Annotated in this window: 52 protein-coding genes and 1 tRNA gene (2 of these 53 only partly in view); 27 read left to right on the top strand and 26 right to left on the bottom strand. The window is 62.6% G+C overall.

All coding sequences use genetic code 11. The annotated features are described in order from the left end of the window. The 3 genes in view from RYH74_RS14985 to ttgA are tightly spaced (at most 3 nt apart) and all read right to left on the bottom strand, a layout consistent with a single transcriptional unit that may run on beyond the window. Positions 1-1,345 carry the 5' portion of an AdeC/AdeK/OprM family multidrug efflux complex outer membrane factor gene (locus tag RYH74_RS14985; RefSeq protein WP_317409658.1) on the bottom strand. It extends 113 nt beyond the left edge of the window, so 1,345 of the gene's 1,458 nt are visible here — the first part of the coding sequence; it begins with the start codon at positions 1,343-1,345; the stop codon falls past the left edge of the window. Beyond that, the gene (ttgB, locus tag RYH74_RS14980; protein WP_075046219.1) at positions 1,342-4,494 is read right to left on the bottom strand and encodes a multidrug efflux RND transporter permease subunit TtgB; all 3,153 of its coding nucleotides are present in this window, start codon (positions 4,492-4,494) and stop codon (positions 1,342-1,344) included. The genes RYH74_RS14985 and ttgB overlap by 4 nt, the downstream gene beginning before the upstream one ends. Before the next feature lie 3 nt (positions 4,495-4,497). Further along, positions 4,498-5,652: a toluene efflux RND transporter periplasmic adaptor subunit TtgA gene (gene ttgA, locus RYH74_RS14975; RefSeq protein ID WP_075046218.1), complete on the bottom strand. Its 1,155-nt coding sequence runs from the start codon at positions 5,650-5,652 to the stop codon at positions 4,498-4,500. Positions 5,653-5,910: 258 nt separating this feature from the next. Here ttgA and ttgR point away from each other — a divergent pair, with 258 nt between their 5' ends. Continuing rightward, positions 5,911-6,543: an efflux transport transcriptional regulator TtgR gene (ttgR, locus tag RYH74_RS14970; protein WP_075046217.1), complete on the top strand. Its 633-nt coding sequence runs from the start codon at positions 5,911-5,913 to the stop codon at positions 6,541-6,543. 221 nt (positions 6,544-6,764) lie between these two features. On the opposite strand, the gene RYH74_RS14965 is transcribed toward ttgR, so the two are convergent. Further along, the gene (locus RYH74_RS14965; protein WP_317409657.1) at positions 6,765-8,216 is read right to left on the bottom strand and encodes an MDR family MFS transporter; all 1,452 of its coding nucleotides are present in this window, start codon (positions 8,214-8,216) and stop codon (positions 6,765-6,767) included. 440 nt (positions 8,217-8,656) lie between these two features. Between RYH74_RS14965 and RYH74_RS14960 the strand changes: the two genes are divergently transcribed. Beyond that, entirely contained in the window at positions 8,657-9,526 is an 870-nt protein-coding gene (locus RYH74_RS14960; RefSeq protein ID WP_025340480.1) for an oxaloacetate decarboxylase, read from the top strand. A 133-nt stretch (positions 9,527-9,659) separates the two neighbouring features. On the opposite strand, the gene RYH74_RS14955 is transcribed toward RYH74_RS14960, so the two are convergent. Continuing rightward, positions 9,660-10,565 (bottom strand): LysR family transcriptional regulator, encoded by a 906-nt coding sequence (locus RYH74_RS14955; RefSeq protein ID WP_025340479.1) that lies wholly within the window; start codon positions 10,563-10,565, stop codon positions 9,660-9,662. Between the two features lie 103 nt (positions 10,566-10,668). On the opposite strand from RYH74_RS14955, the gene RYH74_RS14950 reads away from it, so the two are divergent. Together RYH74_RS14950 and RYH74_RS14945 are read left to right on the top strand one after the other, a co-directional pair. Next, positions 10,669-11,544 (top strand): MBL fold metallo-hydrolase, encoded by an 876-nt coding sequence (locus RYH74_RS14950; RefSeq protein WP_317409656.1) that lies wholly within the window; start codon positions 10,669-10,671, stop codon positions 11,542-11,544. 27 nt (positions 11,545-11,571) lie between these two features. Beyond that, a complete protein-coding gene (locus RYH74_RS14945) occupies positions 11,572-12,186 on the top strand; it encodes an NAD(P)-dependent oxidoreductase (protein ID WP_317409655.1) in 615 nt (204 codons plus the stop codon). A 98-nt stretch (positions 12,187-12,284) separates the two neighbouring features. Here RYH74_RS14945 and RYH74_RS14940 read toward each other — a convergent pair whose 3' ends face one another. Further along, positions 12,285-13,160, bottom strand: coding sequence for a LysR substrate-binding domain-containing protein (locus tag RYH74_RS14940; RefSeq protein ID WP_286100507.1), 876 nt, complete (start codon positions 13,158-13,160; stop codon positions 12,285-12,287). A gap of 114 nt (positions 13,161-13,274) precedes the next feature. Here RYH74_RS14940 and RYH74_RS14935 point away from each other — a divergent pair, with 114 nt between their 5' ends. Then, on the top strand, positions 13,275-14,912 hold the full coding sequence (locus tag RYH74_RS14935; protein WP_286100506.1) for a 5-guanidino-2-oxopentanoate decarboxylase: 1,638 nt from the start codon (positions 13,275-13,277) through the stop codon (positions 14,910-14,912). Positions 14,913-15,046: 134 nt separating this feature from the next. Here the strand turns inward: RYH74_RS14935 and RYH74_RS14930 are convergent, their stop codons facing one another. Further along, positions 15,047-15,967 (bottom strand): AraC family transcriptional regulator, encoded by a 921-nt coding sequence (locus tag RYH74_RS14930; protein WP_025340474.1) that lies wholly within the window; start codon positions 15,965-15,967, stop codon positions 15,047-15,049. A gap of 202 nt (positions 15,968-16,169) precedes the next feature. Here RYH74_RS14930 and RYH74_RS14925 point away from each other — a divergent pair, with 202 nt between their 5' ends. Next, positions 16,170-16,463: a putative quinol monooxygenase gene (locus tag RYH74_RS14925; protein WP_075046210.1), complete on the top strand. Its 294-nt coding sequence runs from the start codon at positions 16,170-16,172 to the stop codon at positions 16,461-16,463. 130 nt (positions 16,464-16,593) lie between these two features. Further along, positions 16,594-16,860, top strand: coding sequence for a hypothetical protein (locus RYH74_RS14920; protein WP_015271637.1), 267 nt, complete (start codon positions 16,594-16,596; stop codon positions 16,858-16,860). Here RYH74_RS14920 and RYH74_RS14915 read toward each other — a convergent pair whose 3' ends face one another. Together RYH74_RS14915 and RYH74_RS14910 are read right to left on the bottom strand one after the other, a co-directional pair. After that, positions 16,861-17,466 (bottom strand): flavin reductase family protein, encoded by a 606-nt coding sequence (locus tag RYH74_RS14915; RefSeq protein WP_085614260.1) that lies wholly within the window; start codon positions 17,464-17,466, stop codon positions 16,861-16,863. 118 nt (positions 17,467-17,584) lie between these two features. Further along, positions 17,585-17,911, bottom strand: a complete 327-nt coding sequence (locus tag RYH74_RS14910; protein ID WP_075046208.1) for a hypothetical protein — start codon at positions 17,909-17,911, stop codon at positions 17,585-17,587. Between the two features lie 344 nt (positions 17,912-18,255). On the opposite strand from RYH74_RS14910, the gene RYH74_RS14905 reads away from it, so the two are divergent. Next, the gene (locus RYH74_RS14905) at positions 18,256-19,008 is read left to right on the top strand and encodes a membrane protein (protein ID WP_025340470.1); all 753 of its coding nucleotides are present in this window, start codon (positions 18,256-18,258) and stop codon (positions 19,006-19,008) included. On the opposite strand, the gene RYH74_RS14900 is transcribed toward RYH74_RS14905, so the two are convergent. From RYH74_RS14900 to bglX, 5 genes are all read right to left on the bottom strand, one after another. Then, positions 18,987-20,126 carry a Fic family protein gene (locus tag RYH74_RS14900; RefSeq protein ID WP_075046207.1) on the bottom strand — a complete coding sequence of 380 codons (1,140 nt, stop codon included), beginning with the start codon at positions 20,124-20,126 and terminating at the stop codon, positions 18,987-18,989. The genes RYH74_RS14905 and RYH74_RS14900 overlap by 22 nt on opposite strands. Before the next feature lie 182 nt (positions 20,127-20,308). Beyond that, positions 20,309-21,628 carry an MFS transporter gene (locus RYH74_RS14895; protein ID WP_075046206.1) on the bottom strand — a complete coding sequence of 440 codons (1,320 nt, stop codon included), beginning with the start codon at positions 21,626-21,628 and terminating at the stop codon, positions 20,309-20,311. Positions 21,629-21,905: 277 nt separating this feature from the next. Continuing rightward, positions 21,906-23,240, bottom strand: a complete 1,335-nt coding sequence (locus RYH74_RS14890) for a sigma-54-dependent transcriptional regulator (RefSeq protein WP_286100503.1) — start codon at positions 23,238-23,240, stop codon at positions 21,906-21,908. Then, complete coding sequence (locus tag RYH74_RS14885; protein WP_317409654.1) at positions 23,234-24,991, bottom strand: ATP-binding protein; 1,758 nt, start codon at positions 24,989-24,991, stop codon at positions 23,234-23,236. Before RYH74_RS14885 ends, RYH74_RS14890 begins: the two co-directional genes overlap by 7 nt. 148 nt (positions 24,992-25,139) lie before the next feature. Next, positions 25,140-27,431, bottom strand: coding sequence for a beta-glucosidase BglX (gene bglX, locus RYH74_RS14880; protein ID WP_317409653.1), 2,292 nt, complete (start codon positions 27,429-27,431; stop codon positions 25,140-25,142). Positions 27,432-27,617: 186 nt separating this feature from the next. Here bglX and RYH74_RS14875 point away from each other — a divergent pair, with 186 nt between their 5' ends. Then, positions 27,618-28,235 carry a TPM domain-containing protein gene (locus RYH74_RS14875; RefSeq protein WP_075046203.1) on the top strand — a complete coding sequence of 206 codons (618 nt, stop codon included), beginning with the start codon at positions 27,618-27,620 and terminating at the stop codon, positions 28,233-28,235. A gap of 294 nt (positions 28,236-28,529) precedes the next feature. Continuing rightward, positions 28,530-29,753, top strand: a complete 1,224-nt coding sequence (locus RYH74_RS14870) for a class I SAM-dependent methyltransferase (protein ID WP_286100500.1) — start codon at positions 28,530-28,532, stop codon at positions 29,751-29,753. 4 nt (positions 29,754-29,757) lie between these two features. On the opposite strand, the gene RYH74_RS14865 is transcribed toward RYH74_RS14870, so the two are convergent. Next, on the bottom strand, positions 29,758-30,636 hold the full coding sequence (locus RYH74_RS14865; protein ID WP_286100499.1) for a DNA-binding response regulator: 879 nt from the start codon (positions 30,634-30,636) through the stop codon (positions 29,758-29,760). Between the two features lie 450 nt (positions 30,637-31,086). Between RYH74_RS14865 and RYH74_RS14860 the strand changes: the two genes are divergently transcribed. The 14 genes from RYH74_RS14860 (at position 31,087) to RYH74_RS14795 (ending at position 43,904) form a co-directional block, all read left to right on the top strand. Next, positions 31,087-31,281: a Flp family type IVb pilin gene (locus RYH74_RS14860; protein ID WP_317409652.1), complete on the top strand. Its 195-nt coding sequence runs from the start codon at positions 31,087-31,089 to the stop codon at positions 31,279-31,281. A 36-nt stretch (positions 31,282-31,317) separates the two neighbouring features. Next, positions 31,318-31,836: a prepilin peptidase gene (locus tag RYH74_RS14855; RefSeq protein ID WP_317409651.1), complete on the top strand. Its 519-nt coding sequence runs from the start codon at positions 31,318-31,320 to the stop codon at positions 31,834-31,836. Positions 31,837-31,851: 15 nt separating this feature from the next. Beyond that, a complete protein-coding gene (locus RYH74_RS14850) occupies positions 31,852-33,186 on the top strand; it encodes an AAA family ATPase (protein WP_317409650.1) in 1,335 nt (444 codons plus the stop codon). Between the two features lie 12 nt (positions 33,187-33,198). Further along, on the top strand, positions 33,199-34,011 hold the full coding sequence (gene cpaB, locus RYH74_RS14845) for a Flp pilus assembly protein CpaB (protein ID WP_317409649.1): 813 nt from the start codon (positions 33,199-33,201) through the stop codon (positions 34,009-34,011). Between the two features lie 87 nt (positions 34,012-34,098). Beyond that, complete coding sequence (locus tag RYH74_RS14840) at positions 34,099-35,586, top strand: type II and III secretion system protein family protein (RefSeq protein WP_317409660.1); 1,488 nt, start codon at positions 34,099-34,101, stop codon at positions 35,584-35,586. 15 nt (positions 35,587-35,601) lie between these two features. Next, the gene (locus RYH74_RS14835; RefSeq protein WP_317409648.1) at positions 35,602-35,883 is read left to right on the top strand and encodes a hypothetical protein; all 282 of its coding nucleotides are present in this window, start codon (positions 35,602-35,604) and stop codon (positions 35,881-35,883) included. 35 nt (positions 35,884-35,918) lie between these two features. Continuing rightward, the gene (locus RYH74_RS14830; RefSeq protein ID WP_317409647.1) at positions 35,919-37,241 is read left to right on the top strand and encodes a TadE/TadG family type IV pilus assembly protein; all 1,323 of its coding nucleotides are present in this window, start codon (positions 35,919-35,921) and stop codon (positions 37,239-37,241) included. Positions 37,242-37,250: 9 nt separating this feature from the next. Continuing rightward, the gene (locus tag RYH74_RS14825) at positions 37,251-37,721 is read left to right on the top strand and encodes a TadE/TadG family type IV pilus assembly protein (protein ID WP_075046194.1); all 471 of its coding nucleotides are present in this window, start codon (positions 37,251-37,253) and stop codon (positions 37,719-37,721) included. Further along, positions 37,721-38,224, top strand: coding sequence for a TadE/TadG family type IV pilus assembly protein (locus RYH74_RS14820; RefSeq protein ID WP_317409646.1), 504 nt, complete (start codon positions 37,721-37,723; stop codon positions 38,222-38,224). The genes RYH74_RS14825 and RYH74_RS14820 overlap by 1 nt, the downstream gene beginning before the upstream one ends. Then, positions 38,218-39,435 (top strand): AAA family ATPase, encoded by a 1,218-nt coding sequence (locus tag RYH74_RS14815; RefSeq protein WP_317409645.1) that lies wholly within the window; start codon positions 38,218-38,220, stop codon positions 39,433-39,435. The genes RYH74_RS14820 and RYH74_RS14815 overlap by 7 nt, the downstream gene beginning before the upstream one ends. 3 nt (positions 39,436-39,438) lie before the next feature. Further along, entirely contained in the window at positions 39,439-40,881 is a 1,443-nt protein-coding gene (locus tag RYH74_RS14810) for a CpaF family protein (RefSeq protein ID WP_317409644.1), read from the top strand. Then, positions 40,878-41,864 (top strand): type II secretion system F family protein, encoded by a 987-nt coding sequence (locus RYH74_RS14805; protein ID WP_317409643.1) that lies wholly within the window; start codon positions 40,878-40,880, stop codon positions 41,862-41,864. Before RYH74_RS14810 ends, RYH74_RS14805 begins: the two co-directional genes overlap by 4 nt. Before the next feature lie 26 nt (positions 41,865-41,890). Next, positions 41,891-42,859 carry a type II secretion system F family protein gene (locus RYH74_RS14800; protein ID WP_317409642.1) on the top strand — a complete coding sequence of 323 codons (969 nt, stop codon included), beginning with the start codon at positions 41,891-41,893 and terminating at the stop codon, positions 42,857-42,859. Position 42,860: 1 nt separating this feature from the next. Further along, positions 42,861-43,904: a tetratricopeptide repeat protein gene (locus RYH74_RS14795; protein WP_286918932.1), complete on the top strand. Its 1,044-nt coding sequence runs from the start codon at positions 42,861-42,863 to the stop codon at positions 43,902-43,904. 152 nt (positions 43,905-44,056) lie between these two features. On the opposite strand, the gene RYH74_RS14790 is transcribed toward RYH74_RS14795, so the two are convergent. Continuing rightward, positions 44,057-45,067 carry a DUF4917 family protein gene (locus tag RYH74_RS14790; protein WP_317409641.1) on the bottom strand — a complete coding sequence of 337 codons (1,011 nt, stop codon included), beginning with the start codon at positions 45,065-45,067 and terminating at the stop codon, positions 44,057-44,059. Between the two features lie 239 nt (positions 45,068-45,306). Here RYH74_RS14790 and RYH74_RS14785 point away from each other — a divergent pair, with 239 nt between their 5' ends. Next, entirely contained in the window at positions 45,307-46,374 is a 1,068-nt protein-coding gene (locus tag RYH74_RS14785) for a glycerophosphodiester phosphodiesterase family protein (RefSeq protein WP_317409640.1), read from the top strand. Positions 46,375-46,456: 82 nt separating this feature from the next. Here RYH74_RS14785 and nadS read toward each other — a convergent pair whose 3' ends face one another. From nadS to RYH74_RS14750, 7 genes are all read right to left on the bottom strand, one after another. Further along, on the bottom strand, positions 46,457-46,744 hold the full coding sequence (gene nadS / locus RYH74_RS14780) for a NadS family protein (protein ID WP_075046187.1): 288 nt from the start codon (positions 46,742-46,744) through the stop codon (positions 46,457-46,459). Beyond that, positions 46,741-47,061: a type II toxin-antitoxin system RelE/ParE family toxin gene (locus tag RYH74_RS14775; protein WP_075046186.1), complete on the bottom strand. Its 321-nt coding sequence runs from the start codon at positions 47,059-47,061 to the stop codon at positions 46,741-46,743. The genes nadS and RYH74_RS14775 overlap by 4 nt, the downstream gene beginning before the upstream one ends. A 187-nt stretch (positions 47,062-47,248) precedes the next feature. After that, the gene (locus RYH74_RS14770; RefSeq protein WP_075046185.1) at positions 47,249-48,955 is read right to left on the bottom strand and encodes a SulP family inorganic anion transporter; all 1,707 of its coding nucleotides are present in this window, start codon (positions 48,953-48,955) and stop codon (positions 47,249-47,251) included. A 164-nt stretch (positions 48,956-49,119) separates the two neighbouring features. Then, a tRNA-Gly gene (locus RYH74_RS14765) sits at positions 49,120-49,193 on the bottom strand. A 111-nt stretch (positions 49,194-49,304) separates the two neighbouring features. Then, positions 49,305-50,192, bottom strand: coding sequence for a (R)-3-hydroxydecanoyl-ACP:CoA transacylase (gene phaG / locus RYH74_RS14760; protein ID WP_075046184.1), 888 nt, complete (start codon positions 50,190-50,192; stop codon positions 49,305-49,307). A 448-nt stretch (positions 50,193-50,640) separates the two neighbouring features. Then, complete coding sequence (locus RYH74_RS14755; protein WP_075046183.1) at positions 50,641-51,333, bottom strand: pseudouridine synthase; 693 nt, start codon at positions 51,331-51,333, stop codon at positions 50,641-50,643. 9 nt (positions 51,334-51,342) lie between these two features. Continuing rightward, complete coding sequence (locus tag RYH74_RS14750; protein ID WP_015271611.1) at positions 51,343-51,555, bottom strand: cysteine-rich CWC family protein; 213 nt, start codon at positions 51,553-51,555, stop codon at positions 51,343-51,345. 143 nt (positions 51,556-51,698) lie between these two features. Between RYH74_RS14750 and RYH74_RS14745 the strand changes: the two genes are divergently transcribed. Next, positions 51,699-52,151, top strand: coding sequence for a hypothetical protein (locus RYH74_RS14745; protein ID WP_286100489.1), 453 nt, complete (start codon positions 51,699-51,701; stop codon positions 52,149-52,151). Between the two features lie 130 nt (positions 52,152-52,281). Here RYH74_RS14745 and RYH74_RS14740 read toward each other — a convergent pair whose 3' ends face one another. Then, positions 52,282-53,388: an enoyl-CoA hydratase/isomerase family protein gene (locus RYH74_RS14740; protein ID WP_075046181.1), complete on the bottom strand. Its 1,107-nt coding sequence runs from the start codon at positions 53,386-53,388 to the stop codon at positions 52,282-52,284. 126 nt (positions 53,389-53,514) lie between these two features. Here RYH74_RS14740 and ung point away from each other — a divergent pair, with 126 nt between their 5' ends. Beyond that, the gene (gene ung / locus RYH74_RS14735; RefSeq protein WP_075046180.1) at positions 53,515-54,207 is read left to right on the top strand and encodes a uracil-DNA glycosylase; all 693 of its coding nucleotides are present in this window, start codon (positions 53,515-53,517) and stop codon (positions 54,205-54,207) included. A gap of 120 nt (positions 54,208-54,327) precedes the next feature. Here ung and RYH74_RS14730 read toward each other — a convergent pair whose 3' ends face one another. Continuing rightward, positions 54,328-55,359, bottom strand: a complete 1,032-nt coding sequence (locus tag RYH74_RS14730; protein WP_085614237.1) for an AbrB family transcriptional regulator — start codon at positions 55,357-55,359, stop codon at positions 54,328-54,330. Continuing rightward, on the bottom strand, positions 55,352-55,405 hold the 3' end of the coding sequence (locus tag RYH74_RS14725) for a tripartite tricarboxylate transporter permease (protein ID WP_025340437.1). 1,461 nt of this gene lie beyond the right edge of the window; the window shows 54 of its 1,515 coding nt (coding positions 1,462-1,515); its start codon lies beyond the right edge, outside the window; its stop codon occupies positions 55,352-55,354. The genes RYH74_RS14730 and RYH74_RS14725 overlap by 8 nt, the downstream gene beginning before the upstream one ends.

The raw sequence follows: 55,405 nt of genomic DNA, 5'->3' as shown, positions 1-55,405 counted from the left end.
AGCGGTCGCCGATCAGTGCCTGCTGGGCGCTGAACAGGTTGCGCTGGGCGTCGAGGAAGGTCAGGTTGCTGTCGATACCGATGCGATAGCGGCGTTCGGCCAGGCGGTAGTAGTCCTGGTTCGCCTGCACCAGGTCGCGTTGCGCCTGCAGCTGCTCTTCGAAGGTCTTGCGCGCCGCCAGGCCATCGGAGACTTCCTGGAAGGCGGTCTGGATGGTCTTTTCGTACTTGGCGACGTTGATGTCCTTCTGGATCTTCGAGTAGTCCAGGCTGGCCTTCAGGCTGCCGGCGTTGAAGATCGGCAGGTTGATCTGCGGCTGGAACAGCCAGGTGCCCTGGCCGCCCGAGAACAGGTGGCCCATGTCGGGGCTCAGGCTGCCGGCATTGGCGGTCAGGCTGATGCTCGGGAAGAACGCTGCGCGGGCCGCGCCAATGTTGGCATTGGCGGCCTTGAGCAGGTGCTCGGCTTCCTGGATGTCCGGGCGACGCTGGAGGATGTCCGACGGCAGGCCGGCCGGTACTTCGGCCAGCTGGTCGGCATTGAGCTCCAGAGGCTTGGCCAGGTCGGCGGGAATGCCGGTGCCCAGCAGCACGGTCAGGCTGTTGACGTCCTGGGCAACCAGGCGCTGGTACTGCGAGTACTTGACCCGGGCGCCTTCCACGGCGGTACGCGCCTGGCTGACGTCGAGTGCCGAGGCTACGCCGACTTCGCTGCTGCGACGGGTGAGGTTGTAGCTTTCCTCGTAGGTCTTCAGCGTTTCTTCGGTCAGCTTGAACAGCGCCTGGTCGGCCTGCCAGGTGTAGTAAGCGTTGGCCACGCTGGCCACCAGGCTGATCTGCGTGGAGCGACGCGCCTGCTCGCTGGACAGGTAGGTTTCCAGGGCCTGCTCGGTCAGGCTGCGCACGCGGCCGAACAGGTCCAGCTCATAGGCGCTGACGCCCAGGGTGGCCGAGTACTGGCTGGTGATGCCCGCTTCGCCTGTCTGCGACATGTTCGCCGGTACGCGCTGGCGGCTGCCGCTGCCGGTGGCCGAAACCGCCGGGAACAGGTCGGCACGCTGGATGCGGTACTGCGCACGGTAGGCGTCGATGTTCAACGCGGCAACGCGCAGGTCGCGGTTGTTGACTAGCGATGTCTGGATCAGCTGCTGCAGTGCCGGGTCGTGGAAGAACTGGCGCCAGCCCTGCTCGGCGGCGGCAACTTCCGCTGATTGCGTCGGCGAGTACGCAGGGCCTTGCGGCCACTGTGCAGCCACCGGCGATTCCGGGGTCTGGTAGTCAGGGATCAGCGAGCAGCCGCCAAGAATGAAAGCGGTTACTGCCAGGGACAACAAAGACTTGGTCATTGCCCAGCCTCATAACGTGGAGTTTCAGGGGTGACGTCTTTTTCCGGCTCTTTGCTGCCGAACAGTGACGACACTGCGACGAAGAACAGTGGTACCCAGAAGATAGCCAGCACGGTCGCACTGATCATGCCGCCGATCACGCCAGTACCGATGGCGTGCTGGCTGCCGGCGCCGGCGCCGCTGGCGATAGTCAACGGTACCACGCCGAGGATGAACGCCAGCGAGGTCATGATGATCGGGCGCAGACGCATGCGGCACGCCTCGATCGCCGCGTCGTACAGGCTGCGGCCTTGCTCGTGCAGTTCCTTGGCGAATTCGACGATCAGGATGGCGTTTTTCGCCGCCAGGCCGATGGTGGTCAACAGGCCGACCAGGAAGTACACGTCGTTGGACAACCCGCGCAGGCTGGTGGCGATCAGGGCACCGATGATACCCAGCGGTACTACCAGTACCACGGCGATCGGGATCGACCAGCTTTCGTACAGGGCTGCCAGGCACAGGAACACGAACAGTACCGAGAGGGCGAACAGTGCCGGCATCTGCGAACCGGAGAGTTTTTCCTCGTAGGACATGCCGGTCCAGGAGAAGCCGATGCCGCTTGGCAGTTCGCCAGCAATGCGCTCGACCTCGGCCATGGCTTCACCGGTACTGTAGCCCGGGGCCGGAGCACCGAGGATTTCCATTGCCTCGACGCCGTTGTAACGCGACAGCTTCGGCGAACCGTAGGTCCATTCGCCCTTGGCGAAGGAGGAGAACGGCACCATTTCGCCGGCGCCATTGCGCACGTACCACTTCTGCAGGTCTTCCGGGCTCATCCGCGCGTTCGGCTCGCCCTGGATGTACACCTTCTTGACCCGGCCACGGTCGATGAAGTCGTTGACGTAGCTGGCACCCAGGGCAATCGACAGGGTGTTGTTGATGTCGGCGATGGTCACGCCCAGGGCGCTGGCACGCTCGTCATCGATGGTCAGCTGGTACTGCGGCTCGTCGTTCAGGCCGTTCGGGCGCACGGCGCTGAGGATCTTGCTCTGCGCGGCCTTGGCCAGGAACTGGTTGCGCGCTTCCATCAGCTTGGCATGGCCGACACCGCCGCGGTCCTGCAGGAACACGTCGAAGCCGGTGGCGTTACCCAGTTCGAGCACCGCAGGCGGGGCAAAGGCGAACACCATCGCATCGCGGAAGGTGAAGAAGTGCTGCTGGGCGCGCTGGGCAAGGGCGAACACGCTGTTTTCCTTGGAGCGCTCATCCCACGGCTTGAGCATGATGAACGCCATACCCGAGCTCTGGCCACGGCCGGCGAAGTTGAAGCCGTTGACGGTGAATACCGAAGCCACCGTGTCGGCTTCTTCGCTGAGCAGGTACTCACGCATCTGGTCGACCACCACCTGGGTGCGCTCGGCACTGGAGCCGGCCGGGGTCTGTACCTGGGCGAACAATACGCCCTGGTCTTCTTCCGGCAGGAACGCGGTAGGGATGCGGGCGAACAGCCAGATCATGCCGACCACGATCAGCGCGTAGGCCAGCAGGAACGGTACCTTGTTGCGCAGGATGGTACCCACGCTGCGCTCGTAGCCGGTTACGCTGCGGTCGAAGTTGCGGTTGAACCAGCCAAAGAAGCCACGCTTGGCCACATGGTGCTCGCCCTTCTTCAGCGGCTTGAGCATGGTGGCGCACAGGGCCGGGGTGAAGATGAGCGCCACCAGCACCGACAGGCCCATGGCCGAGACGATGGTGATGGAGAACTGCCGGTAGATCACACCCGTGGAGCCGCCGAAGAACGCCATGGGCAGCAGTACCGCCGACAGCACCAGGGCGATACCCACCAGGGCACCCTGGATCTGCTCCATCGAGCGCTTGGTCGCTTCCTTGGGCGGCAAGCCTTCCTCGGACATCACCCGCTCGACGTTCTCCACCACGACGATGGCGTCGTCCACCAGCAAGCCGATGGCCAGGACCATGGCGAACATGGTCAGGGTGTTGATGCTGAAGCCGGCAGCGGCAAGGATGCCGAAGGTACCCAGCAACACAACCGGTACGGTCATGGTGGTGATGATGGTGGCGCGGAAGTTCTGCAGGAACAGGTACATCACCAGGAACACCAGGACCACGGCTTCGATCAGGGTGTGGATAACGCCACTGATCGATTCGGTGACCACCGGGGTGGTGTCATACGGGAATACCGCTTTCACCCCAGGCGGGAAGAATGGTTCCAGGTCGGCGATGGTCTGGCGCAGGGCCTTGGCGGTGTCCAGGGCGTTGGCACCGGTGGCCAGTTTTACTGCCAGGCCGGAGGCCGGCTTGCCGTTGAACTGGGCGCTGACGGCATAGTTTTCACCACCCAGGCCAACCTGGGCGACATCACCCAGACGCACCTGCGAACCGTCGCTGTTGACCTTGAGCAGGATCTTCTCGAACTGCTCGGCAGTCTGCAGGCGGGTCTTGCCGATGATGGTGGCGTTCAGCTGGGTACCCGGCATGGCCGGCAGGCCGCCGAGCTGGCCGGAGGACACCTGCACGTTCTGCGCGGCCACGGCGGTCTTGACGTCGACCGGGGTCAGCTGGAACTTGTTCAGCTTGGCCGGATCGAGCCAGATACGCATGGCGTACTGCGCACCGAACACCTGGAAGTCACCCACACCCGCGGTACGCGAGATCGGGTCCTGCATGTTGGAGACGATGTAGTTGGCCAGGTCGTCCTTGGTCATGCTGCCGTCTTCGGACACCAGGCCGATCACCAGCAGGAAGTTCTTCACTGCCTTGGTGACGCGGATACCTTGCTGCTGCACTTCCTGCGGCAGCAGCGGGGTGGCCAGGTTCAGCTTGTTCTGCACCTGCACCTGTGCGGTGTCTGGGTTGGTGCCCTGCTCGAAGGTGGCGGTAATGGTCATGCTGCCGTCGGAGTTACTTTCCGACGACACATAACGCAGGTTGTCGATACCGTTGAGCTGCTGCTCGATCACCTGTACCACGGTGTCCTGCACGGTTTGTGCCGAGGCGCCCGGGTATGTCACGGCGATGGCGATGGCCGGCGGCGCGATGCTGGGGTACTGGTTGATCGGCAGCTTCAGGATCGACAAGGCGCCGACCAGCATGATCACCAAGGCGATCACCCAGGCGAAGATCGGGCGATCGATAAAGAACTTCGACATGGTTTACTCCGCTTTGGCGTCTGCTTTCGCCGCGTTGGCCTGAACAGGGCTGGCCGGCTTCTTGACGTTGGTGGCTTCGCTGACCTTGACCTCGACGCCCGGGCGCACGTACTGCAGCCCTTCGGTGATCAGGCGGTCACCCGGGTTCAGGCCTTCCTCGATCAGCCAGTCGCTGCCCAGGGTACGGTTGGCCTTGAGCTGGCGCAGTTCGACCTTGTTCTCCTGGTTGACCACCAGCGCGGTCGGCGCGCCTTTCAGGTCGCGGGTCACGCCCTGTTGCGGGGCCAGGATGGCGTTGGCGTTGACCCCGGCCTTGAGCCGCGCATGCACGAACATGCCTGGCAGCAGGGTGTGATCGGGGTTGGGGAACAGGGCGCGCAGGGTGACCGAGCCGGTGGTCTCGTCGACCGAGACCTCGGAGAACTCCAGGCGGCCCTCCTGCTTGAACAGGCTGCCGTCTTCCAGCACCAGCTGCACCGAGGCGGCGTTGTCGCCGGCCTTTTGCAACTGGCCGCTTTCCAGGTCACGGCGCAGCTTGAGCAGCTCGGCGGTGGACTGGGTGACGTCGACGTAGATCGGATCGAGTTGCTGGATGGTGGCCATGGCGTTGGCCTGGCCATTGCTCACCAGTGCACCTTCGGTGAACGAAGAACGGCCGATACGGCCGCTGATCGGTGCCAGGACCTTGGTGTAGCGCAGGTCGATCTGCGCGCTTTTGAGCGAAGCCTCGGCCTGCAATCGTTTGGCATTGGCGTCGTCGTATTCCTGCTTGGAGACAGCCTGTTCGTCGATCAGCTGCTTGTAGCGCTCGGCCAGCGAGCGGGTGGCCTGCAGGTTGGCCTGGGCATTGGCCAGGGTGGCTTCGTACACGGCAGGGTCGATCTGGTACAGCTGCTGGCCTTCCTTGACCTCACTGCCTTCCTTGAACAGGCGCTTGAGGATGATGCCGTTGACCTGCGGGCGCACTTCGGCGACGCGGTAGGCACTGGTACGCCCCGGCAATTCCGAGGTCAGGGTGAAGGCTTGGGGCTGGATGGTCACGACGCCGACCTGAGGAGCCTGCGCCGCTGGCGCTGCTTCTTCTTTCTTACAGCCACTGAGCAGGGTTGCCAGGGCGACGGCGGAAACCAGAGCGGTAACGGCTGGCTTGAATTGCATGAGGATCCTCGGGTCGCTGGAGCTGGGAGACGCTCAAGAGTAATGGAAGAGTCTTGATCTGGAAAAATTGCTATCCGGTGGATAAATAGCTTGCTAAGGAATATACTTACATTCATGGTTGTTTGTAAATACCGCTGGGTTGTACTTGGGTACTGCCACAGCCCTTGATTAGCTCCTCCGCGAGGCACCCTGCAGAGGTGCCCCCGGAGTGTTCCCCGCACGCGCCGCGCGTTCGGGGCAGATGAGGTTTGTACTGCCATGGTCCGTCGAACCAAAGAAGAAGCCCAGGAAACCCGCGCCCAGATCATCGAGGCGGCGGAAAAGGCCTTCTACAAGCGCGGGGTTGCGCGAACCACCCTGGCCGACATCGCCGAACTGGCGGGTGTGACGCGGGGGGCGATCTACTGGCACTTCAACAACAAGGCCGAGTTGGTGCAGGCGCTGCTCGACAGCCTGCATGAAACCCATGACCACCTGGCGCGGGCGAGCGAAAGCGAGGACGAAGTGGACCCGCTTGGCTGCATGCGCAAGCTGTTGCTGCAAGTGTTCGACGAGCTGGTGCTCGATGCCCGAACCCGGCGTATCAATGAAATCCTGCATCACAAGTGCGAGTTCACCGATGACATGTGTGAAATTCGCCAGCAGCGCCAGGGTGCGGTGCTGGATTGCCACAAGGGCATCACCCTGGCGTTGGCCAATGCCGTGCGCCGGGGCCAGTTGCCAGGCGAGCTGGATGTCGAGCGCGCGGCGGTGGCCATGTTTGCCTATGTCGATGGCCTGATCGGGCGCTGGCTGTTGCTGCCTGACAGTGTCGATCTGTTGAAGGATGTCGAAAAATGGGTTGACACCGGGCTGGATATGCTGCGCTTGAGCCCGGCTCTGCGCAAATGACACTTTGTTAAGGATTGTGAGGGAGTGTTACCCCTTTGTGTTAAGGGGGGATTAATGCTTTCGGATGACCTTGAACAAATCACAGATCCTGTGGGAGCGGCCTTGTGTCGCGATAGGGCTGCGCAGCAGCCCCGGCAATTTGTGCATCACTGCTGAAATCCTGGGGCCGCTTCGCGGCCCTTTCGCGACACAAGGCCGCTCCCACAGAGATCGCGTAGCTTCTAGCGTCCGCGCAGTTGCCGGTCGGGCAATGCAAACGCTGCAAACATTCCCAGCACGGCTACCCCGGCACTCCCCATCAACAGTTGCCGGAACGTATCGAGCAACCGCCCCTGTGTCACCAGGTCCACTTCACCGGCCTTCAGGCTCCCCAGCAACGGATTACCCAGCGACTCGAACCCGCCCTGGTGCAGCAGCGCCAGCAGCAGGCTGGACATGCACGCCACCCCCATGGCCCCGCCCAGCGAGCGGAACAGGTTGGTGGTGCTGGTGGCCACGCCAATGTCCTTGCTGTCCACCGCGCTTTGCGTGCCTACCAGCGAGGTCGGGAACTGCAGCCCACACGCGATGCCGGTCAGCAGCATGAACAGTGCACTGAGCAAGGCCGACTGCGGCGGGGTCAGCGCCATGGCGAAAATGGCCAGCGGCATCAGCAGTGCGCCGGCCAGGATCTGCGGCTTGTAGCGCCCGGTCAGGCTGGTCATGCGTCCGCCGGTGAAGGCACCCATGGGCAGCCCCATCACCAGCGGCAGGAGGTGCAAGGCCGCGCTGTCGGCACCGGCGCCGGTGATGCCCTGGTAGCGCAACGGCATGAGCATGGTCAGGGAGATCGACTGGAAACTGGCGAAGAAGATCACGCCCCAGCACAGCACCGCCACGCGGTTGCCGAACAGGCCGAGTGGCAGCAGTGGCTCCGGGCAGCGGCGCTCATGGGCGATGAACAGCACCAGGCCCAGCGCGGCGCAGGCGAACAGCGCCAGCACGGCCGGGTCGGCCCAGGCGTGGCCCTGGCCGACCAGGGTAATGCCCAGCAACAGGCTACCCAGGCCGAGGATCAGCAGCACGGCGCCAAGGTAGTCCACCTGCGCCTCGCGGCGCTGCGCCGGCATGCCGCCGAGGGCACGGCGGATCGCCCACAGTGCAACCAGCCCCAGCGGCAGGTTGATCCAGAACACCCAGCGCCATGACAGGTATTCGGTCAGCCAGCCGCCCAGCACCGGCCCGGCGACGCTGGCCACCGCGTACATGCTGCTGAAATAGCCTTGGTAGCGGCCGCGCTCTCGCGGGGGCACGAAGTCGCCGATGATCGCCTGGCTCACCGAGACCATGCCGCCGGCACCAATGCCCTGCAGTACCCGGGCCAGCACCAGTTGCTGCATGTCCTGGGCCAGGGCGCAGGCGATCGAGGCCAGGGTGAACAGGCTGATGCCGGTGAGGATCATCCTGCGCCGCCCGTACAGGTCGCCCAGCTTGCCGTAGATCGGCACGGCCACGGTCATCGCCACCATGTAGCCGGAGATGACCCAGGCCAGCAGGCCGACATCGTTGAACTGCGCCGAGATCGCCGGCAGCGAGACGGCAACGATGGTCTGGTCCAGGGCGCCGAGGAAGATCGCCAGCATCAGGGCGGTGAGCACGTTGCGCAGGGTGGTGGGGGGCAGGGCGGCGGTCACGGGGATACCTTGTTTATCGGTTGAGACCCCTTCGCGGCCACGCCCGCTCCCACAGGTACAACTCAGGGCTTGAAGGCTGTGGTGTACCTGTGGGAGCGGGCGTGCCCGCGAAGGGGCCCCGAAATTGTAACCTGAGTTAGGTAGCTTCCTATGTACTATCTGCATCCCCTATGCAAGATCGGCATTGGCGCATTCATCCAGTGCTGCATGGCTGCGTGATATCGTTGGTATGCCACAGAGGCTGAAAACCGGGGGCTTGCACCAGCTTGGTGCAACATTATGCCGCAGGTTTTCGCGCCGCTGTCTCCCACACCTTTTATTCCTCTGCCTGCATGTCGAGCATGACCGCCCAGATGGCGACGGTTGGAACAGGCCAGGTAGACCCGATTACAGGGGTCGGTAGTTACCGTTCGAATTTCAACTTATTTTGCGGAGTGATCATGCCCAAGGCTTCCCATCAAGATCTGCGTTTTGCCTTCCGCGAGCTGCTCGCTTCAGGTTCCTGTTATCACACCGCATCGGTGTTCGACCCGATGTCGGCACGCATTGCCGCAGACCTGGGCTTCGAGGTCGGCATCCTCGGTGGTTCGGTCGCTTCGTTGCAGGTACTGGCTGCACCGGACTTCGCCCTGATCACCCTCAGCGAGTTCGTCGAGCAGGCCACCCGTATTGGTCGCGTGGCGCAACTGCCGGTGCTGGCTGACGCCGACCACGGCTATGGCAACGCGCTGAATGTCATGCGCACGGTCATCGAACTGGAGCGCGCCGGCGTGGCTGCGCTGACCATCGAGGACACCCTGCTGCCTGCCCAGTTCGGGCGCAAGTCCACCGACCTGATCCCGGTTGAAGAGGGCGTCGGCAAGATCCGTGCGGCGCTGGAGGCGCGGGTCGATTCGTCGCTGTCGATAATTGCCCGGACCAACGCTGGCGTGCTCACCACCGAAGAAATCATCGTGCGTACCCAGAGCTACCAGAAGGCCGGAGCCGACGGTATCTGCATGGTTGGGGTGAAGGACTTCGAGCAACTCGAGCAGATTGCCGAGCACCTGACGGTGCCGCTGATGCTGGTGACCTACGGCAACCCGAGCCTGCGCGACGACGAGCGCCTGGCACGCCTGGGCGTACGCATCGTGGTCGATGGTCACGCCGCCTACTTTGCCGCGATCAAGGCCACCTACGATTGCCTGCGGCTGCAGCGCGGCCAGCAGAACAAGTCGGAAAACCTCAGCGCCACCGAACTCTCGCACACCTACACCCAGCCCGAGGACTACATCCGTTGGGCCAAGGAATACATGAGCGTCGAGGAGTGACAACGCCATCCCCGTAGGAGCGGCCTTGTGTCGTGAAAGGGCTGCGTAGCAGCCCCGACAATATTTGATGTGGCCAAGATCCTGGGACCGCTGCGCGGTCCTTTCGCGACGCAAGGCCGCTCCCACATGGGCCTTACAAGTCCTGATCCCACTCCGGTTCGTCCTTGAACCGCTGCACCAGAAAATCCAGCATGCTGCGCAATGTCGCCGGCATGTGCTTGCGTGAGGTGTATACCGCATTCAGGTTCAGCTCGCGTGGCCTGGCTTCGGGCAGCAGGCGCACCAGTTCACCCCGGCGCAGGGCCTCCGCGGCCTGGTAGGTCGGCAGCATGGCGATACCTGCGCCGGCCAGCGCCGCCTTCTGCAGTGTCATCGCCTCGTTGGCACTGATGTTCCCCGCCACTGGTACGGCGACTTGCTGGCCGGCCACCTCGAAATGCCAAAGGCTGTGGCCGAAGTAGGCATGGGTCAGGCAGTTGTGCCGGCTCAGCTCCTCGACCCGTTGCGGCGTGCCGTGCTCGCGCAGGTAGGCCGGTGCCGCACACACTGCCGAGCGGCACACACTCAGGCGCCGGGCGATCAGGTTGGGGTCCAGGTCATTGCTGGTGCGGATGGCCAGGTCGATGCGCTCGTCCACCAGGTTGACCGTGCGATCGAGCATCTGCAGTTCCACCTTCACTCCGGGGTAGCGCCGGACGTAGGCGGCCACTGCATCCACCAGCTGGGCCTGGCCGAACGAGGTGCTGACGCTGATGCGCAGTGCGCCCTTGGGCGCGTCATCCGGCTGCTGCACCGCGGCCTGCAGGTCGCCGGCCAGTTCCAGCAGTTGCCGGCAGCGGGGCAGGGTTTCCTGGCCGGCGGCGGTGAGGCTGAGCTTGCGTGTGGTGCGCTGCATCAGCCGTGCGCCAACCCAGTCTTCCAGCTCTGCCAGGTAGCGCGACACCACCGGCCGCGACAGTTGCAGATGATCCGCCGCCGCCGACTGGCTGCCCAGGTCGACGACGGTGACGAAAACGCGCATGGCGTTGAGACGGTCCATGATTTGCCCGGTTTCAGAAACAAACTATGTTCGAGCATCGCATTTTTTGGCACGGATTGGGCAACTAAGCTGTTGGGCATTGTTCATCTGACGGGCGTTTGCGATGTCTCTTTTCACTCCCTTGCGTGGCCTGCTGCTGGCCTGTGTGACCCTGGCCGGCCCGGCGCTGGCTGCCGACCCCTTGCGGCTGGAGGTTTACAACCCCGGGCATGAGGCGATCTTCCCGGTCAGTTCGGTGATCGTCAGCGGCGAGCACGACGCCATCCTCGTCGATGCCCAGTTCGGCAAGGCCCAGGCCGAGCAGCTGGTGCAGCGCCTGCGGGCAGGCGGCAAGCAGCTGACCAGCATCTACATCAGCCATGGCGACCCGGACTACTACTTCGGCCTGGATACCCTGACCCATGCCTTCCCCGAGGCCAAGGTGCTGGCGTCGGCCGCCACGGTTGCCCATATCCGCCAGACCATGGATGCCAAGCTGGCCTACTGGGGCCCGCAGATGGGCGCGGACAAGCCGGCGCGGCTGGTGCTGCCGCAAGTGCTCGAAGGCAACCGCCTGACGCTGGAAGGGCAGGCCCTCGAGGTGGTCGGCCTCGACGGCCCGCAACCTGACCGCAGTTTTGTGTGGATCCCGTCGATCAAGGCGGTGGTCGGTGGCGTGGTGGTGTCAGAGAACATTCATGTATGGATGGCCGACACGCAAACGGCCAAGTCCCACGCCGACTGGCTCGGCACTCTGGCGCACATCGAAGCGCTGGCGCCGCGCACGGTCATCCCCGGACATTACCTGGAAGACAGCAGCCGATCGCTGCAGGCCGTGCGTTTCACGGCGAACTACATTCGTGATTTCGATGCCGAGACCGCCAAGGCGAAAGACGCCGGTGCGTTGATCGCGGCGATGAAGCGACGTTACCCAGGGCTGGCCGATGAAAGCTCGCTGGAACTGGGGGCCAAGGTCGCCAAGGGCGAGATGAAGTGGTAATTCCGTTCAACTGATGGAGAGTATCCCATGAGCAAGATTGCAATCATCGGTGCCACTGGCCGCGCTGGCAGCCAGTTGCTGGAAGAGGCCCTGCGCCGTGGCCACAGTGTGCTGGCCATCGCCCGCGACCCGTCGCGGTTGCAGGGGCGGGACGGAGTGACGGTCAAGGCGCTGGATGCCAAGGACAGCGCGGCCTTGCAAGCGGCGGTCGCGGGTGCGGATGCGGTGCTGAGTGCGGCGCATTTCTCGACCATCGAGCCACACGCCATTATCGAGCCGGTCAAGCGGGCCGGGGTCAAGCGCCTGCTGGTGGTAGGTGGGGCCGGTAGCCTGTTGCTGCCGTCGGGGCATCGGGTGATCGACAGCCCGGACTTCCCTGAGGCATACAAGGCCGAGGCCACTGCCGGGGTGCGTTTTCTGGAAGCGTTGCAACGGGAGCCGAATCTGGACTGGACCTTCCTGTCGCCGTCGGCGGAGTTCGTTGAAGGTGAGCGCAGCGGGCATTACAAGCTGGGCAAGGATCATCTGTTGATCGGCGAGGATGGCAAGAGCTGGATCACCTTTGCCGATTACGCGATTGCCATGCTCGACGAACTGGAAAAGCCGCAGCACTCGCGGCAGCGGTTCACGGTCGGGTACTGAGTCGCCTGCTTCGCGGGCACGCCCGCTCCCACAGGTAAAGCACAGGTCTTGGAATCTGTGCTGTACCTGTGGGAGCGGGCGTGCCCGCGAAGAGGCCCTCACTGGCTGGCCTGGTGTTCCAGCCAATCCAACAACTCCACCAGTCCCGGCGGCAAGCTCTTGGCCTGGCTCACCAGGTAATACCCCTTGCCGGTCATCACTTTCAGCGCAAACGGCATGCACAACCGCCCCCCGCGCAAGTCATCGCCGATCAGCGACCAGTCGCCGATGGCCACGCCGGTGCCCTGCGAGGCCATGGCCATCGCCATGTCCAGTGTCTCGAAATGCTGCTTCGGCCCTTGAGTGCCCAGCGTCACCCCGGCTGCCTGCAGCCATAAACTCCAGTCATGCTCATCCCGCGACGGGTGCAGCAGCATGTGTAGCGCCAGGTCCTCGACCTGCTGCAACGGTACCGGCCCTTGGCGCAATGACGGTGCGCACACCGGCGTCAGCTGCTCATCGAACAGCTTGCGCACGCGCAGCCCATGGTTCGGCGCATCGCCATACACCACCGCCGCATCGAAACCCTCGCGGCGAAAGTCCACTCCATGTTGCACCGTAGTGGTCAGCTCTACAGGCACATCCGGGCGTAGCGCCTGCCATTCCATCAGGCGTGGCAGCAGCCAGCGCATCACGCAGGTCGGTGCCTTGAGCTGCAAGGTAGTGCTGCGCCCACCCACCTCGCGCACCCCTTGTTCGATCAGCGCGAACACCTGTTGCACCCTTGGCAGCCAGTCCTGGCCTTCACGGGTCAGGCTCAGCCCACGGGCCTGGCGCTGGAACAAGGCATAACCCAGATGCTCTTCGAGGGCCGCGATCTGTCGGCTGACGGCGCCCTGGGTGATATGCAACTGCTGCCCGGCACGGGTGAAATTGCAGTGCTGGGCGGTTACCAGGAAGGTATGCAGGGCGGGCAGGGGCGGGAGGCGTTTCATTGTGCTGAGCCATGAGTGCAGGACATGGCTAGTATGTGTTTTTTTGCATTGTGGCGATAGCCGTGGCTGGGTCCAATAAGGGCATAACCCAACCAAGATTCATGGTGAAACCCGATGGCAACCTGCGGCGAAGTACTGGTAAAACTCCTTGAAGGCTATGGCGTTGACCATGTCTTCGGCATTCCTGGTGTACATACCGTGGAGCTCTACCGCGGCCTGGCGGGCTCGTCCATCCGCCATGTCACCCCGCGCCACGAGCAGGGGGCCGGGTTCATGGCCGACGGCTATGCGCGGACCCGCGGCAAGCCCGGGGTGTGCTTCATCATCACCGGCCCGGGCATGACCAACATCACCACCGCCATGGGCCAGGCCTATGCCGACTCGATCCCGATGCTGGTGATTTCCAGCGTGCAGGCCCGCGATCAGCTGGGCGGTGGCCGCGGCAAGCTGCACGAGTTGCCCAACCAGGCAGCGCTGGTGTCGGGTGTGGCGGCGTTTTCCCACACCCTGATGAGTGCCGATGACCTGCCGCAGGTGCTGGCCCGGGCATTCGCCGTATTCGAAGGCGCCCGACCGCGCCCGGTGCATATCGAGATCCCGCTCGACGTGCTGGTCGAACCGGCCGATCACCTGCTGCCGGGGCGCGTGGTGCGCAGCAGCCGGGCGGGGGCAGCGCCGCAGGCCGTGGCGCAGATGGCCGAGCGCCTGGCCAATGCACGGCGGCCATTGATCCTGGCCGGGGGCGGCGCATTGGCCGCTGGCGCTGCGCTGGCGCGCCTGGCCGAATACCTGCAGGCGCCGGTGGCGCTGACCATCAATGCCAAGGGGCTGCTGCCGGCCAGCCACCCGCTGCAGATTGGCTCGACCCAGTCACTGCCAGCCACGCGGGCGCTGGTGGCCGAGGCCGATGTGGTGCTGGCGATCGGCACCGAACTGGCCGAAACCGACTATGACGTCACCTTCAAAGGTGGTTTCGAGATCCCGGGCAGCCTGTTGCGCATCGACATCGACCCGGACCAGACCGTGCGCAATTACCTGCCGGAGTTGTCGCTGGTGGCCGATGCCGAACTGGCCGCCGAGGCGCTGCTTGGCGCCTTGCAAGCATTGCCGCAACCCGTGCGTGAAAGTACGTGGGGCGCGGCCCGGGTGGCCAAGCTGCGCCAGGCACTGGCGGCGGGTTGGGACCAGCCGACTCTGAGCCAGACACGTTTGCTGAATGCAATTATCGAGCGCCTGCCCAATGCCATTCTGGTGGGCGATTCGACCCAACCGGTGTACACCGGCAACCTGACCCTGGACATGGACCAGCCACGCCGTTGGTTCAATGCCTCGACCGGCTACGGCACCTTGGGTTATGCATTGCCGGCGGCCATGGGCGCCTGGCTGGGCAGCGCGGAGCAGGTCGGTGAGCGTGCGCCTGCGGTGTGCCTGATTGGTGATGGCGGTTTGCAGTTCACCTTGCCGGAGCTGGCCAGCGCGGTGGAAGCGCAGGTGCCGCTGATCGTGCTGCTGTGGAATAACCAGGGGTACGAGGAAATCAAGAAGTACATGGTCAACCGGGCCATCGAGCCAGTCGGGGTGGATATCCATACGCCGGACTTCATCGGTGTGGCGCGGGCCCTGGGCGCGGCGGCGGAGCAGGTGGCAGATGTGGCGCAGCTGCAGGTGGCGTTGGGGCAGGCAGTTGAGCGCAAGGGGCCGACCTTGATCCAGGTTGACCAGAATCAGTGGCAGGGGGCTGTGTTGGGTTGAAGTGAAGCTATTGCCTGTACCGGCCCTTTCGCGGGTGAACCCGCTCCCACAGGTACTGCACAGTTTTCAGTATCTGTGCAAAACCTGTGGGAGCGGGTTTACCCGCGAAAGGGCCGGCACAGGCAAAGCCAAACTCAGCCAGCAGTCGCCCGCAACCTGGCCACATCACGAATCGGCGGCGCGCCATACAGCCGGCTGTATTCACGGCTGAACTGTGACGGGCTTTCATACCCCACCCGGTAGGCCGCCACCGCCGCCTCGAGCCCGTCATTCAGCATCAAGCGCCGCGCCTCCTGCAGGCGCAGTTGCTTCTGATACTGCAACGGGCTCATCGACGTCACGGCCTTGAACCGGTGGTGCAAGGTCGAGGTGCTGAGGTTGACCTCCCGCGCCAGGTCCTCGATGCGCAAAGGCAGTTGGTAGTTCTGGTTGAGCCAGGTAATGGCCTGGCAAACCCGGTGGGTCTGGCTGTTGGCCAAGGCGATTTCGTACAACCGATAGCCCTGCGGCCCGCGCAGCAGACGGTACAGAATCTCCCGGCGGAACAGCGGCGCGAGCATCGCGATGTCGCGAGGGGTGTCCAGCAGGCGTATCAGCCGCAGCAAGGCGTCGAGCAACGCGGCATCGGTTCTTTCCACATACAAGCCACGACCGGAAGGCCGGTTGGGCACCAGCATCGGCCCGCTTTCGGCGATCAGCTGGCTGATTTCGGCCGGGTCCAGGTCCATGCGCAAGCCAAGGCTCGGGTGCTCGGGGCTGGCGTCGAGCTTTACGCCGCTAAGCGGCAATGTTACCGAGACCACCATGTAGTGCAGCGGGTCGTAGGCGTACTGCTCGTCACCGAGGAACAGGCTTTTGCTGCCCTGGGCGAGGATGCACAGCGCGGGTTGCGCCAGGGTGGGTACCGAGCGCACGTTTTCGGTGTAGCGCACCAGGTACAGGTCATCGATGGCCGATGCCGGGCCGTGGGGCTCCCCGGCGTGGCGGCGGATCAGCTCGGCCAGCTCCTGGCGTTGCAGTTCCAGGCTCGGGTCGATGGACGTGGCGGTGGTCATTATGGCTTTCCTCTGCTGACCGACGCAGCATAGGTTTGGGCAATGGCGGGCGCTAGTCAAAAGCTGCACGCCGATTGCCTGATCCTGCCGCGCTGCAGGATCAGGCAATCGGCGAGCAGTAATGGCCTAACGCGTCGCGCGGGTGAGGCCCTAACCTTGGCAGCCTGGCTTTTCCGTCCGCCTGCTTCAAGGAGATTGTGCAATGACCCCGACACAACCGGTCACCCACCTTGCTTTCATCCGTGCCAGCAGCGGGCGCTCGGCGGAGCTGGGCGCGCGCCTGCGTGATCTGCTCGAGCCCTCGTTGCGGGCACCGGGCTGCCTGAGTTTCACGGTGCAGCGTTCGCAGGCTGATGCCGATTTATGGTTGCTCAGTGGCAGCTGGCAAGACCAGCAGGCGATGACTGGCTACTTTGCTTCGCCGACGCTGGAAGTGTTTGGTGAGTTGGTGCAGGAACAGGTGGTCAGCAGCCTGGATCTGCATACCTTTGATTGAGCTATTGCCTGTTCTGGCCTCATCGCCGGCAAGCCAGCTCCCACAGGGTTATCACAGGTCTTGAGGGCGGTGCAGTACCTGTGGGAGCTGGCTTGCCGCCGATAGGGCCGGTACAGGTGAATAGGGTAAGATGCTGCCCTTGATCAACCAGGTAGATAGCAACATGGCACGTAGAGAATTCCCGCATTTCGAAGCGGTTTCGGCGATGGTCCCGGTGGAAGGTGGGGGCTACAACGCGGCCATCGCGGTCAAGGCCCTGGGCATGGGCGGCGCGCCGCGCTTTCACAAGATTCTCGACGGCCAGGTGTTCAAGGGCGCCGTGGCCGCCGATGAAGCGGCCACGGCCGAGCTGCAACGCTTGCAGGGCGTCAGCGAAGAGGGTGAGCTGATCTGGTGATCAGGCCGGCGGGCGGGCCATCTTGAACAGGTTGCCCAGCTCGAAATAGTCTGCCGGGCCACCGCCACGCAGGATCGGCTCGGCAGCAGCGGTATCGTAGATACCGTTCTTCAACAGGTGCTCGGCAATGTGCACCGCCACCACTTCACCCAGGATCAGCCAGCTGGGCACCAGTTCCTGGTCGGCCCGCTTGAGCTGGACAATCTGGCTGACCTTGCACTCGAAGGCCACCGGGGTTTCGCCGACACGCGGCACGTTGACGATGCTCGACGGCTTGGCGGTGAGGCCGCTCAGTTCGAATTCGTTTATCTCGGCGGCAACCGGTGCGCAGCTCTGGTTCATCTGTTCGGCCAACGGGCGGGTTGCCAGGTTCCAGACGAATTCGCCGGTCTGCTCGATGTTGTTCAGGCTGTCTTTGCGCCCGACGCTGCAGAAACCGATGATCGGCGGAATGTAGTTGAAGGCGTTGAAGAAGCTGTAGGGCGCCAGGTTCAGGCGGCCTTCGCGGTCCTGTGAGGAGATCCAGCCGATAGGGCGGGGGCCGACGATGGCGTTGAACGGGTCGTGGGGCAGGCCGTGGCCTTTGGCGGGTTCGTAGTAATACATCTGTGCTGGGCTTGCTGGCCCTACCTCCTGGTGGACAAGGCGCCTAGTGTGCCAAGCCTGTGCCCGCCTGCAAATGATCAAGCCCGGCCGAAGCCGGGCTGGGTGCTCGCATCAGAGATCAGCTGATGCGGTGGGCGTTGGTGCGATCGAAGCCATCTTCGGCGAAACGTTGGCCGCCAGTGCGGTCGAAGCCGTCTTCAGCGAAGCGCTGGCCACCGGTGCGGTCGAAGCCGTCTTCAGCGAAGCGCTGGCCACCAGTGCGGTCGAAGCCGTCTTCGGCGAAGCGCTGGCCACCGGTGCGGTCGAAGCCATCTTCGGCGTAGGCAGCGGATTGGCTCTGGGTCGCTGCGAAGGTGTGGGCGTTGGTGCGGTTGAAGCCATCTTCGGCGAAGGCGCCAGCAGCGAAAACCGAGAGGGCCAGGGTGAGGATCAGTTTGTTTTTCATGGTCGTTGCTCCAGGGGTTCTTGAGGTTGTTTTGTTTCTATGGGTTTAATCCTACGCCGATTAACTTGATTAAAAAGCGCAAATAATAGCGCTTAAAAATCGAATAATTAGATATGTATTGGCGCGCATCTTGGGGCTCTGGCAGCGGTTCTGGCTCAGGATGTGTCTGCCCATGCGCCGACGTTCTGACAGCCATTGCAGCTTGAGGGGGTGGAATTAATGGGGCGTTAAGGATGAAAAATCTGTCATTGAAGGCTGCTCAACGCATTTTTCATACATCACCAACCGATTTTTCAAATGCTGCTCAGCACCATCGCCGCACCTCAAACCGGAGCGGCACAACAATGAACAAACTTCCGCAAATCACCTTGGCCTTCTGGGTCATGAAGATCTGCGCTACCACCCTTGGCGAAACGGCGGGTGATTTGCTGTCGATGACCCTGAACATCGGCTATGCCCTCAGCTCGCTGCTGCTGATCAGCGTGTTCCTGCTGACCTTGCTCGGCCAGCTGTACTCGCGCCGCTACCACCCAATGCTGTACTGGCTGGTGATCCTCTCCACCAGCACCGCCGGCACTACCATGTCCGACTTCATGGACCGCACACTGGGCCTGGGCTACGCCGCGGGTTCGGCCATCCTCATCGGCATCCTGCTGCTGACCTTCCTGGTATGGCGCCTGAGCGGCAACCCGCTGGATGTCACCCGCATCAAGAACCGCACGGGCGAATTGTTCTATTGGGTGGCGATCCTGTTTTCCAACACCCTCGGCACGGCGCTGGGCGATTACCTGGCCGATGACTCGGGGCTCGGTTTTGCCGGTGGCGCACTGTTGATCGGCAGTGCCATCGCCTTGGTAGTGGTGGCCCGCTACTGGACACGTATTCCTGGCGTGGTGTTGTTCTGGGTTGCGTTCGTGCTTACCCGCCCGTTCGGCGCCACCTTGGGCGACTTCCTCACCAAGCCCCACGAGAAGGGTGGCCTGGACTTCGGCACGGTTGGCTCTTCGGCGGTGCTGGGCGGGGTGTTGCTGGTACTGGTGCTGATGGCCACCTGGTACCAGCGCCGTGAGCCGCGTCAGGCGTTGGAGATGTCCTGAGTGTTGATGCGGTAGCGGGTACTGCGGCCCCCGCCAGGCAGGCGAACCAGGCAGGCCTTGTCGAGCAGATCGGACAGGTGGCGGGTCGCAGTGGCCTTTGATACCTTCGCCACCGCCTGGTATTGCGCTGCGTTGATGCCTTCCTCGAATCCTCGGGGGCCGCCATCGAGCAACCTGTTGAGCACCTTTACCTGTTCGGGCAGCAAACCATCTGAGCGATGTGCTTGCCAGAACCTGGCCTTGGCTAGTATCCGGTCGATATTGGCCAGGGCCTGTTCCAGGCTGCGCAGCAGGGTAGCAAGAAACCAGGATAGCCAGCGGGTGATATCCAGGTCGCCTTTCTGGCTGTTCTCCAGCACTTGGTAATATCCGGCCCTGTCTTCGAGGATGCTGGCAGACATGGCATAGAAACGAATGGCCTGTCGCTCACCTTGCGCCAGCGCCAGGTCGGTGATTGCCCGAGTCAGACGGCCATTGCCATCGTCGAACGGATGCAGGGTGACGAACCAGAAGTGGGCGATTCCGGCACGTAGCAGTGGGTCCAGGCTGGTGGAATCGCGACTGTTGGCAAACCAGTCGAGAAACTCGTTGAGTTGGGCTTCCAGGCCATCGCGCGGTGGTGCTTCGAAATGCACGGTAGGCTTGTCGAGCCGGCCGGAGATCACCTGCATGGGCATTTCATCACGCAACTGGCCGACCAGTATCGCTTTGCTCAAGGCGCCTTGTGCCAGTGGGAACAGCCACTGGTGCCAGGTGTACAGGCGCTGCAGGGTCAGCGGTCGGTCATACCCTTGCGTTGCATCCAGCATCAGCTCCGCCAGCCCTTCACTGCGGGCATTGGTAGGTCCTTGCTCCTCGATGCCCAGCCGGCGAGCTAGGGAAGAGCGGACAGAACCCACGTTCAACTGCTCACCTTCGATTGCCGAAGAGGTGACGATGTTTTGCAGCAGCGTATCGAGGATGTTCTGGCACTCGCTGAGTGCATCGACGCTGCCGATCTTGCCCAGCAGGCGTCCTTGCATGTCGATGCAATTGCGTAGCGTTGGCGCGATGGCTTCGTTTTGCCAGGTGAAGCGTGGCCAGGCAGGTTGCTGCCAGATCCATAAGGGGCTATTCATGATCCGTCCCATGAGCCGAATGAGCCGGCTATTCGGCTCATCTTGTGAGCCGAATAATAGCGCTATTCGGCTCATTCTGTGAGCCGAATAAGGCCGTCAATCGGCTCACAGGCTGCCGCGTATCACAAAAAAGGGGCGCCCCATGCACTGGAGCGCCCCTTTTCAGTACTGCCAGGCCAGCATCACTCAGTGGTAATCCGCGAGTGCTGCTTGGTGTCCTTCATGGTCGCGTAAACCAGCAGCGAGCAGGCGATGCAGGCGGTGACGTACCAGTAGAAGCCACTCTCCATGCCGGCGCTCTTGAACCACAGGGCCACGTACTCGGCGGTGCCGCCGAAGATCGACACCGTCAGGGCGTACGGCAGGCCCACGCCCAGGGCGCGGATTTCGGTGGGGAACAGCTCGGCTTTGACCACGGCGTTGATCGAGGTGTAGCCGCTGACGATGATCAGCGCCGCCATGATCAGGAAGAACGCGCCCCACCAGGTCTGGATGGTGTGCAGGGTGCTGAGGATCGGTACGGTGAACAGGGTGCCGAGTACACCGAAGGCGATCAGGATCGGGCGTCGACCGATCTTGTCGGACAGGCCGCCGATCACCGGCTGCAGGCACATGAACAGGAACAGCGTGGCGGCCGAGATGGTGGTCGAGTCGCTGATGCTCATGCCCACGGTATTGACCAGGTACTTCTGCATGTAGGTGGTGTAGGTGTAGAAGGCCAGGGTGCCGCCCATGGTCAGGCCGACCACGGTCATCAGCTCCTTGGGGTGGCGCAGCAGGGTGCGCATCAGGCTTTCCTTGGCCTTTTCCTTCTTGGTGAAGGAGGCGGTTTCTTCCATGCCGCGACGCAGGTACAGGGCCACCACGGCGCACAGCGCACCGATCACGAAAGGTACGCGCCAGCCCCAGGCATACAGCTGCTCGGTGGTCAGGGTCTGTTGCAGGACGATCAGTACCGCCAGGGCGATGAGCTGGCCGGAGATCAGGGTCACGTACTGGAAGCTGGAGAAGAAGCCACGGCGGTCCTTGCTGGCCATTTCGCTGAGGTAGGTGGCCGAGGTGCCGTATTCACCACCCACCGACAAGCCCTGCAGCAGGCGTGCGATGACCAGCAGGATTGGCGCGGCGACGCCGATGGTTTCGTAGCCCGGGGTCAGGGCGATGACCAGCGAGCCGGCGCACATCAGCAGCACCGAGGCCATCAATGCGGCCTTGCGGCCTTTGCGGTCGGCGTACAGGCCCATCAGCCAGCCACCGATCGGGCGCATGAGGAAGCCCACGGCGAAGATCGCGGCGGTATTGAGCAATTGTGCGGTGGAATCGCCGGCTGGGAAGAAGGCCTTGGCGAAGTACAGCGAGAATGCGGCGTAGACGTACCAGTCGTACCATTCGACCATGTTGCCGATGGACCCGCTGAAGATCGACTTCAAGCGGCTGGCGGTGGTTTTTTCTGTGGCAGGCGCGGTGGCCGCCCCGGCTGGCAGGGAGGTGGCATTATCCATCAGGGATACCTTCTCGTTGTTTTTGTGGAGCGCGCCGTGGCGCAGCTTGCCAAGGCAATTGCAGAAGGTGTGCCAAATGGGTGCGTTGGGCTTCAAGTTGGGGCGCTGCGCGCCCCTTCGCGGGCACGCCCGCTCCCACAGACCGCGTGATGTCTGACTCTTCGCGTTTCCCTGTGGGAGCGGGCGTGCCCGCGAAGGGCTGCAACGCAGCCCCAAAAGAATCCAGCTAATGAGCGGTTATTTGCTTAGTGACCGAGCGCGATAGGCGGATTTCCGCTCATTCCCGCCCAATGAAGTCCTCGCGCACCAACCCATGCCGCTGCATCTTCTCGTTCAGCGTGCGCCGCGGCAGCTGCAACGTTTCCATCACAGCATTGATCGCGCCCCCGTGCTGGCGCAGCGCCGCGCGCAGGCATTGCGCCTCGAACGCTTCCATCTGCTCGCTCAGCGACTGCCCGGCAGGCGCAACCTCGATGTTCGGTGAGCCCAGCCCCAACGCATGGCGTTCCGCGGCATTGGCCAGTTCACGCACGTTGCCCGGCCAGTCGTGCGACAGCAGCTGCGCCAGTTGCGCGCCCGACAGTGGTGGGGCTGCGCGGCCAAGCTTTTCGCCGGCGGCACGGGCAAAGTGCTCGAACAGCAGTGGAATGTCCTCACGCCGTTCACGCAATGGCGCCAGGCGCAGCTCGGCCACGTTCAGGCGATAGGCAAGGTCTTCGCGGAAGCGCCCGGCGCGGGCTTCTTCGAGCAGGTCGGGCTTGGTCGCGGCAATGATGCGCAGGTCGACGCTGATGCTCTGGTTGGCCCCCAGGCGCTCCAGCTTCTGTTCCTGAATCACCCGCAGCAGCTTGGCCTGTTGGGCCAGTGGCATGCTTTCGATTTCGTCGAGGAACACCGTGCCGCCGTTGGCGTACTCCAGCTTGCCGATGCGCTTGCCTTGGGCACCGGTAAAAGCGCCGCTTTCATGGCCGAACAGCTCGGCCTCGAACAGCGACTCGGGGATGGCTGCACAGTTGAGGGCGACGAACGGCTTGCCGGCGCGCGGGCCAAAATCGTGCAGGCAGCGGGCCACGCGCTCCTTGCCACTGCCGGTTTCGCCGCGGATCAGCACATTGACCGGCAGGCTGGCCAGGTCCAGCACTTGCCGGCGCAGCTGTTGCAGGCCTTGGGACATGCCAAGCAGCGTGCCTTCCAGGCGTGACTTGAGGTCGGCCTGCTCGTGCAGCCTGCGGTTTTCCAGGACCAGCTGGCGCTTTTCCAGGGCCCGACGCAGGCTGCCCAGCAGGTGCTGCGGGGTAAAGGGTTTTTCCAGGAAGTCGTAGGCCCCGCTGCGCATGGCTTCCACTGCCATGGGCACATCGCCGTGGCCGGTCAGCAGGATCACCGGCAAGTCGGGGTCGTCCGCCTGCAGGCGTTCGAGCAACTGCAGGCCATCCATGCCCGGCATGCGTACATCGCTGATGATTACTCCGGGAAAGTGCTGTGGCAGGTGTGCCAGGCATTCTTCGGCGCGGGCGAACAGTTGCACGCTGAAGCCGGACAGGCTCAGCCATTGCTCGACCGCAGTGCGGATACTGGCTTCATCATCGACGACGATCACTGAATTCAACATACAGGCTCCAGGTCACGGGGCAGGGTAAGGCTCAGGCGCGCGCCGCCAGGCAGGTTTTCGGCCTGCAGCTGGCCACCGGCCTCGTGGACGATGCCGTAGGAAATGGCCAGGCCCAGCCCCAGGCCTTCGCCCACCGGCTTGGTGGTGAAGAACGGGTCGAAGACCTTGGCCAGGTCGGCCTCGGCAATGCCGCCACCCGAATCCAGCACGCTCAGGCGCCACAGCTCGCCGTCGGGCTCGATGCGGATCTCCAGGCGTTTGTAGCGCTTGTCGGCCATGGCGTCGAGGGCATTGCGCAGCAGGTTGATCAGCACCTGCTCCAGGCGAATGGCATCGCCGCGCACCCAGGCCGGGCGCGCCAGGTACAGGGCTACTTCCACTTCTTCGCTGCGAATGCGCGCTTCCAGCAGGTGCAGGGCCTGGTCGACCACCGTGGCCAGGTCCAGGCGCTCGCGCAGGCCGACCGGGCTGTTGCGGGCGAAGGTTTTCAGGTGGCTGGTGAGCGCGGCCATGCGTGTGAGCATCTGCTCCAGCGGCTCCAGTGCCTGGCGTGCTTCGTCATGTCGGCCATGGTCGAGCAGCAGGCGCAGGGTTTCCAGCTGCATGCGCTGGGTGGTCAGCGGCTGGTTGATTTCATGGGCCATGGCTGCCGACATCTGCCCCAGCGCCGCCAGCTTGGCCGATTGCACCAGCCCCTCCTGGGCGGTGCGCAGCTCACGGGTGCGCTCTTCGACCTGGCGCTTGAGCTCCTCCCGGCTGCGCTGGCGCAGGCGGGCCAGGCGCAGGCGCTGGCTGACGAACAGCGCAGCGAACACCAGGCTCAGCCAAACGGCGGCGGCGCCGAGGGCGGCATTGCGACCGTCGGCGGCTACCTGCGGCTTGCGCAGCAGGTGCAAGGTCCAGTTTTCACCCTCCAGTGGCAGGCTTTCCCACAGGTATTCGGCGCTGCCCTCCGGGCCTTGCACGCGGCTGAGGGTGCTGTTGGCGGCAAAGCGGGTCAGCACCTGGTGCTGCAGCGGCACCAGCGGTTGCTTGTCGTACTGACGGGTTTCGGCCAGTTCGGCACGGTCGGCACCACTGAGCGGCTGCAGTTCGCGGTAGCGCCAGCCGTCCTGGTTGGCGATGAAGGTGATGCCGCGGGCATCGCTGACCAGCAGGATGTCGCTGCCCTGGCGCCACTCGCGTTCCAGCTCGGGGAACTCCAGCTTCACCACCATGGCGCCGAGGAAGCGGCCATGCTCGTCGTTCACCGCGCTGGCGAGGAAGTAGCCCGGCACGCCACTGGTCACGCCCACGGCGTAGAAGCGGCCACTGCCCTGGCTGCGAGTCTGCTTGAAATAGGGGCGGAAACCGTAGTTGGAGCCCACGTAGCTGCTGGGCAACCGCCAGTTGCTGGCGGCGATGGCCAGGCCGGTGCGGTCGAGCAGTTCGAGGGTGGAGGAGTTGGCGGCGCCATTGATGCGTTCGAGCTTGCGGTTCAGGGCGTCCTGCACCGCTTCGCTGACCGGGCCGCGCAGGGCTACGATCAGCTCCGGGTCCAGCGCCAGCACGGCGGGCAGGGCGCGGTAGCGGTCGATCAGCGTGTGCAAGGCATTGGCATACAAGCCCAACTGCTGGCTGGCACGCTGGGCGTCGGCTTCCATGGCCTGGCGCTTGGCCTGATGCATGGCCCAGCCGGCGCTGAAGGCGGTGCCCAGCACGATCAGCAGGGTGATCAGCCCCAGACGCAGGGCGCGAACGGAAAAGGACATGGGGCGGATCCGGATGAATGGGATATCAGGGCCGGCCTCTTCGCGGGCTTGCCCGCTCCCACAGGAGATTCACAGCCCGATGGACTTGTGCAGTACCTGTGGGAGCGGGCAAGCCCGCGAAGGGGCCGGTACAGGCAAAACCTGTCAGTTACAGCATTTCAAAGCTCTGCTGCTGCACCGCCTGGGAATCCAGCCCGACCTGGACATTGAATTCCCCTGGCTCGGCAACCCGCTGCAGTTGGCCATTGTAGAACTTCAGGTCTTCTTCGCTGATGCGGAAGCTCAACGTGCGCGATTCGCCAGGCTTGAGCATCAGCTTCTGGAAGTTCTTCAGCTCCTTCACCGGGCGGCTCATCGATGCCGATACATCCTGCAGGTACAGCTGCACCACGGTCTCGCCTGCCACCTTGCCGGTGTTCTTCACCGTCACCTTGGCTTCCAGCGTGTCGCCACGCTTGAGGTCCTTGTTCGACAGCTTCAACCCCGACAGCTCGAAGCTGCTGTAGCTCAGGCCATAGCCGAACGGGTACAGCGGGCCATTGGGCTCCTCGAAGTACTGCGAGGTGTAGTTGCCCGGCTTGCCCGGCGTGAAGGGCCGGCCAATACGGGTGTGGTTGTAGTACATCGGGATCTGCCCGACCGAACGCGGGAAGGTGATGGCCAGCTTGCCAGACGGGTTGTAATCGCCGAACAGCACGTCGGCGATCGCGTTGCCGCCTTCGGTACCGGCGAACCAGGTTTCCAGAATGGCGTCGGCCTGCTCGCGTTCCCAGGCAATCGACAGTGGGCGGCCGTTCATCAGCACCAGCACCAGTGGCTTGCCGGTGGCCTTCAGGGCCTTGATCAGCTCCCGCTGGCTGGCCGGGATTTCCAGGGTGGTACGGCTCGACGACTCGTGGGACATGCCGCGGGATTCACCCACCACTGCCACCACCACATCGGACTGCTTCGCCGCCTTCACCGCCTCGTCGATCAGCACCGCGGGCGGGCGCGGGTCGTCGACGATTTCCGGGGCATCGAAGTTGAGGAAATTCAGGTAATCGAACATCGCCTTGTCGCCGGTGACGTTGGAACCTTTGGCGTAGACCAGCTTGGCCTTGCCCTCCACGGCGCGGCGCAGGCCTTCGCGCACGGTCACCGAGTGCACTGGTTTGCCGTCGGCAGCCCAGCTGCCCATCATGTCGATCGGGGCATCGGCCAGCGGGCCGACCAGGGCGATGGTGCCGGCCTTTTTCAGCGGCAGGGTCTGGTTGCGGTTTTCCAGCAGCACCAGGCTGCGGCGCGCCACGTCACGCGCGGCATCGCGGTGCAGGCGGTCGTTGCCGTAGTAGTCCTTCAGGTCGGTTTCGGCCTTGCCGATGCGCACGTACGGGTCCTTGAACAGGCCCATGTCGTACTTGGCACCCAGCACTTCGCGCACCGCCTGGTCCAGCTCGCCCTGGGTCACTTCGCCAGACTTCAGCAGGCCTGGCAGCTCTTCGCCGTACAGGGTGTCGTTCATGCTCATGTCGATGCCGGCCTTGATCGCCAGCTTGGCGGCTTCGCGGCCGTCGCGGGCGACGCCATGGCGGATCAGCTCCTGGATGGCGCCGTGGTCGCTGATGGTCACGCCCTTGAAGCCCCACTCCTTGCGCAGCAGGTCGTTCATCAGCCAGGTGTTGGAGGTGGCCGGCACGCCGTTGATCGAGTTCAGCGCCACCATCACCCCGCCGGCACCAGCGTCAAGCGCGGCGCGGTAGGGCGGCAGGTAGTCGTTGTACATTTTCGGCAGGCTCATATCGACCGTGTTGTAGTCGCGCCCGCCTTCCACCGCGCCATACAGGGCGAAGTGCTTGACGATGGCCATGATGCTGTCGGGGTTGGCCGGGCTGCTGCCCTGGAACGAGCGGACCATCACCTGGCCGATCTTCGAGGTCAGGTAGGTGTCTTCGCCAAAGCCTTCACTGGTGCGGCCCCAGCGCGGATCGCGGGCGATGTCGACCATCGGTGCGAAGGTCATGTCCAGGGCATCGGCCGCGGCCTCGATGGCGGCGGTGCGGCCGACCTTGGCGACGGCGTCCATGTCCCAGGTCGCGGCCATGCCCAGGCCGATCGGGAAAATGGTGCGCTCGCCGTGGACGGTATCGTAGGCGAAGAACATCGGGATCTTCAGGCGGCTGCGCATGGCCGCGTCCTGCATCGGCCGGTTCTCGGGCGCGGTACGCGAGTTGAAGGTACCACCGATGCGGCCGGCGGCGATCTCCTCGCGAATCTTGTCGCGGGGCATTTCCGGGCCGATGCTGATCAGGCGCAGCTGGCCGATCTTTTCGGCTTCGGTCATCTGGCTGATCAGATGGTCGATGAACGCCTGCTTGTCCTGCAGGGGCGGGGCGGAGGGGGCGGCGAGGGCCGCCTGACTGGCAAGGCCCATGGCCAGGCCCAGCAAAGACAGTTTCATCATCAATTCCGTTGTGGGGCCTCTGCCGTATCCACGGTGATACGCGCGCGGCCGAAGTTTTCAGGCGGCTATTGTTGTACGATTTGCAGGCATTTCTTCCAGCGGCGGATTATGCCTGAATATGTCGCCTGCGGACGAAGCCCCGAATGCCGGGACAACAACTATAAGAACGCTCAAGAGACCGACGGCATGACCCCCCTCGACGAATACCATCAGCGCCAGATCGCCGAAGCCATTGCCCGTGCCGAACGGCGCACCGATGCCGAACTGGTGACGGTGCTGGCCCGCCGGGCCGATGACTACGCCTACTGGCCGTTGTTCTGGGCCGCCGTGCTGGCGCTGGCCGTGCCGGCCCTGTTGCACTGGCTGCTGGGTTGGCCCGGAGTGCGTGGCTTGCTGGTTGCCAATGTGCTGCTGTTCGTCGGCTTGTGCCTGCTGCTGCGCAGCCCACGCCTGGCCGGCTGGCTGATCCCCCGGGCCCTGCGCCGCTGGCGCGCCTCGCGCCTGGCCCGCCAGCAGTTTCGCGAACAGAACCTGCAGCGCACTGCTGGTGCCACGGGCGTACTGATCTTCGTCAGCGAGGCAGAGCGGCATGTGGAGATCCTGGTCGACCGCGGTATCGAGCACCACCTGGATGCCACCGCCCGCGCGGCCATCGTCGCCCGCTTTGCCGAACAGGTACGCCAGGGCCGCACCTTGCAGGGGTTTGTGGAGTGCATCGAGGCGTGCGGCGAACTGCTCAGCGAGCATGTGCCGCCTACCCATGCACGTAACGAGTTGCCCAACCGGTTGGTGATTCTCGATTGAGCCGAACCCCGATGGCTTGACGCGCCCTTAGAACTGCACATAACTCATTGAATTAGCGGGGACTCTGTGGGAGCGGCTTTAGCCGCGAACACCGGCGCAGCCGGTGCCCTGCACCGAGTTGGATTCTTCGCGGCTAAAGCCGCTCCCACAGGGTACGCGTACCGCTTGTGAATTCAGTTCTCTACGCGACAGCGCAGCCCAAAGGACTGGGCGATCTCCCACAGGAAGTTAGCCACCCTGTAGAATGCGCGCATTGCGCCATGCGCTCCCCGCTATCCGAGGCACCGTTTTTCCATGTCCGCCAGTTCTTCTGCCCCATCCGCGCCGGATGCGCGCACCCAGTTTCTCGACCTGCTGAACGCCGCCCTGCATGGCAATACCCTGGTCAAACTGGTATTGGCGCGCCATGTCGGTGCCGACCAGACCTTGCAACGGATCATTGCCAAGCCGCTGCAGGTCAAGGGCCAGCCGTGCCTGTCGCTGGTCTATCGCCACCAGACCCGCGACATCACCCGCAACCTGGCGCTGGACCAGGCCCAGGCGCTGGTCGCCGAGCTGCTGCCGGACAGCTTCCGCAACGCGCACCTGTTCGACGCCGACGGTGAAGTGCAGTTGACCTTCAGCAAGAAGGGCAAGCCCATGCTCCAGCGCCACGGCGCACAGGCACCGCGCGAAGCTGCCAGCAGCAGCGGCCATGACCGCGAGAAGAAGCGCTATCTGGAGCTGTCGCGGCCATTCCTGCGCGACCTCGGCGTGACTGACGCACAAGGCGCGCTGATCCCGTCCATGTCGCGCAAGTGGAAGCAGATCAACAAGTTCATCGAAGTCTTCGACCACGCCCTGGCCAGCGCCCCGGTGCCGGCGGAGCAGGCGCTGCGGGTAGCCGACTTCGGCTCTGGCAAGGGCTACCTGACCTTTGCCATGCACGACTATCTGCGCAACAGCCTGGGCCGCGAAGCGCAGGTAACCGGCGTCGAGCTGCGCCAGGACATGGTCGACTTGTGCAACGCCGCCGCCTTGCGTCTGGAGCATCCGGGCCTGGAGTTCCAGTGTGGTGACGTGCGTAGCGTGGTGCCCGAGGCCATCGAGGTGATGATCGCCCTGCATGCCTGCGACATCGCCACCGACTACGCCATCCACACCGGCATCCGCTGCAACGCCGCGATCATCATGTGCTCGCCGTGCTGCCACAAGCAGATCCGCCCGCAACTGCACAGCCCGGGGTTGTTGCAACCGATGCTGCAGTACGGCCTGCACTTGGGCCAGCAGGCCGAAATGCTGACCGACAGCCTGCGCGCGCTGTACCTGGAAGCCTGCGGGTACGAGACCAAGGTGTTCGAGTTCATCTCGCTGGAGCACACCAACAAGAACAAGATGATTCTTGCGGTGAAGCGGCGTCAGGCAGGGGACAACGGCGCGTTGCTGGAGAAGATCGGGCAGCTCAAGGCGTTCTATGGAGTGCAGGAGCATTGCCTGGAGACGTTGTTGCGAGGGGACGGGTTGCTGCCTGGCGTGTGATCCTTCAGCGGCTCTTGTGAAACGCCGCACTCGGTAACACGTTATCCAGTAGTGGCGCATTCGAACCTTTCAAGGGCTCGCTTTCGCTGGCCGCCGCTTCGAGCTGGCGGGCCTGGCGGTATTCGCTGGGCGTGCAGTTGCTGACCTGCTTGAAGGTGCGGGCGAAGTAGGACGGGTCCTTGAAGCCTGCCTCATAGCCGATGCTGGTAATCGGCATCTGGCTGTTGACGAGCAGGTCCATGGCCAGATTCATGCGCTTGCTCAGGATGTAATCCAGAAACCCAACGCCGTTGACTTCCTTGAACAGGCGGCTGAAGCGGGCCGTGGTCATGCCGCAGCGCTGCGCGAGGTCCTTTTGATCGACACATTCGCGAAAGTGCTGGTCGATGTAAGGCATGACCTTGCTGAGCGCCTGGTGCTTGTGGTGTTCGCCGGTCAGGCGAATGCTGTCCGGCAGGGAGGGAAGGTGATCGATGCGCTGCGCATTGCCTGAGGCCTTGCTGGCGCGGCGTATGTCGCAAAGCTGCTTGAGGACATCGATGTAGCGACTTTTCTCACCGCTTGTCAGCGGCAATACCAGATACTCCCAGACCCGCGAACGCATGGCCCAGACGGCCAACTCTTCGGAGTGCTGCACGGTGAACATGGTGACCGGGATTGACGGTGAGTTGCGCTTCACTTCCAGCAACAGGTTGAGGTTGAGGGTGTCGGGGCGATCGAAATGCATGCAGATCATGTCTGCCTGCTGGCGTTCGGAATGCGCCACGGCCTTCGCCAGTTTGCAATCGCAGACATGACTGAACTGTGCCATCAGCGCGTCGGTGGAATGATCGCGTGTCAGATCGAACCACAACAACAGCGGCTTTGTGCCCGGGTTAGACATCGTGACTTAACCTTATGCTGGGGAGTTTCCCTACGAGCAGCAGTATTGTCAAAACACTATTAAGTCGCCGATCAATTTGGTTATTACCTTAGATCGTTTTGGCTTAAGTGGTTCTATGCGCTTTGTAAAACCCTGATGTTAGACAGGTTCCGCAGTCAGGCTGGTCTTTGATCATGACGACCGCTTGTCGGCTTTGAACAAACGTGCCAGAACCCTTCCCTGAGCCGGCTGCAAATGCGTACGAAAGTGCTTCTCATATTCGGGTTTCCTGCCTGGTTTACTGGTGTCTTCGCCCACCTTTTCGATGCTGGCCAATGGCCGCAAAAAAGTCCTAGCGATTCGCAAAAATCTCCTAACCACTGCTGTCACCCTCTGACTAGGATTCGCAACAGGTAGTGCAAAACACCACTGCCCGGGAAGAAAAATAATGTCCTTAGCGAGGTGAGCGAAATGAATCTGCAAACTATCAAGGATTCGGTCCTGAAGTTCGTCAAAGATGAAGATGGCCTGACTGTTGTGGAGTATGCGGTAGCAGGCGGGTTGGTTGCCCTCGCCCTTATTACTGCGTTCACCAACTTGGGAACTGCAGTCAAGGGAAAAATCAACGGGCTGATCACTGCGCTTGGAGGCACAGCAGCCCCTTAAACCAATTCTTAATTAAGCCCCAAGGGGGATGCAGCAATGTCAGCAGAGTCTCTGTTCGCCATTGTCGTGCTGCTAGGGCTGTTGGGTATTGCGGTGGTCGGGGACCTTCGTAACCACCGCATTCCCAACTTACTGGTCTTGCTGGGGTTGGGGTTGGGGTTGGCGGGCCAGGTTTACTCCGCAGAACTTGCCGGGCTGGGTTATGGTGTGCTGGGCATGGTTATCGGTTTTGCCGTATTTATTCCAATGTATGCGCTGGGGGGCATGGCAGCCGGCGACGTCAAACTGATGGCTATGGTCTGTAGCTTTCTTGCACCGCCTGAAGCACTTTCAGCAGCACTTCTTAGTTTGATTGCCGGCGGAGTGTGCGGGATGTTGATAGTGCTCCTGCGCGGACAGTTGAAACAGACGTTAGAACGCTACTGGTTGATCTTGACGGCACAGGCATATTTTGCGCCGAAGACGGATGAGGTGGCGGGTAAACCATTCCCTTATTCCGTCGCGATACTGTCCGGAACCATTGTCAGCCTTTTTTGGCAACCGCTTGGCCTATAGCCTGGGAGGCTAACAATGCACGCATTAAGAGACAGTGGTGTCTGCGCCTGTGACAAGGACGCAGTGCAGAGCCTGGCACCTCAGCCACGTACAGTCCGCGAGACTGGCCTGGCGGAAAGCTTTCTCGGTGATTTGTTGTGCAAGCACCTGCATGACGCCGGTACGCTGGATTTGTCGCGCCTGGTGGAGCGTCTGGCATTGACCGGCGCAGTGGTAGAGGAAGTACTGGCCTTTCTGCGTAAGGATGGCCGCGTTGAAGTACTGGGCCAGGTCGGTGTGCAAACGGGGGGGCAGGTGCTGCGCTACGGCCTGACAGAGCGGGGCCGCGGTACCGCCCGTGATGCACTGGCGCGCAGCGGCTACATCGGCGCGGCGCCCTTCCCGGTAAGTGCCTATCGTGACCTGCTCAAGCTGCAGACCATTCACCATGGCCGCATCAGTACGCAGGACATGCACAAGGCATTTGCGGGCGTAGTGCTGTCGGAGAGCATGCTGGACCAGCTAGGGGTAGCGCTGAACTCCGGACGCGCCATCATGATTTATGGCCCTGCAGGCACCGGCAAGACCTACGTGAGCAGCCGCCTGATCCGCCTGTTCGCCGAAGCCATCTGGGTACCCCATGCCATCGAGATCAACGAGTCGGTCATCGAGGTATACGACCCCCAGGTGCATCAGCGCCTGGAGGAAGAAAGCCAATCTACCAGCCTGTTGCTCAACGAAGGAATCGATCGTCGGCTGGTGCGCTGCAAACGCCCGGTTGTGATCACTGGCGGTGAGTTGGGTATGGAGCAACTGGACGTCCGCTTTGATCCCAGTACCCGTCAGTACCAGGCCTCCTTGCAACTCAAGGCCAGCAACGGCCTGTTCATCATCGACGACATGGGGCGCCAGCGCATGGCCCCGGCCGAACTGTTCAACCGCTGGATCGTGCCGATGGAAGAGAAGCGCGACTTCCTCAACCTGGGTGGCGGGCGCCATTGCGAGCTGCCGTTCGATCTGGTGCTTGTGTTCTCCACCAACCTCAACCCGCTGGAGTTGGCCGACGAAGCCTTCTTGCGACGTATCGGCTACAAGCTGCAGTTCAGCTACCTGAAAGTCGATGAGTACGAACGCATCTGGCGCCAGGAATGCGAACGCCTGGGCCTGGATTACGACCCGCTGCTGTTGCGTTACGCGTTACAGGCGCTGTACGAGGCCGAAGGCGTGCCGCTGGTGCCCTGCCACCCTCGCGACCTGCTGAACATGGCGCTCGACCGCCAGCGTTACCTGGGCGGCGATGGTCCGCTGTCGCCTCAGGAGCTGAAATGGGCCTGGCAAAGCTACTTCGTGCAGATCGACTTCCTTGGATAAGGAGATGCAGACATGAGTGTCCGTACGCTGACCCTGGTTGCCGTTTCCCTGACCTTGGGACTTGGTGCCGCCTTGATGGCCAACAACTGGCTCAATGGTCGGCTCAACGCCGCCCCGGATGACAACATGAAGAACGTGGTGGTCGCCACGGTGGAGATCCCGTTCGGGCAGATGATCGAGGCGCAGCAAGTCGCCATCGTGCGCATGCCCAAGGATGCGGTACCTGATGATGCCTTTGACAGCAATGAAAAGGTGCTTGGCAAGATTGCCACTTTTGCACTGTTGCGCGGCGATGTGCTGCGTAGCGCGCGCCTGGCCGAGCACCTGGGTGGCAGTACTCTGGCTTCGTTGATTGCTCCAGACAAGCGCGCCATTTCGGTGCGTGTGGATGACGTGGTCGGGGTGGGCGGGTTCCTGTTGCCGGGTAACCGGGTCGATGTTCTGGCAACCAAGCAAAGCAATGGCGGTAGTAATGACGCTGAGTCCAGAACCATCCTCCAGGACCTCCGGGTATTGGCCGTGGACCAGACTGCGGGGACGGACAAGACCCAGCCGGTGGTGGTACGTGCCGTGACCCTGGAAATGTCGGCCAAAGAGGCCGAGGTGCTGGTCAGAGCGCAATCCGAAGGCAAGTTGCAACTGGCCCTGCGCAATCCGCTGGACGCTCAGAAGCAGGCGCCAGCCGTAGCCGCTGTCGAGCCGGTGAAGGCTGCAACGCCAGCATTCAAACCCCAACCGAGACCGGTGGTAAATCGTAGTAGTGAAGGTGGCTCGGTCACCATCATCCGCGGGACTGAAGTTGAAGTAGCGAAAGCACGGTTCTAAAGCAGCTGGCGTCCGAATGGCTAACCTTCGGCAGGAACAAGAATACCTCGCAAGGAGTTATGCATGAATACTTTGCAGAGACTAGGGATGTACCTGTTGTGCGGGCTGGGTACGCAGCTGCTGTTCATCGGTGTGACGCAGGCTGCAGAACCGGGATCGGGATACAGCGCCATGCCGGCGGCCAACACCAACATGGTCCAGGTGCCCATCTACAAGTCGCGGACGATCAGTGCTCGTACGCCGGTGAGGAAAATCTCGGTCGGCAACCCGGATATCGCCGATATTCTGATCACCAGCCCGACCCAGCTCTACCTGCTCGGCCGTTCCCTGGGCACTACCAACGTGCTGCTGTGGGACAGCAACAACCGCTTGATCGAGACCATGGATGTGGAGGTCGTGCATGACCTCACCGGGCTCAAGACCAAACTGCACCAGCTGCTGCCCGAGGAGAACATCGAGGTGTTCAGCGCCCAGGGCGCGTTGGTACTGCGTGGCCAGGTGCGCAGCGCCGCGGCCATGGACACAGCGATGAAAGTGGCCAAGACCTATGCCGCGCAAACCTCGAGTGTGGTGCAAGGCAAGGGTGAAGCCGCCGAGGCGGCCCCGGCCCAGTCGCTGGAGGTGATCAACCTGCTCAGCGTCGGTGGCAGCCAGCAGGTGATGCTGGAAGTCAAAGTGGCAGAGATGCAGCGCAGTCTGATCAAGAACCTTAACGTGCGCTTCAATGCCCTTGGATCATCCGGCAACTGGAGCGGTGGCGGGTTCAACAATGGTCAAGGACTGGGCCTGACTCCAGGCGGCGGGTCGATCCTTTCGCCAGGTTCGCTGATTGGTGGTGGCAAAGGCTTGTTCGCCCAGTTCCTGTCCGACGATTTCCTGTTCAACGTGGTGCTTGAAGCGTCCAAGGACAATGGTTCGGCCAAGGTGCTGGCAGAACCCACCCTCACCACACTGACCGGCCAGCAGGCGGAGTTCATATCCGGTGGCGAGTTCCCTGTGCCGATCACCGAGGATGATGGCATCACCATCGAATACAAGGAATTCGGTGTCGGCGTGAAGTTCCTGCCGGTGGTGCTCGACTCCGGGCGTATCAACCTCAACCTGAATGTCTCGGTGAGCGAGCTTTCCAACGCCAACTCGCTGGTACTCGACACGGGCCTCAGCAGCATCCTGGGCGATGGAGTTTCCCAGGTTATTCCGTCGCTGACCAAGCGCAGCGCAGAGTCCACGGTCGAACTGGGCAATGGCCAGACCATTGCCATCGCCGGCTTGATCAGCGAAAACACTCGCGATTTCGTCAGCCGTTTCCCGGGTCTGGGGGACCTGCCGATACTCGGGCACCTGTTCCGCAGCCAATCGTTCATCAACGGTGAAACCGAACTGGTGATCCTGGTGACGCCGCACCTCGCCAAGCCCGTGGATGCCAAGGCGGTGCGCCTGCCCACTGAGAAGTTCGTCGAGCCCAGTGATCTGGACTTCTACCTGCTCGGCAAGACCAAGGGCAGTGAGCCGGGGCGCGCGGTGCCCGTCAGCCTCGGTGTCAGCGGTGGCAACTTTGGCCATGACCTGAATTGATCGGAGAGAATCAGCATGAGAAGCATGATCGTGTGTTGCGCGCTGCTATCGGGGTTGTCGGGTTGCATGTCGTACGACGAAGGGCGCGTTGGCCCGCTGGGCTACAGCGTCTACCAGACAACCTACCAGCAGATTGCCGACAAGCAGGTAGCCGCCAACCCAGGCACTGAAGTGCCGGCTGCTGGCTCTGACGGGCCTTTGCTGGAGAAGGTGATCAATAGCTACCGGGGGACGACTGGTGAAGCGCAGCAGATCGGTCAGCCGATCCAGATCCAAGTCACTGATTCAACTCGCTGATTGAGGGCGTAATCATGACTCCTCGAGCTCAACGGATGTTCACCGCGCCGCCAGGCCAACAGCGGGGGGCAGTAACTGTCATCATCGTGATCGCCCTGTTGGCGATACTGATGATGGCAGCGTTGGTGCTCGATGGCGGTCACGTGCTGTTGAACAAGACTCGACTGCAGAATGCCGTGGACGCCGCCGCCCTCAGTGGCGCCAAGACCCTGAGCCAGGTGATGGGCTCTGGCAATGCCGCCAGTACCACGCGAGCAGCCGCGCTCTTCACCCTTAACGAAAATGCCAAGGCCGCTGGCAACACGGAGCTGTTGACGGCAATCGGCGGCAACCCTGGCGGATTTGCCGTGGTGGAGTTGGCAGACAATGTCTATGGGCCTTTCTCCTTCCCCGGGCCGGCCAATGCCACCTATGTGCGGGTCTCGGTATCGAATTACTCACTGGCGGGCTTTTTCTGGAACTTCGCCCAGTCATTTGGTACAGGCACCTTAGGATCCAAGCAGGTGACGGCGATTGCCACCGCCGGGCCGAGTCCCACCAGCCCATGCGATCTTGCGCCGCTGCTGGTGTGTGGCAATCCGGCTCAATACAACCCGGAAGCAGGCATGTTCTGGGGCTATCGCTTCGGTGATCTGGAGGTATTGAAGTCAGCCGCCAAGAACAGCGACCCGATTGGTCCAGGCAATTTTCAGCTGCTTGATTTTGGCTCGGGCGGCAAGGAGGTTGGCGAACTCATGGCCGGCGGCGGCTCGGTTTGTCGCAATGTCGGGGAAAACGTCGACACCAAGCCAGGTAATACGGTTGGGCCTTCCGTTCAAGGTTTGAATACGCGCTTCGGCGACTACACAGGGTCGTTCAAGGGGACGGACTATCCGCCCGACCTGGTGACGACCTATGACAACCCGAAGATGAAATACAACGACAGCGCCACACCGCCGCGAGTGGAACAGCAAGGCCAGCCTGTTACTTCGAACAATGGCAATCTCTCTGCTGGCGGCACGCCGCTGTTCGATTACAACGATTATGCCGCGCAGAGTGCCGCATGTGTTGCAGGCGGGGGAACGGGGTGCCAGTCAAACGGGGTTTTCGAGCGGCGGATACTGAAAATCGTGATGGGCGACTGCTCGGGCAAGAACTCGGGGGCATCGTCGATACCGGTGATCGGTTTCGGTTGTTTCTATGTGGTGCAGCCTGCCGACAACTCAGGTGGGGATTCGCAGATCTTCGGCCAGTTCATCAAGCAATGCGAGGGTGACGGCGTGCCTGGACCTACACCGCAAGACGATTCCGGCCCGCAGATCATCCAGCTGTACAAAACCTTTATCAGTGGCAGTGGCACACCGAGCACCGACTCCTAGGAGCGTGTCATGGAACTTTATCGGCTCAAGCGTGCGCAGCGTCAGCAAGGGGTGGCAATCGTCGAGTTCACCATCACTCTGCCACTGTTGCTCCTGACCTTGCTGGCCTTTGGCGAATTTGGCCGCATGCTCTATCAGTACAACAGTCTGCTGCAGGGCAGCCGGGATGCAGCGCGCTTTGTCGCCAGCCAGGCCTGGAACTCGACCCTTGGCAAGGTCGAGGTGAGCGCCGACCTCGAGTGCATGACCAAGAAAGTGGCGGTGTACGGTGCACCTTCCGCGCCGCCCTGCAGCCTGACCGGGATGCCGGCCAATACCACCGTGCAGGTGGCCAAGGTGGCGGGCACCAACGACCACGTGCAGGTGACCATCAGCGCGGTCTTTTCCCCGCTGATAGCCAGCGGTATTCCGGCGTTTATCGGCAACGGCACGGCACTGAACTTCCCGTTGGTCGCCACCACCGTGATGAGGGCACTGTGATGAAGCGCAGATGCATGCAGGGCGTTTACGTGGTGGAGTTCGCCATCGTTGGTACGTTGCTGTTCACGCTGTTGTTCGGGGTGCTTGAAATAGGCCGGCTGTACTACACCGTGAACGTGCTGAATGAGTCCGTTCGGCGTGGCGCACGGCTGGCAGCGGTATGCAATATCAGCGATCCGGTGGTGCTGCGCAGGGCGATATTCAACACTGCGGGCGACAGTGGTGCCAGCAGCCTGCTGGCCGACCTGGACACCTCGGATCTGACTCTGCGTTACCTGGACAAGAACGGTGCACAGGTCGCCAACCCCGGTGATCTGGTAAGTGCCACCGGGTTTGCCGCTGTCCGCTATGTCCAACTGACGCTGCAGAACTTTCAATTCAGCCTGTTTATTCCAGGGTTTGGCGTGCCCATTACCTTGCCAGTATTCAAGGCGACCTTACCTCGCGAGAGCCTCGGGCGTCATACCGAGGCGGATGTCGTACCGGAGATCACGCCATGCTGAATCTAAGGGAGTCTTCCGTATCCGCTACCTCCATCAAGCCCGGGATGCGTCTGTTGATCAGCAGCTCGGACGCCTTGGCCTTGCGTCAGTTGCAAGAAATCTGTCAGCGCATCTCGGGTCTGGAGGTGAATGTTCGCCAGGTGAGCAATGGGCATTGCGACCCTCTGTACGGGCTGGACCGGATGCCCGATTTCTTGCTGCTGCGCGTTGGCCAGCTGTGGCGTGAGGAGCTGGCGGCCCTGTTGCAACGCCCGGCCCATGAGCGCCCGCAGCTGTTGGTGTGTGGCCTGCTGGACGATCGGGAAGGCATGCGCCTGGCAATGCAGGCCGGTGCGCGCGATTTTCTGCCGGAGCCTATCGTTGCCACGGAGCTTATCGCAGCCTTGAACCGTATGGTCATGGAAACCCAGACCAACAGCACGGCGACAGGGAAACTGATCGCGGTGATGAATGCCAAGGGGGGCTCCGGCGGCACGGTGCTGGCCTGCAACCTGGCGCATCAGCTCAGCCTCAAGGGAAACACCCTGTTGCTTGACCTGGACCTGCAGTTTGGCAGCGTGTCGCATCATCTGGATGTGGCGCAGTCGCACAGCCAATTGGACGTGTTGCAGCAGATAAAAGAAATGGATGGTGTTGCACTGCGCGGCTTCTGCAGCCATTTCAGCCCGTCCTTGCATGTGCTTGGCAGCCGTGCCAATGAGCTGTGCCTGCCGCAGGATGTGCAGGCCGAACAGCTCGATGCGTTGCTGCAACTGTCGCGTGCCAACTATGACTGGGTGGTAGCGGATTTGCCGCGGCAGATCGATCACATCACCGCTTCGGTGCTGGAGCAGGCCGACCGGGTGTACGTCGTGGTGCAGCAGAGCGTCAACCACCTGCGCGACGCCAGTTCCCTGGCGCGCATTCTGCGCGATGACCTGGGCGTACGCGGCAATCAGCTGGAGGTGGTGGTCAACCGCTACGACAAGGCGGCACCGGTCAGCCTCAAGGACATCGGCGAGGCGCTGCGCTGCACCAATATCGTGAAACTGCCGAATGACTTCAGCGTTATCAACCAGAGCCAGAACACGGGTGTGCCATTAGGTCTGCAAGCACCTCGCTCCGCGATCACCCAGGCGCTGCGTGGGCTGGCCGAGGAATTGGTTGGCAAGCAGGTGGACACTGAAAACGGACTGTTCAAACGCGCCTTCAAGCGTGTTTTTCGGGGGTGAACCATGCTTAGCGATTTCCGTAACCGTTTGCGCAAACAGGCAGCCACCCCCGAGGCATCGACGCCGTCGAAGCAGGGTGGAGGCGCGAAGGACCCGGCAGAGGCGCTGATGGCGTGGGAACATTCAGCACCGGATGTTCTGTTTGAAACAAAAAGCCAGGTCACATCGGTAGAAGCCGAGTGGCGGGAAAAAACCTATGCGCAACTGCTCAAGGTCATGGACCTGTCCTTGCTCGACTCGCTCGAGCAGGCCGAGGCCGTGCGGCAGATTCGCGATATCTGCCAGCGTCTGCTCGATGAGCATTCGGCGCCGGTAAGCTCTGCCAGCCGCCAGTTGATCATCAAGCAGATCACCGACGAAGTGCTGGGTCTTGGCCCGTTGGAGCCGCTGCTGGCCGACCACACGGTGTCCGACATTCTGGTCAACGGGCATGACTCGGTGTACGTCGAACGGTTCGGCAAGTTGCAGCGCACCGATGTGCGTTTTCGCGATGATCAGCACCTGCTGAACATCATCGACCGCATCGTATCCAGCCTCGGCCGGCGCATCGACGAGTCTTCGCCGTTGGTCGATGCACGACTCAAGGACGGTTCGCGGGTCAATGCGATCATCCCGCCGCTGGCCATCGATGGGCCGAGTATCTCGATTCGCCGCTTTGCGGTGGATCTGCTCAATACCGACAGCCTGATCCAGGCGGGCGCGCTGACGCCGGCCATCGCCTTGCTGCTCAAGGCGATCGTGCGGGGGCGGCTGAACGTGCTGATCTCCGGCGGCACCGGCTGCGGCAAAACCACCATGCTCAATGTGCTGTCCAGTTTCATTCCCCACAACGAGCGCATCGTCACCATCGAGGACTCGGCCGAGCTGCAACTGCAGCAGCCGCATGTGGTGCGCCTGGAAACACGACCGGCGAATATCGAGGGGCGCGGGGAGGTGGGCCAGCGTGAGTTGGTGCGCAACAGCCTGCGGATGCGCCCCGACCGCATCGTGATCGGCGAGGTGCGTGGTGCCGAGGCGCTGGACATGCTGACGGCGATGAACACTGGTCACGATGGTTCACTGACTACCATCCACGCCAATACCGCGCGCGATGCGTTGGGCCGGGTCGAGAACATGGTCTTGATGTCTGGTGCCACGTTCCCGATCAAGGCCATGCGTCAACAGATCGCATCGGCCATCGATGTGGTGATCCAGCTGGAGCGGCAGGAAGACGGCAAACGGCGGTTGGTCAGTGTGCAGGAGATCAACGGCATGGAGGGTGAAATCATCACCATGACCGAGATCTTCTCATTTGTCCGCAATGGTGTGGGCGAGCAGGGCCAGGTGCTTGGTGACTTCCGGCCAAGTGGCATGGTGCCCGCGTTTCGCGATTCTTTGGCCAAGCGCGGGATCGAGTTGCCGCTGACGATGTTCAGGCCTGAATGGATGGAGGCTCGTCAGCCATGAGCCAGATACCCGTTGAATACATCCTGATATTTCTTGGCATGGTATTCGTTGCCGTATTTCTCCTCAGCCAAGGTTTGGTGGTGCCGGTGTTTGGCGAGGCAAGCAAGGTACGCAAGCGTATCCGTAGCCGACTGGTGATTCTGGAGCGGGCAAGTCATCTGCCGAACATGCAGACCGTGCTGCGGCAGAAGTACCTGACACGCCTGTCGCCGCTGGAGGCGCGGCTCGAGCAGTTGCCCTTCATGGCGTCGCTGACGCAACTGATCGAGCAGGCCGGGCATGAGTACCGGGCCTATCGGGTACTGCTGCTAGGATTGGCGCTGGCAGCAGCTGCCGGGATGCTGGCCTGGATGTTCTTTCCTTACTGGTGGCTGGCGCTGGCGGCAGCGTTCGTGGCGTTCTGGCTGCCGCTGCTGAAAATTACCCATGACCGTGGCAAGCGTTTCGCCCAGTTCGAGGAGGGTTTGCCGGATGCGCTGGAGGCCATGTGTCGGGCATTGCGAGCCGGGCACCCCTTCAACGAGACCCTGCGCCTGGTGGCAGAGGAACACAAGGGGCCGGTGGCGCATGAATTCGGCCTGACCTTCGCCGATATTAACTACGGTAATGATGTACGCCGGGCCATGCTTGGCCTGCTGGAGAGGATGCCAAGCATGACAGTGATGATGCTGGTCACCTCGATCCTCATTCATCGTGAGACCGGCGGCAATCTGACCGAAGTGCTGGAGCGTCTGAGCAACCTGATCCGCGGACGTTTCCGCTTTCAGCGCAAGGTCAAGACGATGTCGGCCGAAGGGCGGATGTCGGCTTGGGTGCTGGTGGCCATACCCTTCCTTCTGGCGGCAGCGATCATTATCACGAGCCCGGATTATCTGACCTTGCTGATCAAGGATCCCACTGGGCAAACGTTGGTCATGGGGGCTTTCGGCTCCATGTTGGTTGGGATTTTCTGGATTCGTAAGATCATCCGTATCCAGATTTAGGCAGTTCTCGCATGGGGGCGTCGGTCATGGACTATGTGCTCGGTTTGTTGAGTGGGGTAACGGACAACGAGGCGTTGGCACGCCTGCTGATCGTCGGTGCGATCGGGGTGAGCACGGTCATTGCCGTTGTCACCGTAACTTTACTGGTGCAGGGGCTGCAGAGCCCACTGCAACGTCGTCTTGCATTGATCAAGCGTGATCACTCCAGCGCTGCGGCCGGGCGGGAGGCGCCAGGAAACCTTCAGCTTCTACTGGAGCGGGTTGGTCGGCGCGTTACCCCATCAACGGAAGGGCAAGTGTCGGCCACCCGAACGCTGTTGACTCATGCCGGTTACGGCTCGGCTTCAGCGGTACAGGTTTACTGGGCGGTGCGTTTGCTGTTGCCGCTGATGCTATTTGGTATCTCGTTGTTGACATTGCCATTGGTTCCCAATCTCTCCCCGCTCAAGATCATGGGTGTGGCGGCCATGGGGGCTACCGCCGGATGGCTTCTGCCAGCAATCTATGTCGACAAGCGAAAGAATGCTCGGCAGGGTCGGTTACGTGCAGCCTTCCCCGATGCCCTGGACCTGATGGTGGTTTGCGTGGAGTCGGGCCTGGCGTTGCCCCAGGCCATCGAGCGGGTGGCTGAAGAAATGTCGGTCAGCCAGGCCGAGCTGGCCGAGGAACTGGCCTTGGTCAATGCGCAGATCCGCGCCGGCATTTCCAGTACCGAAGCGCTCAGACAACTGGCGGACCGTACCGGCCTGGAAGACATCCAGGGTCTGGTCAGCCTTTTGGCGCAGAGCATCCGCTTCGGCACCAGCGTAGCGGCTACCTTGCGCATCTATGCCGAGGAGTTTCGTGACCGGCGCATGCAGGCCGCCGAGGAAATGGGCGCGAAAATCGGAACAAAGCTGGTTTTTCCGCTAATTTTCTGTTTGTGGCCAAGCTTTTTTCTGGTTGCCATCGGCCCGGTGATCATCGGGATACTTAAAACGTTCGGGAATCCATGACATGAACAGGATCAGCTTGCTGTTGACCATGATCGCCGTGCTCTCGGGTTGCCAGAGCACAGGGCCAGACTTGAATGGGGTGCGTTCTGTCTACTCCGGTGGCAATTCGGTGCTCTACCAAGTGCAGTCGCAAAGCAACTCGCCCGACCAGGCGATGCAGATGGCGGCGATGGCTTACCAGGCCGGTGACCTGGACCAGGCACTGTACCAGTACCTGCGCGTCCTTGAGCTGGCGCCCGAACGTCAAGAAGCCCTGGTCTGGGTTGGCCGTATCCACCGCGAACGGGGCAATAACCAGCTTGCCGAGATGGCCTTCACCGAGGTACTGAGCAAGGCACCTGAAAACCCCGATGCCCTGACGGAAATGGGCCTGCTGAACCTGTCCATGCGTAAACATGAGCAAGCCAAGGTGATGCTTTTGAAGGCAGTTGCCGTGGATCAGAAACGCGTTGCCAAGGACCCAGCCAATACCCAGACAGGGGCGGCTGCGCTCAGGGTCGACAGCAAGTCACCACTCAAGGCCTACAACGGGCTGGGGGTGCTCGCGGATCTGGCCGACAACTTCGCCGAGGCGCAGACCTACTACCGCCTGGCCGAGCTCATCGATCCACATTCGGCGTTGGTGCAGAACAGCCTGGGGTACTCCTACTACATGGCCGGGCAATGGGCCGATGCCGAGCTTCGGTACAAACGTGGTGTGAGCTACGACGGCACCTACAAACCGCTTTGGCGCAACTATGGGTTGCTGCTGGCTCGCATGGGGCGCTATGAAGAAGCGGTGTCTGCCTTCGAACAGGTCGAAAAGCGTGCCGAGGCCAGCAATGATGTCGGCTATGTCTGCCTGGTGGAAGGCAAGCTGGATGTGGCTGAGCAGTTCTTCCGCAGCGCGATCGAGTTGTCGCCGGGGCACTATCCCGTCGCCTGGGAAAACCTGAACAGGGTCCAGCAGATTCGGCAGATCCGCCAGCTGGGCGGCGATGTAGCGATGCCCGAGCCGGTTGCAGTTGGCCCGGCCGTGCAGGTGACAACCGCGTCGGCGCCTTGATGCCTGACAGATAGCGTAGACGGGGCTGCTACGCAGCCCATCGCCGGCAAGCCGGCTCCCACAGGTACCGCGCAGAATTCAGGCGTTGCGCGATCCCTGTGGGAGCTGGCTTGCCGGCGATGGGCCGCAAAGCGGCCCCCAATTGGTCCACTTCACCTGAGGGTGAGTGGTGCTTCAATAGCCAACGCTGCTTGCCCCAACGGATGCGTACTGGCATCAAAGAAATGCAGCACCGCCCCCGGCATATCCCCGAACCTGTCGACAAAATGCTGCTTCTGGTTGATCACCGATGCCTCGCTCAACGGCCGTATGGCAATCGACAGATGCATCGGTCGGGCCTGTCGGATGGCTTCGAGCAGATGCTGGTCACTGCTGTCCAGGTGCAGCCCGAACAGGCATAGCCCCTGGCTTTCCCGCGCCAGTTGCCCCAGGCACCAGCCCAGGTAGTCAGAGTTGCGGATGGCGCGCAGTTTCTCGTCGCTGCGGTCTTCGTTGACGAACAGCGGCACTTCGCCCGGGATGTTCACGGCAAAACCATCGAGCAGTTCGGCGCTGTCGGCGCTGCGTTGGCGGGTGGTGCCGTCCGGCAGCTTGAGCAGGTGCAGGCCGCCATGCAGATGCAGCACCCGCGTGCCTTCGCCGTTGGTGCGGCGCACGTCGAAGAAGCCTTGCTCGTCGAACAGTTCGGCGAAGCCGTGCGGTGCGTGTTGCACGGCCCACGGTAGCAGCAGGTCGTAGTTGCTGGTGTAGACGCTGCGGTAGCCGCGCAGGGCCTGGTTGAGGGTTGCCAGGGTCGTGGCCGGCATGAGTGGCCACGGCAGGTGCACGGTGCGTACGGCGTGTATCAGCGCTTCCTTGATCGAGTAGTAGCGGTTCAGCGGTGCGGTGGAGTTGATGGCCAGCGCGGCGTTGGTGCGCACGGTGGTGTTGAGGGCGCTGAGCACCGGCTCGAACAGTTCCGTACCCAGCGACTTGAACAGTGCCTGATCGCTCACGGCCAGGCCTTTCTTGCGGCCGGCACGTTGCGCTTCCTCGAACAGCGAGAAGTAGCCGAACGGCTTCCACAGCACGCGGCTGGCGCCGTTGCCCAGCAGCAGGGCGTCGCAAGGGTGGCGGGCGGCGAGTTCCGGCCAGGGGGTGAGAGTGGCGTCTAGTGCGGGCATGCTGGGGTCCGTTGGGTGGAGCGGGAACGGGGGCGACTTTAGCATGTCATGCAAGGTGTGCGAGGGTTGTATCCAGGCAAGGGCCTTGTGTCGGCAATGCCGGCCCCTTCGCGGGCACGCCCGCTCCCACAGGAATTGCAGTGCCCTTGAATTCAGTGCAGTACCTGTGGGAGCGGGCGTGCCCGCGAAGGGGCCAGAACAGGCAGCGCAAGGTTCACAGGACGATAAAGGACTTATCCATGCGCAATCCCATGTTCAGTTTCTTGGCTTTGACCGCTTTGTTCACTGTGTCGGCCGCTTCCGCCAGCAATGGCAAGGCCCTGGCCACCGCCCACGGCATTGCGCACCCGGCGGTGATCGCCCACCGCGGCGCCTCGTACGATGCCCCGGAATCCACCACCCCTGCATACCTGCTGGCCCGCGACCAGGGCGCCGACTACCTGGAACTCGACCTGCAACGCAGCAGTGACGGCGTGCTGGTGGTGGTCCATGACGATGTGCTGTCGCGTACCAGCGATGTCGCCGAGCGCTTCCCAGAGCGAAAGGACAGCCCGGTCAGCGCCTTCACGCTCGCCGAGCTGAAGTCGCTGGATGCTGGCAGCTGGTTCAACCAGGCCTACCCGGCGCGCGCCCGGGCCTCTTTCCGCAAACTGCCGATCCTCACCCTGGACGAGGTCATCGACATCGCCGAAGGCAACCCCGAGCGGCACCCCGGGTTGTACATCGAGACCAAGGTCCCCAAGCAGTTCCCGGGTATCGAGCAGGACCTGAAGGCGCGCCTCGCAGCCCGCGGCTGGCTCGACCGGCCAGGCCGTGTGGTGTTGCAGACCTTCGACCGCAACAGCCTGGCGTTGCTGCACGAGGCCATGCCGCAGGTGCCGAAGGTGCTCCTGCTGTGGGTGGGGACAAAAAACATCGAGCCCGCTTCCGGGCAGGATTTCGCTGACTCGGGTGAAACCGACAAGGCCGCGTTCTATGCCCGTCAGCAGCCGAAGGACCAGGCAGAATTCCTGCGCTGGCTCGATCAGGCCAGGCAGGGCGGTGCGGTCGGTACGGGGCCTTCTGCCATGCGCACTCATCTGGGCGAACAGAGCTATGCCGACCTGATCCAGCCCTGGATGAACCAGGCCAGCCAGGCGCGGGATTTGCTGGTGCATGCGTACACCCTCGACGAACCGGTGGACTTCGACAAGGCGATGAAGGCAGGTGTCGACGGGATCTTTACCAACCGCACGGGGGCGTTGCTACGGTTCTATCAGCGTCCGGCGGAGCCTGAGGTGGTGATGCTGGAGAGGTTGGGATACTGAATGGTTGCAGGCGGACGGTTTGTAGCGGCCAAAGCGCTGAACAGTCGGTCACAGGTGATCATGCTGGTCAGGCGGGCCTATGTCAGTGAGCAAGGGCCTTCAGTACATGATCTGGATCGTTGCGTATCGCACGTAACAATGCCTTGGCTGGCCCGGTCGGTTCTCGTCGGCCTTGTTCCCAATTTCTCAGCGTGGCGACCTGAACATCGATCATCTCGGCAAAGCGTACTTGTGAAAGCCCTGTTGCCCTGCGGATGCTTCGTACCTGAAGAGCATCGATTGCGAATTCGCGAGACGGCGCGCACTTGCCCTGGACGATGTCGTCCATCTGTTGAACGCTCTCCATCAGTTCGTCAAAAAAGCGGTTCATGCATGCCTCCAGTGTTCAATGATGGACTTCAATGCCTTGCGCTGCTCGCTGGACAGATCGGGCTGCTCATTTTTGCCGTAGATGTAGAGCATGGCTATCTGTGATCTGGATATGAAGTGGTAGTAGATAACCCTGGCACCACCGCGTTTTCCATGCCCGTTAGCGGGCACTCGTATTTTGCGTAGGCCACCGGTTCCCTCAATCAGGTCTCCTGTCTCAGGTGAAGCCATGAGCCTGACTTGCAGCAAGCGATAGGTGTCATCATCAAGGAGTTCTCTGACTCGTTTGGTGAACAAGGTTGTTTCAGTGAAAAGCATAGCAGAGTGTACGCCATTGGCGTAGCTGCCGGTTATCCAGCGCTACAGATAAGGGAGTGCCCGGCCGTGTTTTCAGAGCGGGAAAACGAGGCTAGCGAACAAGGTTGTCGCTAGCCCATCATCCCTTTCCGAATGCCGAGTAGTCCTTTTCTCTGTAGGAGGCAAATTTGTGGCATCAACTCGCCCGTCAGCCTTGTTCAGTCACCTTCACAATACGACTCCTGTTGCGCCAAACCCGATAGGCGCGAATGCCCGCCCGCACCGAGCCGAACAGCAGTTTGTCTTCCATCTCGCGGGCCATCCCCGAGCGCACCAGCATGCGCAGGAAGGTGCCGCGGGCGCGGGCGATGGCGAAGAAGATGCCCTGGGCGGCCAGGGTGTCGCGCACTTCGCGCAGGGCGGCGATGCCGCTGACGTCGATGCTGGTTACCGCTTCGGCATCGAACAGCACGGCCTTGGGCTGGTCCTGGCTCTGCACCGCCTCGAGCAGGCGCATCTTGAAGTAGTCGGCGTTGAAGAACAGGATCGCGTCGTCGAAGCGGTACACCACCAGGCCTGGCACGGTGCGGGCATCCTTGTGTTTGCGGATGTCCACCTGGCCTTCGGTGCCCGGCAGCCAGCCCAGCACCGCGTCGGTGGGCTGATAGATGCTGTACAGCAGGCGCAGGATCGCCAGGGTCACGGCGAACACGATACCGGGCAGCACACCCAGGCTCAGAACGCCGACCGTGGTCAGCAGGCACAGCCAGAACTCGAAGCGGCTCAGGCGGCGAATGTGCCCCAGCGACTTGATGTCGATCAGCCCCCAGCCGGCCATCAGCAGTACGGCGCCCAGCGCGGCCTGCGGGATCCACGCCATCGGCGCGGTGAAGAACAGCAGGATCAGGGCGATGACCAGCGCGGCGATGATGCCCACCAGTTGGCTCTTGCCACCGACCATGTCGTTGACCGCCGTGCGCGAGTCTGCGCCGCTGATGGCAAAACCCTGGGAAACGCCGGCAGCCAGGTTGCTTACGCCCAGGGCGACGAATTCGTGGTTGGCGTTGATCGCGTAGCCGTGCCGGGCGGCAAAGCTGCGTGCGGTAAGCATGGCGCTGCAGAAGCTGACGGTGGCGATACCCAGGGCGTCGCGCAGCAGGCTTTTCATTTCTGCCAGGTTACTGTGTGGCCAGGCCAGCTGCGGGATGCCGGCAGGCACCGGGCCGAGAATGGCGACGCCGAAGCGGTCGAGGCCGAACAGGCCGACCAGCAACATGAACAGCGCCACCACCGTCAGCGCTGCAGGCAGGCGGGGGTAGCGCCGTGGCAGCCAGATCAGCAGGCCCAGTGCGGCGAGGCCGATGAGCAGCGTCACCCAGTGGATTTCGCCCAGGCGCTGGAAGAAGTTGATCAGGCTGAGGATGAAGCCGTCGCCCTCGATCTTGAACCCCACCACCTTGGACAACTGCCCGGCGATCAGGCTCAGGCCGATACCGTTGAGATAGCCGATCAGGATCGGCCGCGAGAAGAAGCTGGCGATGAACCCGGCCCGGGCCACCCCGGCCGCGATCAGCATTACCCCGACCAGCAAGGTGACGATCACCGACAGTTCGGCAATGCGGTGCGGCTCGCCCATGGCCAACGGCGCCACGGCGCCGGCGATCATCGCGCAGGTGGCGGCGTCAGGGCCTACCATCAGCTGGCGCGAGCTGCCGATCAGGGCGTAGACCATCATCGGCAGCACACAGGCGTACAGGCCGTACTGCGGCGGCAGGCCGACGATCTGCGCGTAGGCGATGGCTATGGGAATCTGGATCGCTGCCACCGAGAGGCCGGCCTGCAGGTCGGCGTGGAACCACTCGCGGCGGTAGTGCAGCAGGTTGGCAAGGCCCGGTAGCCAGCGGGAGAGAAACATGCGTCGTCCTTTCGAAATGCTTCACGAATCCATCCACGCATTGAAGCGGATCGGCAGGCAAATGGCCATGGGGCAGATCAAAGGGAGGGGGAGAAACGAAAAAAGGAGCCTGGGCTCCTTTTGACAGCGATGACGTTGCGGGAACGCCATGCGGGAATGCGATGTGGAGCGGGTAGAGGGAATCGAACCCTCAACTAAAGCTTGGGAAGCTTTCGTTTTGCCACTAAACTATACCCGCGTTTGCGCAGCACTTTTTACCAGAACCCTCAACGAATTAGAAGCCCAAGTTATAAAAAAGCTTGTCGGCGCCCCCTGGCTTGCGGGTCTCATCCACAGGACGCCGAGCTGCTCAGATGGCCAATGCATGCTGCCCCTGTTTTACAGGCTGGTAACGGTGACGAGGTTCACGCATGGTTGGCTTCAGGAACCCCAGCATGACGCTGCGGGTGTCCTCGCAAGCGGTCTTGTTTTCCATGTCCAGGAAGTGGCCTGCGTCGCGGATCACGCTGAAGTGGCTGCGGCCCACGTGCTTGCTGAACTGCCGCGCATCTTCGACCGTGGTGTACTCGTCGCGGTCGCCGTTGATGAACAGCACCGGGATGTCGATATTGCGTGCACCATCCAGCGCCCGCTCCAGGTCATGTTGCAGCACCTCGTTGATGTGGAAGTGCATCTGCGCGTACTCGTGGCTGTCCAGGCTGCTGACGTGGCGGTAGTTGAAGCGCTTGAACAGTGACGGCAGGTGCTTGCCGATGGTGTCGTTGACCAGGTTGCCGACCTGATAGCGGTCGCAGGCGGCCAGGTACTGGCAACCACGGTCCAGGTAGTCGCGCATCGGTTCGTTGATCACCGGTGAGAACGAACTCACTACAGCTTTCTTCACGTGCCGCGGCTGGTGCGCCAGCGCCAGCAGCGTACTTGCGCCACCCCACGAGAACGACATCACGTGGTCTGCCTGGAAGTGCTCGATCAGCTCAAGGAGAATATGCGCTTCGGTCTCCTTGCTGATAAGGCGTTCCTGGCGATTGTGCGGTTTGGATTTGCCCGCGTATGGCTGGTCGAACAGTACTACGTTGAACTGCGGGTGCAGGTTACGTACCGTTTGGGCGAACGAGGCCGTGGTGGCCAGCGAGCCATTGATCAGGATGATCGTATTCTCGGCCGCATCCGCGCGATAGAACTCCGTGTAAACCCGATACTGACCTTGGATATCAAGTACAGCGATTTCTGGCCTCATGTCATCGACTCCTGGCGCAAAAAGGGTATTCGCGTCACCTAGGGTGCACGTTCTTTATGACAGGTAGGCATTTGCCTGAAGAGATACCGGGGGGCCCTGTGTCGATCCTTGGCACTTGCGTCGACGGTATTGTTTTTGGCGGGCAATTTGCCGTGCCCCAAGGCATCGAGGCCCTGGGTGGCCGGCAAAAGGTGTCTTCGACTGCGGGTGTGACTTGGTAGTCACATGCAGACTGACGATTTGGATTCAAGCAGTGGGTCGGGGATCCCGCAAGTGCCGTTCGGGGGAAAATGTGACTTTTGTCGCTGAGCGGTCGTATGACGACCCTGATCTGTCTGGTCCGGCCTCTTCGCGGGCTCGCCCGCTCCCACAGGGATCACACCAGCCCGGAGGCCTGTGGTGTACCTGTGGGAGCGGGCGTGCCCGCGAAGAGGCCGGTACAGGCTGTCTAGACCGTCGCTATTTCATCCGCCGTCAGCTCACGAAACGCCCCTGGCGCCAACCCCGGGTCCAGCCGGATCGCCCCCATGCTCTCCCGATGCAACCCCACCACCTTGTTGTCGAAATGGCCGAACATGCGCTTCACCTGGTGATAGCGCCCTTCGACGATCGCCAGCCGTGCCTGGCGCGGCCCGAGGATGTCCAGTTGGGCGGGCAGGGTGGTGAGGTCTTCGAAGGCGAAGTAGAAACCCTCCAGGAACTTGGCCACATAGTGCTCGCCAATCTCGTCCTCGGTTTCCACCAGGTAGTGCTTGGGCAGCTTGGTCGCGGGCTGGGTAAGCCGCCGTGACCATTGGCCATCGTTGGTCAGGATCATCAGGCCGGTGGTGTTGAAGTCCAGGCGCCCGGCAATGTGCAGGTCCTCACGCAACGCGGCGGGCAGGAGGTCGAGCACAGTGCGGTGTTGCGGGTCCTGGGTGGCGCTGACGCAGCCAGCGGGCTTGTGCAGCATCAGGTAGCGCGCCGGGCGGCCAGCCTGCAGCAGCTGGTCGTCCAGCTCCACGCGGCTGAATTCGCGCACCTCGGCCAGCGGGTCGCTGACCACCTGGCCATCCAGCCGCACACGGCGTTGCGCCAGCATCAGACGGACTTGCTGGCGGTTGTGGCTGGGCAGGTTGGCGAGGAAACGGTCGAGGCGCATGGCAAACGGTCAGTCGGAAGCGGGGGAGCGAAGTTGTTCTTCGACGGCGGCGCAGCGCGGGCACAGGCAGGCTTTGTCGCGCAGCTCGGCGGGCAAGGCCTCGAGCACGGCAGGGTCGATGGTCACGCTGTAACACCAGCAGGCCTGGGTGGCCCGGCGCGGGTCGGCCAGGCTGCACTGGTTGAGGGCGCCACAAGCGGGGCAGTGCTGGTTGTCGGGCATGGCTGCCGCTCACCTGTATCAAATTGTTGCAGAAATGGCACTGCACCTTGGCGGCACTGTCTTATTCAATGTCGATGATCGCATTTCGCATCGATGCTCGCCAGCGCCGCTGTTCGGGCACTCCAGCGGTCCAGGAGGCCGCCATGTCCTATCGAATCCTGTTGATCGCCCTGCTGGGGCTGATGACTTCCGCCTGCGTTCCGTATTACGAGAGCGGGGGCTATTACCGGTCGGACCACTACTATTCCGACCGTTATGTGTCACCGGATTATTACCGCTATGACCGCTATTACGTAACGCCGCAACAGCGCTATTACTACCAGCCGGCGCCGCGTTACTACTACCGCTCGGCGCCTGCGCCTCACTACCGGTCTCATCCACAGCCGGGGATTAAGCAGTGGCATGGCAACCCACGCTATGACTATGGCAACCGCCAGCGGTATGACTATGGGCGCGACCGTGACCGTCATGATTATCGCGGTGGCAGCCAGCGCTACCAGCAGAATGACCGTTGGCACTCCAACGGCCGTGGGGATGGTGACCGGCGCGGGGACGGGCGGCGTGGGCATGGGCAAGGGGGGAATTGGCAGCGGTAGATGAATTGACATTCGGGGGCGCGTTGCGCCCCTTTCGCGACGCAAGGCCGCTCCCACAGGGGACCGCGATCCGCTTGTAGGAGCGGCCTTGTGTCGCGATGGGCTGCAAGGCAGCCCCAGTTTCTCGAAGCTACCCGAGATCCGCCAGCGGATGCCGACCCTCCCACACTTTGGCAAAATGCGCCTCCACCACCGCCGCCGGCACTTGCGCCACATCGGGCCAGTGCCAGTGCGGCTGGTTGTCCTTGTCCAGCAAGCGCGCACGCACGCCTTCGCTGAATTCCGGGTGGCGGCAGCAGTTCAGGCTCATGCTGTACTCCATCTGAAACACCTGCGCCAACGACAGGTGGCGTGCCCGGCGGATCTGTTCCCACACCAGGTGTGCGGTCAGCGGGCAACCTTCATGCAACCGTTGGCCGGCATCTGCCAGCAGCGGGTCGTCGTGGTGCTTGAGCCCCTCGAGCGCACGCCAGGCGGCTGCTGCGTCGGCCACGTCGAGCAACTGATCGATCACCTGTCGCCGCGGCAGCCACCGGGCTTCGGGCAACTCGGCGCAGGCGCGGTGCTGTTCGGCCTTGAGCAGGCTGTTCAGTTGCAGGGCAGTCTGTTCCTGCCAGTTCAGTTGCAGCAGTTCTTCGATCAGCGCCTCTTGCTGGTACTCACCCAGAAAGCGGTCGGCCAGGCCGAGGTCCAAGGCGTCGTGGGCATTGATCGGCGCGCCTGTCAGGCCGAGGAACAACCCCAGCTTGCCCGGCAGGCGGGCAAGGAACCAGCTGGCGCCCACGTCCGGGTACAGGCCGATGCTGATTTCCGGCATGGCCAGCCGACTGCTGGGGGTGACGATACGTACATTGGCGCCCTGCAGCAGGCCCATGCCGCCGCCCAGCACATGCCCGTGCCCCCAGCACAGCAGCGGCTTGGGATAGGTGTGCAGGGCAAAGTCCAGGCGATATTCGGCGGCGAAGAAGGTGGCGGCCAGCGGGGGGACGCTGCCGGGGTGGTCGCGGCAGGCTTGCACCAGCGCACGCACATCGCCGCCGGCGCAGAAGGCCTTGGCCCCATTGCCGCGCAGCAGCACGCAGACGATCCCGGGGTCGCGAGCCCAGGCGTGCAACTGTTCGCCCAATACCTCGATCATCGGCAGGTTCAGGGCATTGAGCGCCTTGGGCGCATCCAGGGTGGCGATGCCGATGCGGGCGCCATCGGCGCCGGTGAGTACCTCGCAATGAATGGTCATGGACTACCTCGCGCAAGTCATCGGACAAGTATGGCTTGCCTGGCCGAACATGCCGGTCGTCGGTCGGATCGTTTGACAAGCGGGAAGGGCTTACCTAGTGTCGCGCCATTGTTTATGGAAGGCCCCATGACTGACGACGATCGCATCAAACTCGAACCCAGCTGGAAGGCCGCCTTGCGCGCCGAATTCGACCAGCCCTACATGCATCAGCTGCGCGAGTTCCTGCGCGGCGAGTACGCCGCCGGCAAAGAGATCTACCCGCCAGGGCCGTTGATCTTCAATGCGCTCAACTCGACGCCGCTGGACCAGGTGAAGGTGGTCATCCTCGGCCAGGACCCGTACCACGGGCCGGGCCAGGCGCATGGCCTGTGCTTCTCGGTGCAGCCGGGCGTGGCCACGCCACCATCGCTGGTCAACATCTACAAGGAGCTGCAGCGCGACCTGAACATCCCGATTGCCAACCATGGCTACCTGCAGAGCTGGGCCGAGCAGGGCGTGCTGTTGCTCAACACGACCATGACCGTGGAGCGCGCCAATGCCGCGTCGCATGCCAAGAAGGGCTGGGAGTTCTTTACCGACCGGGTCATCCAGGTGGTCAGCGAGCAGTGCCCGAACGTGGTGTTCCTGCTGTGGGGCTCGCATGCGCAAAGCAAGCAGAAGCTGATCGACGGGACCAAGCATCTGGTGCTGAAATCGGTGCATCCATCGCCGTTGTCGGCTTACCGTGGGTTCCTGGGATGCGGGCATTTCAGCCGGGCCAACAGTTTCCTCCAGCAGCGCGGGCTGGCGCCGATCAACTGGGCGTTGCCGCCATTGTAATGGCCTGACATACCGCGTTGCCGTCTTCGCGGGTGAACCCGCTCCCACAGGTACTGCACTACCCTCAGGGCTTGTGTGGTCCCTGTGGGAGCGGGTTTACCCGCGAAGAGGCCGTCACAGTCATTCCGGGGTTGCGTTCCACACCCGGAACAACGGCTCTGCCAGAAACAGCACGAACAACAAGCGCATCACCTGCAGCGCCGTCACCAGCGGCACCGACAGTTGCAGGGTCTCTGCCGTCAGGCTCATCTCGGCAATTCCGCCCGGCATCATCCCCAATGTCAGCGAGCGCAGATCCAGCGCGGTCATGACGCTCAATACCCAAGCGGCGCTGCCGGCAATTGCCATGCACAACGCCGTGGCCACCAGGGTACGCCCCAGGAACGACGGTGCGCGGCGGAAGAACGCGCGGTTGAAGTGGCAGGCCAGGCCACTGCCGATCAACCACTGGCCGATCTGGCTGGCGCCATTGGGCAGGGTTATCTGCAGGTTGCCCGCCAGGCTCACGGTGGCTGCCACCAGCAATGGCCCGAACAGCCACGGGTTGGGCTGGCGCAAGCGCTGCCAGAGCAGGGCGACGGCAACGCCCAGCGGCGCAATCAGCGCCAGCCAGCCCCAGCTCACACTGCCGGTGTGATTCAGCGGTACCCCGTCACCCAGCAGGAACTTGAACAGCGCCGGCACGCACAGTACCACCGCCAGCACGCGCAGGCTCTGCGCCGCCGCTACCTGGCTGAGCACCGCGCCGTTGCGCGCGCCAAGGTTGACCATCTCCCCCGAACCGCCCGGCATGCTGGCAAAGAACGCCGTGGCACGGTCTTCACCGGTGCGCCGCAACAGCCATACGCTGATCACGCTGGACAGGGTGGTGAACAGCGCGCCGAAAAAGATCAGTGCGAAATGGCTGGCCACCTGCTCGATCACCGCCGGGGTGAAGTGCAGGCCGATACCGATGCCGATGATCCACTGCCCGCATTTGCGACCATTGGGGATTTCCGGCAGCTGCCAGGGTGTCAGGCAGCGCACCAGGATGATCGCCAGCAACGAGCCGACCATCCACGGCAAAGGCCAGCCGACCTTGCTGGCGGCAAAACCGCCAGCGAGGCCGACCAGCCCGGTCGCGACAAACAACGGCAACGAGCGATCAGGCATCGGCCATCGCCCGGCGCTGCTGGCTGCGTTTGCGCCAGATGCGCAG

This window comes from Pseudomonas sp. LSJ-87 (assembly GCF_032971465.1).
Taxonomy (GTDB): Bacteria; Pseudomonadota; Gammaproteobacteria; order Pseudomonadales; family Pseudomonadaceae; genus Aquipseudomonas; species Aquipseudomonas putida_Z.
The sequence above is the reverse complement of the archived record's forward strand: the minus strand, read 5'-3'. Positions and strand labels throughout refer to the sequence as shown.

What these genes read in the sequence shown, in the direction of transcription:
- ttgB (WP_075046219.1), bottom strand. Translation starts at nt 4,494, where the DNA reads ATGTCGAAGTTCTTTATCGATCGCCCGATCTTCGCCTGGGTGATCGCC.
- ttgA (WP_075046218.1), bottom strand. Translation starts at nt 5,652, where the DNA reads ATGCAATTCAAGCCAGCCGTTACCGCTCTGGTTTCCGCCGTCGCCCTG.
- ttgR (WP_075046217.1), top strand. Translation starts at nt 5,911, where the DNA reads ATGGTCCGTCGAACCAAAGAAGAAGCCCAGGAAACCCGCGCCCAGATC.
- RYH74_RS14960 (WP_025340480.1), top strand. Translation starts at nt 8,657, where the DNA reads ATGCCCAAGGCTTCCCATCAAGATCTGCGTTTTGCCTTCCGCGAGCTG.
- RYH74_RS14955 (WP_025340479.1), bottom strand. Translation starts at nt 10,565, where the DNA reads ATGGACCGTCTCAACGCCATGCGCGTTTTCGTCACCGTCGTCGACCTG.
- RYH74_RS14950 (WP_317409656.1), top strand. Translation starts at nt 10,669, where the DNA reads ATGTCTCTTTTCACTCCCTTGCGTGGCCTGCTGCTGGCCTGTGTGACC.
- RYH74_RS14945 (WP_317409655.1), top strand. Translation starts at nt 11,572, where the DNA reads ATGAGCAAGATTGCAATCATCGGTGCCACTGGCCGCGCTGGCAGCCAG.
- RYH74_RS14940 (WP_286100507.1), bottom strand. Translation starts at nt 13,160, where the DNA reads ATGAAACGCCTCCCGCCCCTGCCCGCCCTGCATACCTTCCTGGTAACC.
- RYH74_RS14935 (WP_286100506.1), top strand. Translation starts at nt 13,275, where the DNA reads ATGGCAACCTGCGGCGAAGTACTGGTAAAACTCCTTGAAGGCTATGGC.
- RYH74_RS14930 (WP_025340474.1), bottom strand. Translation starts at nt 15,967, where the DNA reads ATGACCACCGCCACGTCCATCGACCCGAGCCTGGAACTGCAACGCCAG.
- RYH74_RS14925 (WP_075046210.1), top strand. Translation starts at nt 16,170, where the DNA reads ATGACCCCGACACAACCGGTCACCCACCTTGCTTTCATCCGTGCCAGC.
- RYH74_RS14920 (WP_015271637.1), top strand. Translation starts at nt 16,594, where the DNA reads ATGCTGCCCTTGATCAACCAGGTAGATAGCAACATGGCACGTAGAGAA.
- RYH74_RS14915 (WP_085614260.1), bottom strand. Translation starts at nt 17,466, where the DNA reads ATGTATTACTACGAACCCGCCAAAGGCCACGGCCTGCCCCACGACCCG.
- RYH74_RS14910 (WP_075046208.1), bottom strand. Translation starts at nt 17,911, where the DNA reads ATGAAAAACAAACTGATCCTCACCCTGGCCCTCTCGGTTTTCGCTGCT.
- RYH74_RS14905 (WP_025340470.1), top strand. Translation starts at nt 18,256, where the DNA reads ATGAACAAACTTCCGCAAATCACCTTGGCCTTCTGGGTCATGAAGATC.
- RYH74_RS14900 (WP_075046207.1), bottom strand. Translation starts at nt 20,126, where the DNA reads ATGAATAGCCCCTTATGGATCTGGCAGCAACCTGCCTGGCCACGCTTC.
- RYH74_RS14895 (WP_075046206.1), bottom strand. Translation starts at nt 21,628, where the DNA reads ATGGATAATGCCACCTCCCTGCCAGCCGGGGCGGCCACCGCGCCTGCC.
- RYH74_RS14890 (WP_286100503.1), bottom strand. Translation starts at nt 23,240, where the DNA reads ATGTTGAATTCAGTGATCGTCGTCGATGATGAAGCCAGTATCCGCACT.
- RYH74_RS14885 (WP_317409654.1), bottom strand. Translation starts at nt 24,991, where the DNA reads ATGTCCTTTTCCGTTCGCGCCCTGCGTCTGGGGCTGATCACCCTGCTG.
- bglX (WP_317409653.1), bottom strand. Translation starts at nt 27,431, where the DNA reads ATGATGAAACTGTCTTTGCTGGGCCTGGCCATGGGCCTTGCCAGTCAG.
- RYH74_RS14875 (WP_075046203.1), top strand. Translation starts at nt 27,618, where the DNA reads ATGACCCCCCTCGACGAATACCATCAGCGCCAGATCGCCGAAGCCATT.
- RYH74_RS14870 (WP_286100500.1), top strand. Translation starts at nt 28,530, where the DNA reads ATGTCCGCCAGTTCTTCTGCCCCATCCGCGCCGGATGCGCGCACCCAG.
- RYH74_RS14865 (WP_286100499.1), bottom strand. Translation starts at nt 30,636, where the DNA reads ATGTCTAACCCGGGCACAAAGCCGCTGTTGTTGTGGTTCGATCTGACA.
- RYH74_RS14860 (WP_317409652.1), top strand. Translation starts at nt 31,087, where the DNA reads ATGAATCTGCAAACTATCAAGGATTCGGTCCTGAAGTTCGTCAAAGAT.
- RYH74_RS14855 (WP_317409651.1), top strand. Translation starts at nt 31,318, where the DNA reads ATGTCAGCAGAGTCTCTGTTCGCCATTGTCGTGCTGCTAGGGCTGTTG.
- RYH74_RS14850 (WP_317409650.1), top strand. Translation starts at nt 31,852, where the DNA reads ATGCACGCATTAAGAGACAGTGGTGTCTGCGCCTGTGACAAGGACGCA.
- cpaB (WP_317409649.1), top strand. Translation starts at nt 33,199, where the DNA reads ATGAGTGTCCGTACGCTGACCCTGGTTGCCGTTTCCCTGACCTTGGGA.
- RYH74_RS14840 (WP_317409660.1), top strand. Translation starts at nt 34,099, where the DNA reads ATGTACCTGTTGTGCGGGCTGGGTACGCAGCTGCTGTTCATCGGTGTG.
- RYH74_RS14835 (WP_317409648.1), top strand. Translation starts at nt 35,602, where the DNA reads ATGAGAAGCATGATCGTGTGTTGCGCGCTGCTATCGGGGTTGTCGGGT.
- RYH74_RS14830 (WP_317409647.1), top strand. Translation starts at nt 35,919, where the DNA reads ATGTTCACCGCGCCGCCAGGCCAACAGCGGGGGGCAGTAACTGTCATC.
- RYH74_RS14825 (WP_075046194.1), top strand. Translation starts at nt 37,251, where the DNA reads ATGGAACTTTATCGGCTCAAGCGTGCGCAGCGTCAGCAAGGGGTGGCA.
- RYH74_RS14820 (WP_317409646.1), top strand. Translation starts at nt 37,721, where the DNA reads ATGAAGCGCAGATGCATGCAGGGCGTTTACGTGGTGGAGTTCGCCATC.
- RYH74_RS14815 (WP_317409645.1), top strand. Translation starts at nt 38,218, where the DNA reads ATGCTGAATCTAAGGGAGTCTTCCGTATCCGCTACCTCCATCAAGCCC.
- RYH74_RS14810 (WP_317409644.1), top strand. Translation starts at nt 39,439, where the DNA reads ATGCTTAGCGATTTCCGTAACCGTTTGCGCAAACAGGCAGCCACCCCC.
- RYH74_RS14805 (WP_317409643.1), top strand. Translation starts at nt 40,878, where the DNA reads ATGAGCCAGATACCCGTTGAATACATCCTGATATTTCTTGGCATGGTA.
- RYH74_RS14800 (WP_317409642.1), top strand. Translation starts at nt 41,891, where the DNA reads ATGGACTATGTGCTCGGTTTGTTGAGTGGGGTAACGGACAACGAGGCG.
- RYH74_RS14795 (WP_286918932.1), top strand. Translation starts at nt 42,861, where the DNA reads ATGAACAGGATCAGCTTGCTGTTGACCATGATCGCCGTGCTCTCGGGT.
- RYH74_RS14790 (WP_317409641.1), bottom strand. Translation starts at nt 45,067, where the DNA reads ATGCCCGCACTAGACGCCACTCTCACCCCCTGGCCGGAACTCGCCGCC.
- RYH74_RS14785 (WP_317409640.1), top strand. Translation starts at nt 45,307, where the DNA reads ATGCGCAATCCCATGTTCAGTTTCTTGGCTTTGACCGCTTTGTTCACT.
- nadS (WP_075046187.1), bottom strand. Translation starts at nt 46,744, where the DNA reads ATGAACCGCTTTTTTGACGAACTGATGGAGAGCGTTCAACAGATGGAC.
- RYH74_RS14775 (WP_075046186.1), bottom strand. Translation starts at nt 47,061, where the DNA reads ATGCTTTTCACTGAAACAACCTTGTTCACCAAACGAGTCAGAGAACTC.
- RYH74_RS14770 (WP_075046185.1), bottom strand. Translation starts at nt 48,955, where the DNA reads ATGTTTCTCTCCCGCTGGCTACCGGGCCTTGCCAACCTGCTGCACTAC.
- phaG (WP_075046184.1), bottom strand. Translation starts at nt 50,192, where the DNA reads ATGAGGCCAGAAATCGCTGTACTTGATATCCAAGGTCAGTATCGGGTT.
- RYH74_RS14755 (WP_075046183.1), bottom strand. Translation starts at nt 51,333, where the DNA reads ATGCGCCTCGACCGTTTCCTCGCCAACCTGCCCAGCCACAACCGCCAG.
- RYH74_RS14750 (WP_015271611.1), bottom strand. Translation starts at nt 51,555, where the DNA reads ATGCCCGACAACCAGCACTGCCCCGCTTGTGGCGCCCTCAACCAGTGC.
- RYH74_RS14745 (WP_286100489.1), top strand. Translation starts at nt 51,699, where the DNA reads ATGTCCTATCGAATCCTGTTGATCGCCCTGCTGGGGCTGATGACTTCC.
- RYH74_RS14740 (WP_075046181.1), bottom strand. Translation starts at nt 53,388, where the DNA reads ATGACCATTCATTGCGAGGTACTCACCGGCGCCGATGGCGCCCGCATC.
- ung (WP_075046180.1), top strand. Translation starts at nt 53,515, where the DNA reads ATGACTGACGACGATCGCATCAAACTCGAACCCAGCTGGAAGGCCGCC.
- RYH74_RS14730 (WP_085614237.1), bottom strand. Translation starts at nt 55,359, where the DNA reads ATGCCTGATCGCTCGTTGCCGTTGTTTGTCGCGACCGGGCTGGTCGGC.